This window comes from Enterovibrio norvegicus (genome assembly GCF_002876705.1).
Lineage (GTDB): Bacteria > Pseudomonadota > Gammaproteobacteria > Enterobacterales > Vibrionaceae > Enterovibrio > Enterovibrio norvegicus_B.
On record NZ_MDAG01000008.1, the window covers coordinates 57,672 to 115,342 of the forward strand.

Sequence of the window (57,671 nt, forward strand, 5' to 3'; positions counted from 1 at the left end):
CACGGTTGATACACACAGTAAATGCAAAGATGTCGCATAATACCGACGTAGCCCCATTTTGGGGTTGAATACACTGTTAAATTTTGTGGGGCATCGTATCAATCAACGAAAATTGAAGAAACGCTTCAGGCGACTAGAGGCTGATTTGGGCAATACATTGAAGCAGCAGGGAGCCAACATTTCGAATTCAGAATTCATGAGTAACTTAGATTTCTGGGTTAGCTATTATGTAACGTGTCTCCTTCGGAAAACGGAGCTTCCAAGTGACTTTTGGTGTGATGGCTCGACATGGAATAATGAACGACATTCTCTAGAATTTTATGAGTTGTCAAAATACCAGTATTCCTTAAAGTGTGAGTTAGATATCCAAGATGAAAAATCATGTTATTGCGGCACTCTCTTGGCAGATATTGAATTTGACCAGAAATTTAAAAAAGTTATATCTTACAAAATTCTGCTGTCGGTAGAGGATAATGAGTATCTGTTTTCGTCGATGGTGAAGTGAAAATTTAACCAGGTCATGAACGGGACATCTTGCCAATCTCGAAGCGCTTAGAAGGTGTTGCTAATACATAGGTCTGGTCAGGTTTAGTGCGGGAAAGTACCCGTTATCACAGCGTTGTGTAAAGGAAGTAAAGAGCATGGAGCTAGTTAATTCGCCAAGTGAAGATTTTCTCTGCGATAGGTATCGTCTAAGCGAGAAACAATCAACGGAAGGCCTTCTAGCGTTACTTGTTCAGCTGGAACACGAAAATCCCGGTTATATATTTTATCTAACACTTGATGACTTCGGTCAGGCAACTTACACCTCTATGCATTCTAAGATGTCATTCGACCTTGATTGTACCGATGGATATGACCTGTCTTCCTTGCCTAGTGAATGCTTTGAGGATGGTGACCATCTGGGGTATTTGAGCCATAAAGAAGAGTTCTTCATCCGAAAGGGGAATATTGAAAAACAGCTAGATAAAGTCACCTTCGAGAGTGTGTGTGCCAAAGGTATAAGCCTTAGTAATTCAGACTACGACGATGAAATTGAATCGTTCAAATATGATCTAGCATCACTCGTAGACGACTGTGCCTTCATTTTGAAAGTGCCAGCTTCTTCCAGTTACGAAGCTCTGTATGCCTTTCCTAATGGGTACTTCAGTTGCGATTTAAACCCAATGGAAAACACCTTTTTAGCGAAGATGCTTCAGGAACAATTCTCCTATGAATTCATTGGTATGGGGGCTTCGTACATTGCATTCAAACGTACAAAAGACCTAGAAGAAAAAGATAGGCTGGAGCTTATCGAAACCCTTAATAAGGTTTACTGCGATGATTTTGACTTAAAGTTAAGGAATGAGCTCTTGAATACAATTTATTCCAATAACGTCTTAGTTCTAAAGTATACCGAGTAATCGCATAACAAATATGAATAAGTGTCGCGCAGCCGACACTTATTTTGGGTGTTGAGCAAGCCCGTTTTCGTGATACGACATGATCACTTGCCCAAACTCAAGTTATCCGAAGCGTGGCCCTTTGAGTAAAGTCGCCAACTCACTTTTGTCCACTTTTCAGTCCATTCGGGTAATAAAGGTTTGCTCGTCATCCACAAAAGCCACAAAGCCGCCGTAATAGATAAACACCCGACCACGTCCCTCAACTAAGCAGGCAAGCTGTGGGTTCAAATCTTCTTCGTTATCCTGACTTTGAAAGGTGCCAGTATCGGTGATTACGCCGCTGAGCGTAGGCAAATATCCATACGTGCGTTTGGCTTGATCAATCAGGTTCAGTTCGCTCGCGGTAGAGAAGCAAAAGGGGATCGCACCAGCTTCTTCGATAAACATCGTTTTCAGTTCTTCATAAGCTGTAATCACCAGCCAGTCGATGCCGTTAACATGATGGATAAACATAGCGTTTCTCGTTAATTCTGATGCGGCGATTTTATCACTATCAGGGGGCGAACATAGTAGAGATTTCGTTGCTAAAGGTGGCAACGCTTTTTTTGCTCGGTTCAGTCTGTTGGTGCGTGCTCATTGATATCAAGCTGCATTGATATCAAACCGCACTGTCACAGATTGGGGCGCTCAATACGGGAATGTCATTCAGATACTGTATTCTGGCGAACATGACGTAGCGACCGAGTGATGAATGTTGTTTGTACGGAAGTTCTTTAAGAAAGAAAAACCAAGGGTGTACCTCGACTCGATCTTTGTCGTGCCTCGTGGGGAGCTAACGTCAAGCGATGAATGGGGATTGCTGGCGAGTGCTGAGAGTTTTGAAGAGAGTATTCGCGCTGAGCTTGGTGAGATCTTTAACTTGCCACATATTTCTACTGCGTCAGAGGTGACGCGACGTGATCTTGGTTTGCAAGTGGCTGTTGTGGGATACCGAGGTGGAGAGCTTGTTGATGCGGGTTTGCATCCCATATCGGTGCCTATATTTTGGAAACCCAAGATAGAGATACATTCACGTTTGTTCTATTTAGACAGTCAGAAAACGTTCAAAAAATACAAAGTGGTAGAGCGTTTCTCTTGGTCTGATTTTGTTGGGCGTTCAATGACGCTCAATGGGTTATTCTTTCGGTATAAGCCCTTGTATAACAATAAAGATATGGAGCATTTGATCTTGAAGGCTTGCCTTCGGCTTGTAGAGAAAATGAAATCATCGTTATAACGGTGCAGACAACGAAGCACTAACAACGCTCACTTATATTCTGAATCTCGCCTTTACTTACGTTCATACCGAGTGTGTCATACGGTTAATGAGTGACGGCGTCACTTTTTTACCCCTTCAACAATCCCCCTTTCTCCATATCCGCACATCGATAGCATTTTTCATCGCCGCAATGGGTGATGGTTGGCGTTGTTTTGATGGCATGGGCGCAGGTTTGTACCAGAGTGTGCAGAGGATAAGCTGTCCACGTGCTTTGTCCAGCCTTGGCTTGCTGGGATATTTCAGTGAGTAAGGGAGCGAATTTATTAAAACCCTCTGAACAACTTCCCACGGATGTTTCGACGATGCCGCGTGTGTATGTTTTTGCCCAGCGCCTTAAAAGGTTTCTGCCAGCGAGTTGTTCTGCGAAGTGAATAGGGGTGATGGTGGTGAGGGGCACACCCATTGAGACAACGATGGCGTCGTTGGCTTCATCGCATGCATACAGGCCGTAGATATCATCATTCGTCTGTTTCGACAGGATGGCTTCCGCATGAGGGCCGACAGCTGCGTAGCTGCAAATAGGGTGGGTGCTGCGAATACGGTCTGGGCGGTGCAGCAAGGCTTTTGAAATGGCGCCCATGCTAGGCTCAAGGCGGTTTTTGTCGCCGCAGAAGATCACGGTTTCTTCAAGGTGTAGCTCGCCGCGGTATCCGTTTTGGCGGTAAGGATCGCCGTTGGGCGGAAGGCAAAGTGTGTCGTAATTGAAGGTAGGCACCACCACGGTGCACCCCGCTTCAAGAAGTGCATCTATCAAGGTGTCGGGACCACCGTCAAGGTGGCCGAATGAGCGGACAGACGAGTGAACAAATAACACTTTATTCTCAAGCGCCAGTGCTTTGATAGCATCCTGAACATCACTTCGCGTTGTGGTCACGACATTGCCTCTTTGTTTGCTGCTTTTGATGTCACTGTCTCGAGTAATGACAATAAATACTCAAGACGGCTCGTACTTTGATTCATGCCACCTGGACGATAGTTGTTGGTCCACAGCGCGCGGTAGGTGCGTATCAGTGGTTTCAACTCGCCCACAAGCGCGGTTTTTCTATCGTCTGTAAATTGTTCGACAAGGCGATGGCCTTCTTGCTCATAGCCTTGTGCAATAAGGCAAGCAAGGCGTAATGCGTCTATCGTCCAGCGTAGCTCTTTGGTTAGTGCGGAAGAAAGGTCTTCGAGCTTTTCTTGCCACAGCGCCAGTTCATTTAGCGCGGTATTAACCGTGTTCGTCTCTATGCCTTTGGCATGTTTGATATGACGGCGAGAGGCTTGGTCAAACAGGAAAGGACCAAAGAAGGCGCAGTTCGGCGTTTCAATGCCTGTCATCAAGTAGATGTCTTGCAGTGCAATCAGTGCATCGCATTCTGTTTGGGTGACATCAGGGTAGAACCATGAAATCGCGCGCATGACATCGTTATCTTTTTGCTGCATTTCTCCCCATGCCATCGCGCCACCAAAGGCGTATGCAGGGATCGGCATTGAGAATTGCTGGCCGTGCCCCATGTCACCCCATTCCGTCACCATGTAGCCTTTTGCGCCGAATTTTTTCGCCGATTTCGCTGCTTTTCGCATGTGAGTGACAGCAGCATTCCAACGTCCAGACACTGACGCAAAACAACTGGTGGAAACCGCGACATGGAAAGGGTAGCCAAACAAGGCAAGTTGCTTGTGCTCGGCATCAAACGGGTGATTCGGTTCGTAACCCCAGTTAAGCAAGGTAAGGTCGTCAGGCAATTGGTCAATCAGGTTTGGGTAACGAAAGAGCATGTCGCTGAAGATCTGGCAGCGCTTTCCGTGCTTGTTGGCGATGGTGAGAACTTTCTGTAAGTAGTTTAAATAGACTTTCCCTTTCCCAAAAATCTCACACGCTGATTTGCTGGCACCGACACCTAAATCCATGGTTTCGTCAAAGTTGATATTTAAGGTGTGGCTGGAAAAGTTCGGCGTAAGCTCAGCGATCAGTCCGTCTATGAAGGTTTCAGTTTGTGTACTGATGGGGTTCAAACCAAATGAGCCAGGGCGGTGGTCGCCACGTTGATCTTTAAATCCGGTTTTCTGTTCAGCTAGGTGCTTATATTCAGGGTGATTCAGCCATTTTTCCATGTGGCCGAAGCAGGCTTGGTTTGCGACCAGTTCAATCCCTTTGTGGCGACAGTAAACGTCAATGTCACGAATATCTTCCGCTGTCATGGGTGTGTAGTCGCGCCATACGGTCTCGTGCTTTTTATAAGCAAAAGTATGTTCGGTATAGAGCTGTAATTGGTTGTACCTGAGCGCACTCCAATAATCGATGAGTCGCTTGAGCGCGGGTAAGGTAGGGACACGATCTCGGCTGATATCGAGCAAAATGCTGCGCGCGGAAAAATCGGGCCAGTCTTCAATGACAAAATCGAATTTCAATTCAGCGTCGTTTTCGATCAATTGATTGATCGAGAGGTGCCCGTATCTCAGGCCGTGCAGATCGGCATAGGCCAAGTTCAACCCGCAAGAGGAATAACTCAGTCGATACCCTTGCTCGGGGAGCGATGGATCGTGGAGATAAGTCAAAAGCGCATGTGATGAGCGTGCTTCATAATCCGTCGGACAACTGCGCAGCGCGTTCGCTATGCGAAATCGCTGTGCTGAAAACCCCTCTATAAAGCGTTTGGGTGCGGGGAAAATCAATTCCATCTGACATCGTCCTTGTCATTCACATTAAATTGAAACATTACCGTTCTCTGGTAAGCACAAACTTTCGGCCAATCTTAGGTCAGGTGTGAGTAGCTTTTGCCAAGCCATGGAAGCAGCGCCCATGGCGGCGGCTTGCGGGCCAAGAATCGAAAACTCAATGTTAGGCTTCACGATATAAGACCCCGCCAAGGCATCACTGTGTTTACGCAGTGATGATGCCAACTCCGAACCAAATGACATGCCGTTACCACCAATGACGATGCGCTTGATGCTCATCAGACTACAAAGGTTAACGGCAAGTTCGGAAAATTCTTCAATAATAACGCTGGGTGTTGGCTCAGCACCTCGCATCAACTCTTGGCTGTTAAATTGCCCCGCCATGTGTTGCTCGCCGTAAAACAACTGACGATTGAGTACCACGCCAACACCTATGCCGAGTCGGTGATAGTGTTCACGGGCATGGTGGGTAGAGAGCAGCACATACAAAAAGTGTTCATAAGGCAGGCTACGCTGTTGCATGAGTTCGCCCCATGCGCCGCAGTTGGCGTCATTATCAAGAAACACGGGATAGGGGACATGACGTTTAAACAACGGTGCAAAATTAATAATAGAGCGAACATTGAGCGAATGTGAGAGTTGGAGCTGGCATTTTTCAGGGTCTACAAGGCCGGGAACGCCAACGCCGATCGCAAGAATTCGCGGGAACAGTGTTTCAATGTCTTCAATGCAGGGGAGAAGTGCATTGAGCAAAGCTGTGTCTATCGAGATTTGTGTATCGATGGGCAACATGTCGTGATAAATCACTTGCCCGAGCAAGTTGACGACGGAAACTTTGAGTGTGTCTGAATTCACATCGACACCGATAACCACACCAAACTCTGGGTTGAATACCAAAGACACTTTGGGGCGACCGCCTTTGCCGGACACTATCTGTGGTTGCTCTAAAATCATGCCAATGTCGAGGAGGTGATTGACGGTTTTCGTGACGGTAGATTTATCGAGACCAAGCTTTGACGCCATTTCGATGCGAGAAACGCCTGGAGATTGCCAAAGCGAATTAATGATCCCCGCGGTGCTATGTGTTCTGCTGAGCTTGAACGTCACAATGAGTTAGTTTCCATGAGCAACTTAATGGTTGTTATCTTATTGATGACAGTATGGAAAACAACCAAGTTCAGAGATTTCCAAGCAAGATTTACTCTTTTTTACTTCATTGTTGAAGTGCGTCGAAAGTGGTTTGCAACAAATGGAAATCAAACGTCTGACCAGTGGCAATTTCACCTCTGAATTTGGGCACCTTCAGGTGGTTTGGGTGTATATAAGTTTCATTGGGAAACTAACAAGGCGATTGTTTTGTGTTGGTGTTGGTGTTGGTGTTGGTGTGACTGTGATTTGCTGATTTATTGCTCACATGCTTGCTGCCTCGCAACCCCTGCGAGATACTCGCCACTTGACTAAGGAATGGTTTGTCTTTGCTGCGAAAGTAAAGTCAAAAGGGGAAAGCATGAATAAAAACGTATGGTTGTTGGCGCTATGCCAAGCCCTTCTGATGAGCGGTAACATCGTGCTTATTTCCGTCAACGGCCTGATTGGACAAGCACTCTCCCCGGATGACAGTTGGGTAACTTTACCTGTTTCTACACAGTTTGTTGGCTTGATGATGGCCACCATCCCCGCCTCGCTGATCATGGCAAAAATAGGCAGAAAAAACGGCTTTATGCTTGGAAATGTCATTGGCATTTTTGGGGCGTTGTTGTGTGTGTATGCCCTTGGTCAAAGCGCATTTTGGCTGTTTTGTTTCAGCACCATGCTTTTAGGGATAGGCATTGGGTTCGGCACGTTATACCGATTTGCTGCCATCGAGGTAAGCGCGCCAGAAAGCCGTGACAAAGCCATTTCATTGTCGATGGCAGGCGGTGTGCTTGCCGCGGTGCTTGGGCCGAATCTGGCTATTGCAAGTCAGCACTGGTTGCCGGGCACGAATTTCAGTGGCGCATTTATTGGTATCACTGTGTTGTACGTGCTCTCACTGGTGGTGCTTCAATTTATAGGCCTTCCTCCTGCTGCGCCTGAACAGCATCAATCCTCTCAAAGCGCAGTGGGCGATATTCTGCGTGCGCCGGGATACATGTTGGCAGTCTTTGCCGCGGTTATCGCGTATGCCGTTATGAATCTTTTGATGACGGTAACGCCAATTGCGATGCACAAGCATGGCTTCCACTTTGAAGCCGCGGCACTTGTTATTGAATGGCATGTATTGGGTATGTTTCTCCCTTCGTTCTTTACAGGTTCACTGATTGGAAAGATAGGGACGCGCATGACCATCATGCTGGGTAGCTTGATGTTTATCGCCAGTATTTTGGTCAACCTGAATGGTGTGACGGAGTGGCACTTTAGGGTGGCACTGGTGTTGTTAGGTATTGGTTGGAACTTTATGTTCATTGGCGCAACCAGCCAACTTACCCAAACATACTTGCCGCAGGACAAGGCAAGAGCACAAGCGATGAACGAATTTGCGGTGTTTGGCTGTGTCACGCTTACAGCACTGTTAGCCGGGAACTTGGAGGCCACGATGGGGTGGCAATCGTTGAATTTACTGTTGCTGCCTTTTGTCTGCGTTGTGCCAATTGTGTACTTATTCTTTACGCGTAACCCTCAGGAAATTAAGGCTAAATAACATTCTTCTTTCAGGTGGTTTTTCTGGTGCTATCTTTACTTTTACTGCGCTAAGTCGTTAAGGAGTGCAACATGGAATTGGAAAACCAATTTGGCGAGAAAATGCATCTCGCCGATGATCTCACGTTGAAAGAAATGGTTGATATGGGGTTGCTGGTAGTACTGGCAGATGAGAACGATGAAAGTGAGAATTGCTGGATCCCTGCCGAGCCATTTGAGTGAATGAATGTTGAAAAACAGTGCGTTAAAAAGGCCTTTGATTAAATCAATCAAAGGCCTTTTTGATCGTCGCATTGGCTTAGAGCGCCTGTGATTCGTTTTTTCTGTTGCTTTCATCGAAAGATCTCGTTGTAAATGGTCGAAAATTGCTGCCTATACTCCCAGACAGGCTGCTGATAGGAGGTCATAGGATGAAAACGATACGCACTGTATTTTTCGTTATTTCAATGCTGGGGTTTTCTTTGAGTACCTCCGCAGCCGAACCCTTGCAAACCCTTGCCAATACGTTGTTTGGCCCGCTACCTGAGACGATGCCGGGCAGCGAGTTTGATACGCCTGAGCGGATTGCCCTCGGCAAAGCGCTCTATTTCGAAACGGCGCTTTCTGCTGTTGATAATCAGTCGTGCAATACCTGCCACAATCTTTTAGATGGCGGGTCAGGCGCTGAACCATTGTCTGTTTCTGTTGGCGCGCTCGGTCAGTTAGGCACGCGCAATAGCCTCACGACGTGGAACGCCGGTTTTCAATTTGCTCAGTTTTGGGATGGGCGGGCGAAAGATCTGGCAGAGCAAGCGCGTGGGCCGATCACCAACCCCATTGAGATGGGGTTGTCTTCAGAAGACGAAGCCATTGAGAAGCTCAAAGACAAAGGTTACCAAGACGCGTTCGCTGCTGCGTTTCCCGATGCAGATGATGCGCTGACCTTTGATCACTTGACGGAGTCTCTCGCCGCCTTTCAACGCACATTAGTGACCGAAGACAGGTTCGATATGTACCTAGCGGGAGACATAACAGCGCTGAATGCTCAAGAAAAACGGGGATTAGAACGATTTATTTCCACAGGGTGTAATGCGTGTCACAACGGCCCATTGCTTGGCGGCGAACTATTCATGAAAATGGGCTTAGTGAAGCCGTATCCGAACAAGATCGACAAAGGCCGCGCGCATGTGACGGGCAGCTCTGCTGACAACTTTATGTTTAAAGTGCCGACCTTAAGAAATGTGGCGCAAACTGCCCCCTATTTTCACGATGGCGCAGTGTTCAATCTGGATCAGGCTGTGCGTGACACAGCATGGCATCAACTTGGGGTGAAACTCAGTGAAGAGGATGTGAAAGACATCAGTGCATTTTTTGCTTCACTCGATAACACCAAGAAAATAACGTTTTAGATAGTCTCGACTATTCGCTTTGGAGATTCCGCTTTGCAAGACGCATCGAACCCAGTGCCTTCACCAACACCGACCTTTCAGCTTGCTAACATTTATCGTGGCAAAGTGACTGAACGCTATGGCCTTCAAACGGCGATGGACAAGGTTGACATTGCGGGTGATGTTTTTCTGTCAGACACGGGATTAGACGGTGATGAAACTGCGGATAAAAAGCATCATGGTGGGACAGAGCGCGCCCTTCACCACTACCCGCAGGAGCACTATGCATTTTGGCGAGAAAAGCATGGTGATATGCAAGATTGGCAAGCCCCGGGTATGGGTGAAAACATCAGCTCCGTGGGGATGACGGAAGACACGGTATGCATTGGTGATCGCTACCAGTGGGGCGATGCGATCATCGAAGTGAGTCAGCCACGCTCGCCCTGTTTTAAGCTTAATCAGCGCTGGGAAGTCGAAAACCTTTCCGTCGACATGCAAGCCATCAGCCGTTGCGGTTGGCTTTATCGCGTAATTCAAACCGGCACTGTGAACAAGCAATTGCCACTCGTGCTTTTATCGCGCCCTAAGAATGCCATGACGCTGCGCGAGGTGTGTGATGTGTTCTTTGGTGATCCTTTGAACACGGAAGGATTAGCGAAACTGCGCGAGCAATCTGCCCTGTCTGACAGTTGGATGGGGAAAGTGAAACAACGCCAAGAGACGAATGAAGTGGAAAACTGGAACTTTCGTTTATTGGGCCGAGCTGCACCGTAATACGTGTTTAACCACGTCTTTATGTGATCGCGAATTAAGCGTCAGCATCGATAAACAACAGACATGAAAAAGGGCATCGACGAGAACGTGGATGCCCTTTGTGATCTTACTTGTCGAGAAGACGATTACAGATACATTTTCGCCAGTGTTGCTGGCTCAAGTTCTTTGCCTTCTAGCGCAGAGTTCCAGTTGATACCAACCAGTACGCCGTCTTCATCTAGCGTGATCAACCAATCTTGTACGAACACATCTAGTGGGATTTCTTGAACCTCGAAATCTGCCCATTCTTCAACGTTGTGAAGTTCTGCATCTTCTTTTGAAGACCAGAAAGGCATGATTTCGCTGTTTTCAAATTCGGTAGAATCGCATGCCAGCCAACCTTCTTCATTGGTTAGACCCCAAACTTTGGCGGTTTCTTGTGTTTCTTCAATGAAAAGCGTCAAGTTTGCTTCGATGTCAGCAGTCAATTTGCTCATTTTTGGATTCTCAGTGATTCAATGCGAGCGCTAGAATATCACTTTAATCCGGAATGCGCTTGCATGATGTAAAACCGGAGAATGCCAAGAAATACGTTGCTTATGCTGGTGGGACGAAATCGCCATCCAACGTTTGCGACGAGAGGCCTTGTTCAGTCTAACCATCGGAAAATTCTGAGGTATACCCGAAAGAGCAACCGCTTTGAATTATCGGGTTCAAAACGGTGCTAAAGATACCTCATGACTTTCGAGTAGCGCCTTTAATGCACGCAGGCCTTGCTTCAATGCCTCGTTGTGTTTTATCGACATCAAAGACAGCCGAATGCAATTCGGGTTGGTGTTTCCAGCAACAAAATAGCTACCACTTGTCACGATCAAATCTCGTTGCTTCGCTTCCATCACAAAGCGCTCTTGTTGCCAATGTGCTGGCAAGGTAACCCAAACGTGGTAACCATCAGATTCAGATATTACGTCACCGAGAATGTCTTTTGCGATGGCTTGTCGCTGTTTGGCAATATCGCGCTGGGTATCTGCCATAGAAAACGCGTCGCCGCTGTTGATCAACTGTTCGGCAACAATGAAATTCATGGGTGACGCTAACCAGACATTGGCGCGAATATGGGCATTTAGCACCGGCAATAGATGCTCAGGAGCAACCACAAATCCGCAACGCATGGCGGGGCTAATGGCCTTGGATAACCCAGAAACATGAATGCCTTTTTCTGGGAGCCAATGGCATATTGCAGGCAAGGTGTCTTCGTTTAGAAACCCGTAAATGTCATCTTCCACCAAATAGGCGGCGGATTGCTCAATGATGGCGGCAATGGCTTGTCGACGCTGAATTGGCATAGTGATGCCAGTGGGGTTCTGGTGTGACGGTATGGCAATGACCAGTTTGGGTTTGTGTGTGTGTAATACTGTTTCGAGCGCGGACGGGATGAGTCCGTCTTCGTCCATGTCTATGCCGATGATTTGGCGTCCCGCTAAACTGGCAATAGCCAAAATACCAGGGTAAGTGAGCATTTCGACCGCGATAACATCGCCGGGTTGAGTCAACGTTTCAACCAGCAGTGACAGCGCATGTTGTGCACCATTGGTTAAGAGCACATTGCTTGCTGTTGCCGAATTCAAACCGTAGCGTTTTGCCCACATTGCGCCCGCTTCACGGTGCGCATGGTGACCAGAATGGTCGGTATAGGCCAAGAGTTCTGGTGTAAACGCGAGGGATGCTTTTTGATAGGCGGTGCGCAGTGAGGATAGATTCTGCAACACGTATGGTTGAAGGATCGAGAAGTTAAATTCGGTATCACTTTCGCCAGGCTGAATGGCTTGATTCAATTGAGACTCACCCACGACGAACGTGCCACGACCGACAAACGACTCCACTCGATTCATTTCCGCCAGTAGCTTATAGGCTTTGGAAATGGTGGCTGGCGTGGTGTCTAACTCAGCAGCAAGCTCGCGGTGCGGAGGTAGCTTGGCGTTGGGTGGGTAAATCCCTTCATCAATGCGTTGCTCAATTTGACGGGCGATGTCTTTGAATTTGGTTTCGCTCACTGGCATTCCATGTATTTTCTATCACTGGAACAAATTATGGCCAGCTTTCAACCGAATTGAAATAGCCTAGTGCAATCAAACTTAATATTGACATATGTCAATCGGTGCAATTATAGTCATCTCATTACGCACCAATCATACGTTTTTGTTTGTGCGACTGAATAAGTCACGGCAGTTTGCATGCACCCAACATTAGAGGATAAGGATATGTCAGAGAAAAAGGTTTCGTTTATCGGTTTGGGTGTCATGGGGTATCCAATGGCGGGCCATCTGGCGCGTGCGGGCTTCGACACTACCGTTTATAACCGCACGACGGCGCGAGCAGAAAAGTGGGCGTCTGAATATCAACAAGCGTTTTCCAATACACCGCGTGAAGCAGCATCAGACAGCGACATCGTGTTTGTGTGTGTGGGTAACGACAATGACGTGAGAAGCGTTATTTATGGTGATGATGGCGTGCTGGCGAGCATGAAACCGGACAGTATTTTGGTCGACCACACCACAACGTCGGCAGAATTGGCGGAAGAGTTGGCGGCAGCCTGTAAGGAAAAGGGCGTGCACTTTATTGATGCGCCGGTGTCAGGTGGCCAAGCGGGCGCAGAGAATGGCGCGTTGACCATCATGTGTGGCGGCGACGAAGGCATCTTTGGCATCGTAAGCCCTATCTTTGATGCTTATGCCAAGCAAGCAGTGTTGCTGGGCGAAAATGGGCAAGGTCAGCGCTGTAAAATGGTGAACCAAATCTGCATTGCGGGCATTTTACAGGGGTTGAGCGAAGGCCTATTGCTGGCGCAAGCGTCTGGCTTAGACATTGAGCAGGTGACCAATGTGCTGAAGCACGGTGCAGCGGGTTCATGGCAAATGGAAAACCGTGCTGTCACCATGGCGCAAGACAAGTTCGACTTTGGGTTTGCCATTGATTGGATGCGCAAAGATTTGGGTATTTGCCTTGATGAAGCCAAACGCCACGATTTAACGCTGTCACTGACGCAAGAGGTCGATAGCAAGTATGCCAGCCTGCAAGAACAAGGTTTGGGGCGTATGGATACGTCAGTGCTAATTAAAGCTAACTAAGGTTTTTGGCGCGGAGCGTTGGCGTCACGTTTTCATGAGTAACACTCAAGCGCAACAGACCCCAGAAGAAACATAAGAAAAGCCAACGGCAGATGATGCGGTTGGCTTTTTTGTTTTAACAGCATCGGCGTTTTTATCAAAGCTGGGTATCGTCGATGGACAAGGATTCTTGCTGGTGCTTGATGGTCTTGGTGACGATGTAGGTGTAATAGCGTTCGATGCCTAAATCGGACACGAGCCAGTGGTCGATTAAGCGCTGGTATTGATCTATGTCGCTCGCGACAACACGAAGCACGTAATCAACCCCGCCACCTGTTGCAAAGCAGTCGGCGACTTCATCGCATTCTTGCATCGCGCGTTCGAAGCGCTCAAAACTATTCGCGCTGTGTTGACCGAGCGTCACTTCTACAATGACGGGCGTTTTTTTGGATAACACATTGCGATTAATCTTTGCGCCATAACCTTCAATGACACCGGCTTCTTCCAAGCGTTTTACGCGCTCCCAACAAGGGCTCACAGAGAGGTTGATGGCCTCTGCGAGGTGAGATTTTGTAATACGGCCTTGTGTTGCCAAGATATGCAAAATCTTCACGTCGTATTTATCCAATCTCATCGTGTCTCCCTTTGGCTGATGATGTCACTGGTCGTGTTGATGAATGCGTGTCGAAGGCGAGTTAACACGTTACTTTAAGACTAGCGGAAAAGAGAAACGCTCATTGAGGTTATCAATGAGCGTTTGTGGTCTTGTGACAGCGGTTGTCTTTAACGGTTATGTTTAAGCAACGTGCTGTTTTTTCATCGCTTTGGCGGTAAAGAACTCATCATGCAGGGCGCGAATGGTGCGATCATAAGCATCGTCTTTCACCACAAACTGAACGTTAACGTTACGCATTGACGAATGCACAGCAATCGGTGCGATGTCATGGTTCATGAGTGCCAGTACGCCGCGGCTTAGCGTTGTGTTGGTGTTGATTTCAGCACCAATAGCGGATATGAGTGCGACCCATTGACCAGTAATGGTCGAGCTAGGGAAGCGTTTCTCTGCTTTGTACAGCAAGTGGTTAAGGTTTTTACCTGCGCCGCTCAAGTAGTAAGTAATGGAGTTGGCATTCATTTCTTTGCCGACCAAGCTAACACGCGCATCCGCAATGATTTCCATCATTTCATAACCCACGTTATCAACTTGTCCTACCATGGCTTGGTCGAAAACGTGCAGCGCAAACACTTTGTTTTTACCCGCGATGATTTCAATTTTCTCTGCATCAGGTTGGTATTCCTGAGAGATCAAAGTGCCTTGGTGTTCCGGCTCAAAGGTGTTTTTAATCTGAAGCGGAATGTTGTTTTGACGTAGGCCTGATGCGGCATTCGGGTGAATGGCTTCCATCCCCAAATTCGCGAGCTGGTCAGCAACATCAAAGTTTGATTTACCAATCGGCAGCACATTTTCAGGCCCTGCAATGCGCGGGTCGGCGCTGCTCAAGTGGTATTCTTTGTGGATCACGGCAAGGTCTGCAGAGGTCAGGCAAGCAATACGGCTAAATGTCATCTCGCTGTAACCACGGTCATAGGTTTTCATCAACCCTTCATCACAGTATGCATAGCCTGTGACAATCGGCAGTTCTTTGGTGACATCAATATCTTCAAAGGCACTTTTAATGACAGTGTCCAAGTTGCCCGAAAGGTTGTTATCCCATCCTGATAAATCAACAAAACGTGCGTTCACGCCAAGAGTTTTTAGCTTCAGAGCGGTGTTGAACGCACTGTGTGCTTCGCCGATCGAAGATAAAAATTCTCGAATTTGTGGAAGGTATTGTCGGAGAGTGAACTGACCGTATTCGCAGGTCGCCAATATGTTGGTGATACAGTTTTGCGCATCATCCAAGCGTTCAGTAATGAACTTGTCTGCGCGCTTACGACTGACCGGGTCTGCAAATAGATTTTCATTGGTCATCATCATGCGTTGTTTCACGGTTGTGAACGCACTCATCCAGTTTTCATCGCGTTTCGCAACTTGTTGGTAAATACCGGGTTCACCAGAGCGTTTACATTCCAACAATGCATCCGTGATACCGCCATAAGCAGAGACGACAAAAACACGGTTATAAGGGGATGTCGGGCGTAGCAAGATGTTGTCTAAAACAGCATCAAACGCCGACATGGACGTGCCACCAATCTTTTCTACGGTGTAAGTCATTTGGGCTTCCTTTACACAAAAGAGGATAAAAAGAAGGGGCGAGTCGCCCCTTATTGATGAGAGACGTTAGTCGACGAGAGGGTAAACGCCGTTTTCATCGTGGACTTCGTTCCCTGTGATTGGCGGGTTAAATACGCATGCCATCACCATCTCTTTGCCTTCGCCAGAATAGGCGCGAAGGTAGTGCTCATCGTGTTTATCCAGAATGTATAAGGTGCCTGGTTTGATAGGGTAGGTTTCACCGCCTACCACTTCAATTTCACCTTCACCCGACATGCAATACACAGACTCTAAGTGGTTCTTATAATGAATGTGTGTTTCCGTGCCTTCGTAAATCGTGGTGATGTGGAAAGAAAACCCCATCTTGTCGTCTTTCAACAACATACGAACGCTTTCCCACGTTTCTGACGCAACGCGGCGCTCACTGTTTCTGCACTCTTCAAGAGTTCTTACGATCATGCTTCTTGTTCCTTAAGATGCTTTGCGTGTTGCTGTCTGTGCAACGTATTCTGCGGCTTGCTCGAAAATATGAAGGCCTTGCTCGAGCTCAGATTCGCTGATGGTCAGTGGGCAGAAAAACTTCACCACTTCATCGTTTGGACCCGCAGTTTCAATGATCATGCCTTTTTCAAAACAGCGACGTGAAATGGCAGAAGCAAGATCACCATCTTTACACTCAATGCCCTGCATCATGCCGCGCCCTTTCGCACGAACGAACAAAGACGAGTGGCGCTTCAGTGAACGGTCGATCACCTTTTTCACTTGTTGGCTGCGCTCGGCAATGTGCTTTTCGAAATCGTCATTTGCCCAGTAGCTTTCAATGGCTTTGGTTGCGGTAACGAATGCGTGGTTGTTACCACGGAACGTACCGTTATGTTCACCTGGAGCCCATTTATCCAGCTCAGGCTTCATCAGAACAAGTGCCATTGGTAGGCCGTAACCACCAATTGATTTCGACAAGGTCACCATGTCTGGTTTGATGCCTGACGGTTCAAAGCTAAAGAAGGTTCCTGTGCGGCCACAACCTGCTTGAATGTCATCAACAATCACAAGCACGCCGTTGTCTTTACAGATTTTGCTTAAACGCTGAAGCCACTCGTTGGACGCCACGTTCAGGCCGCCTTCACCTTGCAAGGTTTCAAGTAACACAGCAGCCGGTTTATCTAAACCGCTTGAGTTGTCGTTCAGCATGGTTTCAAGCAGCAATAGGCTGTCTACGCCTGCATAGCCTTCGTACGGCAAACGTGAAGTGCCAGCCAATGGCATGCCTGAACCGCCACGGTGGTGTTGGTTACCGGTTGCCGCCAATGCGCCATAGGTACAGCCGTGAAAACCATTGGTGAAGGTCACGATGTTGGCACGGCCCGTCACTTTACGTGCGAGTTTCATTGCCGCTTCAACGGCATTGGTGCCTGTAGGGCCAGTAAACTGCACTTTGTAATCAAGATTTCGTGGTTCGAAGATGTGATTACGGAGTGCGGTTAAGAATGCAGACTTGGCTTCTGTGTGCATATCAAGGCCGTGGGTCACGCCATCACTTTCGATGTATTCGATCAGTGCTTTTTTGAAGATGGCATTGTTGTGACCGTAGTTAAGCGAACCAGCGCCGGCGAGAAAATCAATGTAGCGATCGCCGTTTTCGGTTTTCAGCCAGCACCCTTTTGCGGAAGAGAAAACCACAGGGAAGCTGTTTGAGTAAGACCTAACGTTTGATTCTTGCTTGTTATAAATATCCATAAGGATTCCGTTTTAACTCCAATTTATTGGTTGTTGTTCAAAGGAATGCGGTAAAGAAATTCCGTGTCGTGATGACCTTTGAAATGCTGCTGCTCGTCGAGGAATACCGATACCGAACCCGTTTCGCCATGCGACTTATCGAGCTTCTTGAACAGGTTCCAAGAGCCTTCATTAGATTTGGTGATCGTGGTTTCGACGGCTTGAACATGCTGCAAATATTCGCGCATCAGCAGTTCTTGCAACATATGGTATGCGAGGCCTTTGCCGCGCATGGTGGGTGAAACAGCCACTTGCCAGACGAAGAGTTCGTCATTTGATTCGGGTTTTAGATAAGCGGAAATGAAACCAACAATTTCGCCATCGTACTCTGCAAGGATGCAGGTTTTGTGGAAGTGGGAGGACTGAAGGAAATTACAGTAAGAAGAGTTTTCATCAAGCGGCGGACAACTGGCGATTAAATGGTGGATCCCGATGCCATCTTTAAGGGTTGGAACGCGAAAAACCCATGCATCTTCATCCTGACTCAAACGCGCTAAAGCCGCAGTTTGGTAGATCGTCGTAGTGCTCATTTGATTAACTAATCCTTTAGAGGTCTAAACATTAAAGCCACCTAAAGGATACAGTTTGCTCATCAATTATCAAGTTTTCGTCACGTTTATGAGACTTTAAATTTGTATCTTATTGTTATATATGGGTGTATTTTTTTGTTCGTTAAAATGGAAATGGTTAGATGTATAACGAAAATATTGCGCTATTAAGACGGTAAAATGACAATGTAATTTGGAGTGAGATCACTAAAATTTTCTCCAAAAGGAAGGGCGCTCACTTAATTCTTATCGATTAAAAACTAACAACAAGCGGGATTGAATTCAGGGGGAGGTAGTAAACTTTCAATCAATTTTTGTGGCATACGCGATGAAGGTGAAATAAGACAGTAATTATTCAACACTATGCGCTTTAACTGGTTGAATAGTATGACATTGGGGCCATGTTATTTTTGGTTGGTTAATAATTGTTCACTCGGTAGACTCACGACCAAAATAATAATAATCACCTTTAGTTGTTCTTCTTTTCACGTATTAGTTAAAAGGCATAGAAAGTAACAATGAGTCCAGAACAGTACCTTACCCAATGGCAACACAGTCAAGCCGACGCAGAATCCATGTATCCGTTGATCGGGAAATTGTACCGAGAAAAAGGCGTCGACATTCACATTTATGGCCGCGCAATGGTCACTGCAAGTACCATTGATGTTGTGAAAGCACATCGCGTTGCGCGCTGGTACACCGGCCAAGAAGTCACTACCGAACACACCCTCCCGCTGCTTCAAGCCCTCTCTAACATGGATTTGCCACCATGCCGCGTCGATCTTGGTCGCCTCGCCAGCCTGTATTGGAGCGAGCACGAAGATGACGCTGAATTAGAGGGCTTTCTTGAGCGCGCCGTCGCAGACTTGCCAAAGGGCAACGCATTAGACGCACCAAGAGACGTTGTGCTTTATGGTTTTGGTCGTATTGGACGCCTTGTTACGCGTCTTATGATCGAAAAAAGCGGCCCTGGTTACCCGCTTCGCTTACGTGCCATTGTTGTGCGTGGTGGACGCGACGGCGATTTGGAAAAGCGTGCGAGCTTGCTGCGTCGTGATTCGGTGCATGGTCCTTTCAACGGTTCAATCCTTGTGGACGAAGCGAGAAATGCACTGATCGTAAACGGTAACTACATCCAAGTCATTTACGCCAATCACCCTTCTGAAGTGGATTACACGGCTTACGGCATTGAAAACGCTGTGGTGGTGGATAACACAGGCATGTGGCGTGACACCGATGGCCTCGGTCAACACCTTACTGCTCAAGGTGCAGGTAAAGTCTTGCTGACTGCGCCGGGCAAAGGCGACATCAAAAATATCGTATATGGCGTTAACCAAGACGACATTGATGATGCAGACACCATCATTTCTGCTGCGAGTTGCACCACGAATGCCATCACGCCCGTGCTTAAAGCAATGCATGATCGCTACGGCGTGGAATCAGGGCACATCGAAACGGTTCACTCGTTCACGAATGACCAAAACCTGATTGATAACTTCCACAGCGGTGATCGTCGTGGTCGCGCTGCATCATTGAACATGGTGTTAACGTCCACGGGTGCTGCAACCGCCGTTGCGAAGGCGTTGCCTGCGCTTAAGGGCAAGCTAACGGGTAACTCGATTCGTGTACCGACGCCGAATGTGTCGATGGCGATTGCGAACCTTAACCTTGGCTCGGAGGTAGAGCGCGAATCCCTCAACGCATTTTTGCGTGATACGGCGTTAGTGTCAGAGTTAGCGGGACAAGTGGATTACACGCAATCGACGGAAATCGTGTCGTCGGACATTGTTGGTTCTCGCTATGCGGGCGTTGTGGACAGCGAAGCCACCATCGCGGATGGCAACCGTTGTGTACTGTATATCTGGTATGACAATGAGTTTGGTTACAGCTGTCAGGTAATTCACTGTATTGAACACATGGCTGGCCTGCGTTATCCAATGGTGCCGACACCGCAAGAATCGTAACGATTTTTGTCGTGGATCAGGCAAATTAAAAAACGGCTCTCAGGAGCCGTTTTCTGATCGGCGAAACCTGTATCAAACAAGAGTAAAACTGAACGAATCATGGGCATAAGGCGTTAGAGAGCTGCTTCCCACATGGTCATGCGCTATACCTGATAAGAGGCAGACAAGGAGTAGGCATGCCAGACCTGTTAGACCGCATTGATCGGCTTTATCGAGCAGAATCCGCCAAGGTGTTGGCGGCACTGACTCGCATCTTTGGTGCCGAGAATATCGAATTTGCGGAAGACACGATGCAGGAAGCCTTTGGTAAAGCGCTGAAGCACTGGAAAGCGCATGGTGAGCCTGAAAACCCCGGCGGTTGGCTGATGCAAACGGCGAAGAATCATGCCATCGATGTGATTCGTGCGAACAAAAACAAACACCGTTTTTCCGACGATCTCTCGCAGTTCCTAGAAAGTGAGTGGACACTCACTCGCACCATGGAGCGAGAATTCAGTGAAGAGGCGATCAAAGATGATACGCTTCGAATGATTTTTTGGTGTTGTCACCCCAACCTGAAACCAGAAAACCAACTTCCTGTGATCTTAAAGTTGTTGTGCGGGTTTAGCCTATCGGCCATTTCTCGTGCGCTGTTGGTCCCCGAAGAAACCATCAAAAAACGTCTGCATCGTACACGCAATCAGCTGAAACAATACCCATTCAAACAGCCTTCGCCCGCGCACATTGAACAGGCTCTGGACACGGTTCATGTGTCTTTGTATCTCTTGTTCAACGAAGGCGTGTATTGCTCTGATGGCAAGAAAGCCATTGATATCGACTTCTGCCGAGAAGCCATGGCATTAGTGGGCACACTGGTGGAAGCGCCGCACATCGCCAATCGAGAGACCTTGGCCTTGTATGCGTTGATGCATTTTCACATGGCACGCCTCACCGCGAGAACCGATGCGAATGGCCATCCCATTCCTTTGGACTTACAAGAACGTGGGCTGTGGGAGCGAGATACTGTGCGTATGGGCCAGCAATTCATCACGCTTGCCACGCTGAATATGCCCGACACGTTGGATGGCGCAGGGCGCTTTTGCTGCGAAGCCCTGATTGCTCAAGAACATTGTATTGCGAAGACATTTGAATTGACGAACTGGAAGAAGGTTGAGGCTCACTATGCGCGGCTCATTGATGTGTCTGCATCGCCAGTCGCCAAACTCAATCAGGCCATCGCGATCGCCTACCAAGGCCAAGAGAAGCGGGCGCTTCAACGTGTTGCGGCCATTCAAGCAAAGCATGGCATGGAACATTCCCATTTGCCGTTCGCTATTTTGGCGCATATTCACGCTAAATCAGGTAACAGAGCAAAGGCATATCAATTAGCAGAAGAAGCACAAAAAAGAGGAGGCACTCAACAAGAGCAGCAACTGATGCTTGCTCAAATTGAACGCCTCCTCGTCGGTTAACAGAGGGATGCTAACTGACGGATGTTAACTGATGGATGTTAACGGATTAGCTTTTAGCCCATTTGAACCACTTCGCGCACTTCAAGTGATACGCCAGGTGATTGGAAAATCGGGCAGGTTTTCCCCAGTTCGGTTGCTGCTTCAAGGCTGGCTGCGCGCACTATGGAATAGCCACTCACGAGTTCTTTGAATTCCGCTGCCGCAATATCTGTCACGACCATATCAGGCGTGACACGTTTGCCCTCAAAATGCAGTGGGGAGCCGCCCGTCACTAGCTCACCGGCTTCCTGCAGTTTGGTCATCCACTCTTCCCAGCATTTCATCACTGCGGCCATGTCTTCAGGGGAAGTGTGTTTCATCCATTCTGGGTCACCACCTTGGTAGATAAACATAAATTCTTTCATCTTCGTCTCTCCATATCATGAATTGTTGTTGTGAGATTTGGTCTCGTATAGACAACGTTTGAGGGTGACCAAACGGGGACATTTATTGGTGAAATATAGGCGATTAAAATGAGGGGTGGCGTGCCAATCATGATAAATCAACACGTTATGCACGAGTTACGTAGTGTAAAAGAAAGAAGAATCTAAAGAATAATGTGCGGGATATATCGGGCAACGTCTTGAGTGATCAAACTGGCGTCTTCACGAATGGAAATGCCCGCAGCGCGATCGTTGACGAGCCAACTGCCGATCAAGGTGTAGCTGTCACCAAACTTAGGGAGCGGTTGGTATTGCTGAACAATCGCCTGTGTGGATGCGTAAGGGCCGTCAGTTTTCACGAAGGATTTACCATCACGGATGATTTCGATGTTTGCCCCTTCGCGTGAGAACAAAGGCTTAATGACATAGTCGGTCAATGAAGAGGCCTTTGGGTCGTCAGCGAAATAGGCAGGCAGCAAATTCGGATGGTTTGGCTGCATTTGCCAAAGCATGGGCAGCAGGGCTTTGTTTGAAAGCACTGATTTCCACATCGGCTCTAGCCAATTCACGGTGGAGGTTTTTAGGTGTGTGGCATATTCCTCGTCAAACATAAACTCCCACGGGTAGAGCTTAAACATCCAACGAATTGGGCGGTTGGTGAGGTCGATAAATTCGCCATGCGTGTTGATGCCAATGTCTTCCACGAACACAAAGGCGGTGTGTAGCCCTGCCTCAATGGCGCAATCTTCAAGGTATTGTACCGTGGCCCTGTCTTCTTCAGTGTCTTTGCAGCAACTGAAATGCAGCGTTTGCCCCGGTTGTCGGCGAGCAAGATCAGCAAAGCGTTGAATGATGAAGTCTTGCAAGATATTGAACTGATCTGCGCTGCGATGAATGCGGCCGCTGTCGACCACGTCTTCCAGCCACACCCATTGCCAAAACCCTGTCTCAAACAGGGAGGTGGGTGTATCTGCATTGTTCTCGTAGAGTTTGGCTGGGTTGACGCCGTCATACGCAAAATCAAGGCGAGCATACAGCGAGGGATCGCGACGACGCCACGAGTCTGCGACCAAGTCCCACATGCTTTCAGGAATGCCGAACCGCTGCAATAACGCATCGTCTCGCACCACTTTTTCCACCACGTCCAAACACATTTGGTGGATGTCTTCCGTCGGTTTCTCTAAATCTTCCTCAATCTGCTTGAGGTTAAATTGGTAATACGCTGTTTCGTCCCAGTAAGGGGCGTCATACATGGAGTGAAAACCAAACCCGTATTTTTTGGCGAGTTCACGCCAATGCGGGCGTTCAGAGATATCCCGACGGAACATGTATTAGCTGCCCCTGCTCGATGAGCGTGATGACGATGACACGGACTTACCGAAGCCGCCGCGTGACATCACTTGACCCACGGTGCCGCCTTTACGGTTAATCGTGCTCGAACTGACATTCACTGCCTTGTTCGCCACGTTGCCAAAAGATTTACCATCGCCAGAGAAAAACTTGCCACGGTAGCGATAAAGCGGTTGCGAGTAGTGGCGTTTTTTCTTGCGCTTGAAGTAATCGTCATCCAACCCTCTGGCGAAGAAGTACCCCGCGAGCGCTGGAATGAAAAACGATGAGTAGCGCTGACAACCGTCCAAGAAATCCATTTCACATTCTTGTTGGTTGTAATAACGCGGCGCGGATTCAGCGGCATCTCGCAATGCTTCTTGATACGCGATTTCACACTCTTCCATTTGTTCAGGAAATGAATTGCCACATTGGCGTGGGTTTTCGAACACAAACCCTTCGGTTTCAGGTTCAAAAAAACACCCAGAAATACCACCAACGAACGCGAAAGGGATCACTTTTGCGGCCTTGTTCATGGCTGAACGTTTAACGTTATTGCTGCGCTTTGAGCGGGTAGGTTGTTGCTCGGTATTGTGCTGCGTCATGGTGTCTCTCCCGAATTAATAGGTCAGACACGCGGCATTCAAAATGCCAATGGACACAGACACCACCGCTAGCACGATACCGGCTGGCAACTCGTCGTTTTCGATGCGCTTGGTCAGCTCTTTCAGTAACAAAAAGCGCACGATCGCGAAGGCAATAAACTGCGCAACCATGGCAATCACACCCCACACCATGAAATCGACGATGTTGACGGAGTTCTGCGCCGCACCTGCAATAGCAAGGCAGTAGCCGAGGAATGCGCCGCCTAGCGCAACTGCGGCAGTGACGCTTTTGTCATCCTTGATCAATGACCATTCATCGTACGGCGTGATGCGCACATAGATAAATTTGAAAATCAGAACGAAGGCAATTGAGGTCGCGAAGTAGATCAGAAAGTTAGGAAGGCCGGAAAGTAGCCCTGCTAGCATGTCCATAGTGAGTCCCTGTTAGTAATTCGATGAAGCGCTATCCTTGCGGTTGCATCACCCAGAATTGACTGAGGACAGCGCGTGAATACTCTATCGAAATTCGTGAGCGGCATGTGTTCTAAAGATTAAACAATGCGTTGATTAAGATATAAAAAGCGTAGGCGATGGACGTCGCTATTTAAAGCGCGTCCATGCCAAGGTTTTTATTTTGACGTGTGTCGTTCTAGGGCGTGACGCTGCAATGCTTCCAGCGCTTTCATGAGGTCGCGGTAGTGCGTTCCACTCAGGCTATCAAGAATGTCGGCTTCCCATTCAAGCGCGCGAGGGACAACACGCTCGTAGAGTGCCAATCCTTCTTCGGTGAGGCCGATTGCCGCGCTTCGTTGGTCGTTTTCCGCTTTATGTCGCTCAATCAACCCTTTTTGTTCCATTGTGGTTAACGTGCGCGACACTTTGACTTTATCAAGGTTTGTCATTTCGACCAGTTGACGAGAGATCAACATCCCGTGTGTCCCAAGGTTTGCCAATACTCGCCATTCTGGGCGCGACAACCCAAACTCGCCTTTGTAGGACTTCTCTAAGTTTTCTGATACCAACTCTGCAGTTTGCACCAGTTTATAGGGCAAGAAGTCGTCCAAGTCGAAACTGATGTCGGATTTACGCTCAATGTTGAGCGATTTATTTGCTGCGTTACTCATGGTTTTTCCTTTCCCTTGTTCCCTGCGGCAAACCTTCTCTATCCATAAAGCAACTCAGGAAGTGCGAGTGCGATAGAAGGAACCGCGACGATCAACGCCAGTCGGAACATGTCTGCCGTCCAAAATGGAACAATGCCCTTAAAAATGGTTTTGGTGTTTACGTCTTTGACCACGCCTGACAGCACGAACACGTTCATCCCCACGGGCGGCGTGATTAAGCTGATTTCTGTTACGACCACCACCAAGATGCCAAACCATACCAAATCGAAGCCCATGCTTTGTACCAAAGGGTAGAAAACGGGCACAGTTAACAAGAGCATGGACATGCTCTCAAACACGCAGCCGAGCAGAATGTAGATAAACAAAATCGCCATAAGCACCATGAAAGGTGATAACGACAAGCCTGTGACGGCTTCGACCAGCGCATCGGTAAAGCCAGCGCGATTGATGAAGTTGGAGAAGATGAGCGCTGAAATCACCACACTGAATAACACAGCAGTGGTTTTTGCGGAATCGACCAATACATCAAACAAGCTTTGTAATGTGAGTTGGCGTTTTAGCGTGGCGATAAGCAGCGCGCCTGCCGCACCGATGCCCGCCGCTTCTGTGGGGGTGAATGCTCCCGCGTAAATACCGCCCATCACCAACACAAACAATGACAGTGTGGAGAACACACCGCGTAGTGCTTGCCAACGTTGAGGCCAAGACAGTTTCTCCATCGGCGGTGCTGTCGATGGTGAGCGAAACACGACCCAGCGCACGGCGGCAAGGTACAAGGCAATACCGAGTATCCCAGGCACCAAACCTGCGGCAAACAGCTCACGAATACTGGTTTCGGTTAAAAGCCCGTACACCACTAACATCACGCTCGGCGGAATCAATATGCCCAGCGTGCCGCCAGCTGCGATAGACGCGGCAGCCAAACTGTCTTGGTAGCCGTATTTTCGCATCGGTGGCATGGCCACTTTTGACATGGTGGCCGCTGTGGCAAGGCTTGAACCACAAATGGCAGAGAATCCGCCACAAGCGAGGATCGTCGCCATGGAAAGCCCACCTTTACGGTGTCCGACGAACGCATTGCTGGCCGCGTAAAGCTCGTGTGATAACCCTGCGCGGTTGACCAAATTCCCCATCAACACGAACAGAGGGATCACAGACAAGCTGTAATCTTGCCCCGTGTCGATGATGCGGCGCGAAGCCATGGACAAGGTGGCTGACCAATTAAAATCGACCAGCGCGCCAAAGCCCAAGAAGCCCACGATTCCCATGGCATAGGCGAGGGGAATACGCGCCAGTACTAGTATCAACAAGCAAATAAACCCAATGATGGTGACCGTCATAATGGCTCTCCCATCGATGATGTATTGTTGTTATCAGCAGAATCAAGCGATGCTGGATTTTTCCCTGTGGCATACAAGCCCGCCATCAAGAGCGTCAGTACCATGGAAAACCATCCAGCCACTGAAATGAAATACATCACAAACCCATTGGGAATGCCGAGCACATCGGTTTCTTCGCCGTAGGACAAGGATCTTGCCCCTAAGCCCCATACTTTCCACGCCACCAGACCCAACGCAAAGGCGCAGCCCAGGCTCAGCAGCACTTGTCGTACACGCGCCACACCTTCGGGGAACCAATCATCAAGCAGATCGACACAAATGTGCTCCTCGCTCCATGTGATCAGAGGGAAGGCTGAAAACACCACGAGGGCTAACAGGATCTCGACCATTTCGACGCTGCCTGACAAGGGAACGCTAAAGAAATAGCGTCCCACAACGTCAATGACAGTGACCAACAACATGGCGAACAATGACAGTGCCGTAATGGCTGCCAGAGCGTGTCGCAGGTAGCGGGTGATTGTTAAAACAAACGGCATTATTCAGCACCCAGTTCGCGGACTTGTGATTGATAAAAGTCCAACGCGGCTTGTGGATCGCTAATGCGTTTTTTCTTGGCGGTTTTTAGCCAATCTTCTTGTAACCCTTCAGAAAAGGTTTTGGCTTGTTCAATCATGTCAGGTGACGCGGCGTTTACGTTGCCATTTTGAGCCAATGTGTCTTCCAAGCCTGCTTTGTCTGCGTCATCCATCATTTTGCCAAACAGACGCGAGAGCTTTTCTCCCGAAACGGACAATATCGCCGCACGATCTTCATCCGACAAACTGTCTAGGGTGTCTGGGTTCATCAGAATGCTGAAGGATCCGCGGTAAAGGCCGCCGGGGAAGGTCACCACATTGGGGGCGATTTCATTGAGGCGGAAGCTTTTCAACGTTTCTAACGTGAAGAATGCGCCATCAACCACACCTTGAGATAAGGCTTCATACACCTTGGTCGGTGGCATTGCGACAGGGGCAACACCCATGCGTTTGCCGATGGTGGACATGACATCGCCCGCCATGCGCATTTTCTTCCCTTTCAAATCCTCGAACGTGGTGACGGGCTCGCGGGTGATGATCACACCTGGCCCATGAACACCCACGGCGAGCACCTCAAGGCCACGATGCTCTCTCCCTTTTTTGAGATATTTGTCATAGGTGCGCCAGTAAGCCACGGACATATCTTCCGATGACAAGGTGTTGTCGAAGGTCGGGATTTCCGGCAGCTTCGTCAGTTCGAATCGTCCGGGTTTGAAACCATGAAAGAACCAAGTCACATCACCGATGCCATCGGTAACAATGTCGGCCTGTGCGGGTGGAGGTCCCATGTTGTATTCCACTTTTACGTTCACACGCCCTTCGGTGGCTTTTTCAACCCATTTACCCCAAGTCGGCCATACTGTGGTGTTTATGCCGTGATTGGGGGATGCCCATGAACTGATACGCAGGGTTTTCTCTGCCGCTTGAGCCTGCAATGCAATGCTCATCATCAGAGGAGTAATGAGATATGCGGTCCATTTCCATACTGCCATGCCACGCTTCCTTATGGTTTCATTTGAAACATATCGCCTTTAACTGTCAGAGAGTTTTCTGAAGCGGATAAAGGCTGCTTTTCGGTGCTAGATGTTAATAATTAAGCCTATATAAAAGCGATTGGCAATGCTTTGTGTGAATGAAATGTTAACTTGTCTCGTTTGTGAGGAGCAATATTCTCATGGTTTATTGTTTCAAATGATACTAATTGAGGGTGTGGAGTGGCTTATCGACCCCGTAGATATAGGTTCAATATGCAATGGGTGGGGGGCATTGCGAGCGCGCGAAAAGATGGGCTGAAACAAAAAACGGACAGGTACATGCATACCTGTCCGTTGATCTTGCTTGGCTTACTAGACAACACCCGCTTAGGGAATGGGTGTCATCCGTTTTGTGTAATGTTAGAACCCTTTCTTCATATGACGATGACTGGATTGCACCGTGTTCACCATTTTGGTGAAGGCTTTATCCTTTGCGCGTTTTTGCGCCATGGTTGCCGAGTTGCGAGCATCTTCCTCTTGCAGTTTGAGGTAATTGTTCAAACGGCGTTCGTCGATCTCTCCGGCTTTCAAGGCTGCACGAATAGCACAGCCGGGTTCGTTACCATGGTGGCAGTCGCCAAATCGACATTGCGTTTCAAGTTCTTTGATTTCGGCAAACAGGGTGTTGAGCCCGTCCTCACTATCAAAGATTTTCAATTCACGCATTCCCGGCGTGTCGAGTAACACAGCGCCTGAAGGCAAACAGTGCAGGCTTCTTGCTGTCGTGGTGTGGCGACCTTTGCTATCACTTTCACGAATCCCGCCAGTTGCTTGAACGGAATCCCCCAACAAGGTGTTCACTAAGGTGGATTTACCCACGCCAGATGACCCCATCACGACCAACGTTTTTCCCGATTTTAGCCAAGGGCTAAGGGCGCTCGTGGTGTGTTCGTCGAGCGCGTTTACCGCTTCAACCGCCAAAAAAGGCGCCAATGCTTCGACAGAACGAAGGGTGTCATTCACATCTAACGCGTTGCCGTCTGCATCAAGACTACTTTCAGCAAGATCTCGTTTGGTTAAGACCACCACAGGTTCAACGGATGCGTCTGCACACATCGCCAAATAGCGTTCGATGCGGTTCAGGTTGAAGTCATGATCCAACGCGCACACCACAAATGCGGTGTCGATGTTGGCGGCAATCAGCTGCTCAATCACTTTGGTGCCTGCGCCTTTGCGCGCAAACAAAGATTGGCGATCGAGCTGGCGAATGAACTGACCGTCATCATCCAATAAAAGCCAATCACCTACCGTCATACTGGGAAACGATGGGCGGATTTCAAGCGATTCGGTGCCCGATTCGCTGATCAGTACATAGTGGCTACGGTGATGCTCTGCAATTCTGGCGATACGACAATTTTCGTAATCTTCCAGAGTCAGTTGTTGTTGAAATACAGGTTGCCAGCCAAGTTGGCTTAATGTTTTTAAAGATGTCATTGCTTTTCCCTACGCACAGAGAGTCGCTCTGTGTGTTTGTGTAACAGAGTGTTGTAGGGTCGAATCAATTTGGAAAGACCCCGGTCGAGATTCACCGGGCAAAGGAAGGGTGTCGCTGAGGGCGTAAACGCGGTTTTACCGATCGTTTAAAATGCGCTACTTAGCGTACGATTCCTGCCGGGTGGGTCATTGCTACAATCATCTTGTTCCTCCTGGTTGCGTTACTTTATTGGTATTGGTTCGTTCGGCGCTTTGCCGTCAATTGCGCGAATTTATCATGAGTTTCTTTTCCCTGTAAAGAGTATTGATATAACACCTGCACCCATGCAGTTTTATCGGGGAAGCGAAATAAATATTGGACAAGATGGACGGGGGTATTGAATAGGGATGTATCTAATAGAAACGTCGCCTATTGCCATGTGGGCACTTGAGGGATTAACGATAGGCGACGTGATAACGCCTATTGGGCGTTAGTGTCTTGGTCCAGAAGTTTTCGCAGGTGATTACCTTTGTTGAGCTCGATTTTATATGCTGCCAACAGGGTAGAAAGATCGCTCAGTTTTACGGTGCAGTTATCTGAATTATCGATGGTGTTTGTAGCATCTTTATTGAGGCGTTCAAGTGTCTCGCGCATCGCGTAAGTATCGGTTGTGATCGACATTATTTTGCCTCCTTTCTTATCAGCTCGGCGACTATTTAAGCAGATGTTCCGGCACGTGAGCAATCGAGATTTCCTGCTAGTCACTGAGAATCATTGATGGTGTGAATGAAAAAGATCACCTTTTGTGTCGGTAAAATGAAATGCCCAGAAAATCACCCTTTAGTTCGCTCATAGTAAAATTAATTAGTTACCTCGATATTTAATACTAAGGCGTCGAAAAAGCATCTCGTGCTTGGTTGTTGAAAATTAAGGGAACGGTCGTGTTTATCGGTTATATATTTTGCGAGTTATGTCGAAAAAAATTGGATGAGAGAGAGGGGGTATAAATCGAAACAAGGGATATTTCCATCGATAGGTGGAGACAATATTGCCTCAGAGACGTTGAATACTGTGCTGTTTGGGTAGAAACGTTAGGCAGAAGTTCGCGCCTTTCGTTATGATAAAAAACATAACGTCAGCACGGAGTAACACATGTTCCGCTATCCCCAAACTCGCAAAGACGACACCGTTGATACCTATTTTTCCAACAATATTCCTGACCCTTATCGTTGGTTAGAAGACGATTTGAGCGATGAAACGGCCGATTGGGTAGATGCGCAAAATGCCGTGACCTTTGACTACCTTCGCGCGATTGAGTGTCGTGATGAAATCCGATTGCGCCTGGTCCATGCGAACGACTACGTGAAACAATCAAGCCCATTTGTACGGGGAGAACACACCTACTTCTATCGCAATGATGGCTTACAAGATCACGCGATTCTATTCCGTTCAAAAACGCATCGTGACAATACAGACGCCTCTGAGTTAGAGATCTTTCTTGACCCCAACACATGGAGTGGCGAAGGCACTACGTCGCTTGATCGTCTGCAGTTTTCTCGTGATGACACGCTGGTGGCGTATTCCACGTCCGAAGGTGGCAGTGATTGGCGCACCGTGTATGTGATTGATGCGGAATCGGGCAAGGCGCTGGGTGATACTATCGAGAACGTGAAATTTTCGGGTATTTCGTGGCGCGGAAGTGAAGGCTTTTATTACTCGACCTATGACAAGCCGGAAGGCAGCGAACTGTCAGCACGCACGGAGCACCATAAACTCTATTTCCACCGTATCGGCACAGCGCAAAGCGACGATGAACTGGTGTTTGGTGGCGAAGGTGACCCGCAATATCGCTACGTGAGCGGTTACATGACGGAAGATGATCGCTTCTTGGTGATCAGTGGTGCGAATGCCACCTCGGGTAACATGCTCTATGTGCAAGACCTAAAAGCGGGCACGCCGTTAACCTGTTTAACACAAGATGATTCGTTCGACAGCGATGTGATCGAACATCACGACGGCACCCTCATCCTCTATACCAACCTCAATGCACCCATGGGGCGTATCGTTTCCGTGGACGCCACCACGCCGACACAAGCACATTGGCAAGATTTGATCCCTGAGACCGAGCATGAGTTAAGCATTGGCACTGGGTGTGGATATTTGTTTGTCAGTTATTTGGTCGATGTGCAAACCCAAGTCACCCAGTATCGGTATTCTGGCGAGAAGGTGAGAGACATTCAACTTCCTGATATTGGCAGTGCCTCAGGGTTCAGTGCGCGTGAACAAGAGTCGGACTTGTTCTTTAGCTTTACCAATTACACCACGGCAAGCGCTATCTATCGCTACAATCCTGAAAGCGGCGATGTAACCCTTTACCGCAAGAGTGAGTGTGTGATCGACAGTGCTAAGTTGGAATCGAAGCAGGTGTTTTATACCTCCAAAGATGGCACCAAGGTGCCGATGACGATTTGCTATCGTAAGGGCATCACGCTGGACGGCAGTCACCCGACGATTTTGTATGGCTACGGCGGTTTTAATATCAGTCTTGAGCCTTCGTTTAATCCGAATGTCGCGACATGGATTGAGCTTGGCGGGATCTACGCTGTGGCGAACCTTCGCGGCGGTGGTGAATACGGAAAAGCGTGGCACGATGCAGGGACACAACAGCAAAAGCAAAACGTGTTCGACGATTTCTTTGCGGCTGCGGAATACCTGATTGATGCAAAATACACATCATCAGAAAAGCTCGCGATCCGCGGTGGTTCAAACGGGGGTTTGCTGGTGGGGGCATGCATGACGCAACGACCAGAGCTTTTCCGTGTCGCATTGCCAGCGGTTGGCGTGTTAGACATGCTGCGTTATCACACCTTCACATCGGGTGAAGGCTGGGCGTATGACTTTGGCACCTCGGCGCAAAGCCAAGCAATGTTTGAATATCTGCTGGGGTATTCGCCTGTTCATAACGTGAAAGAGGGCGTGGCGTACCCGTCAACCTTGGTGACGACAGCAGACCATGATGACCGTGTTGTACCTGCACATTCCTACAAGTTCATTGCAGAGCTTCAAGCCAAACATGTCGGCGAGAATCCTGTGTTCATTCGTATTGATGTGAATGCCGGTCATGGCGCAGGCATGCCAACCCACAAAGTGCTCGATTCGAATGCGGACGTGTATGCATTTTGCTTCGATCAAATGGGTGTCGAACCGCGCTTTGACTGACGTGATCGGTTAACGCGCGTTCGTTAAAAGAAGACCGAAAAAAACGCGCGCCAACAGGGCGCGTTTTTTATTGGGTAAAGCGGAATGCGTTGATCGCTGCGTGGCGAACACGCGAAGGTTCAGTGCGTTTGCACATAGCGCGCAATATCCTCGCTCACCTCAACCCACGCGGCTTGCAGCGATTGCGTCAGGCCGACATAACCGTCTTGCTCTAATGGCACTGATTTGTTGAAGGTGTTTTTAATCACCAGTTGCTGATCAGCATCGTAAAGCGACCAACTGCCGACCACTTCGGCATCGCCGTTTAATCCGCCATTAAAACGCTCAACGAAAATACGGACGGCATAGCTGGCTTTTTCTGCGGGTTCAGACTGCGGGATATCACCGTCTTTTTCTATCAGAACTAACCAACCTGATAGCTGCTGTGACAACAAATTCGCCGTGGCGGATTCCAACATGTCAGCAGGTAGAATCGCCCATTGATGCCAGGTTGCAGCGCGGGCACGATAGCTGTCTACACGCTGCACCATGCCGGGCTCGTTAAGCCCTGAATACATGTCGACGTTTTCAATGATGAGCTGCGGCTTCGATGCGGGTGTGGTCACTATCTTATCTTCCGCCACAATGTCGAACTGGTAGTAAGACACTTTGCGTTCTGTCTGCGCTGAGCAGCCACTTAACACAACTAGAGCCGCAGCGAATCCCAATCCTGCGAGGGTGCGTTTCATGATCATTATTCATTTCCTCGGGCTTTGGGTTGCACATCGTCTTCATCGGGTTTATCAAAGATCAGGATGTTTGGATGCTCACTGAGTTCTTCTGCCAATGGCTGAATTTGCTTCATCAGTACTTCCATGGATTGAATCGCGTTCTGAATGTCGTTATACAGCGGCGACCCTTTTTGATAACTCTGCAGCGTGGTTTGTAACTCTTCCAAGCTGTCAGTGATTTCTTTTGGCACGCTCTCAATGTTGGCGTTGCTGACGATTTTCTCCGTCGAGCCTGCGAGCGACGAGAAAGACGCCAAGGTGTCGTCAATGCGGGCGAGGGTTTTCTCGATTTCCAGTGCATTGAGCTTATTGAGGAAGCCTGACATTTGGTCTGTAAGCTGGGTAAAGCCATCCGCGGTACTTGGGATCACGTTATAGCCGCCAAACGTTTCCGCATAGGGCTTCTCGTCGCGTTGATAAAAGTCCACATTGACGAACAACGCCCCTGTTATCAAGCTGCCTGTTTCCATGGAGGCGCGAAGGCCTTTTTCTAGCCAAATACCGATATTCTTGCGCCAGAAGTTCTCGGCCAGCGCGACATCTTCATTAATGCGCGCAAACTCCACTTTGATTAACACGGGAATGTCAGTGTTGTTTTCTGTGACAAGCACCGGCATGCCGTCTTTTCCTTCGTTGAGAGGCACTTCAACGACGGTGCCTATGCGCACACCGCGGTATTCAACGGGCGCACCAGCGCGCAATCCGCGTATCGAGTGTTCAAACATCACGACATAGTATTGATAGTCCGGGTAGCGTTCTTCCAAACTCTCGCTGTAGCTTTTGCTCAAGACAAACTGGCTGTTTTCTTTGGCGATTGCACCCGGATCTTCGCGATTAGGCACACCGAACGTGATGCCGCCATCCACGAATTTTGTCAGCGGGCCAGCGCGCACACTCAATCCATCAGCAGACAAATCCATTTCTAAGCCAGTTTCAACCCAGAACAGCGTTTTCTGTGTGATGAGGTTATGGTAAGGGTCTTGGATGAAAACCTGATAGTTCATCACTTGCTGTTGCCAATCGAACTGGGCTTTTTCGATAGTGCCTACGTTGTAACCTTTGAAGTAAACCGGTGAGCCAACCGCCATCGCATCCGCGTTATAGCTGATCAATTCGTAGCGTTTCCCTTTGAGGTTGATGGACACTAACGGTGGTTCGGGGAGCACAGTGAATTCATCACTGCTTTCTTGTGCGCTGCCAGGACGAAATTCAAAGTAAATACCTGAAAGCAGGGTGCCTAAACCGCTGATCCCCGATTGGTCGATGCGTGGCTGAACCGCCCAGATTTGCGCGTCTTCGGTCAAAAGATCGTTATAGCGTTTTTCAATCTCCGCCGTGACTTCCACTTCGCGGCGATCTTCAGTCAGGTGAATTTCGGTGATCAATCCAATCGGTACACTGCGTGTTTTGATTTGGGTTTTTCCGGGGCTAATACCTTCCGCATTCGGCATCACAATGGTGATCATGGTGCCTTTGTCATCGAGATAGGCATAGACCATCCAAATGCCTAAAACCAGCGCCATCAGTGGCACAAACCAGATTTTGGATATGCCTTTTCGCTGTGTGATGACGGCGTTATCTGCCTCTGCCATATTATTCCTTATTGGCTTGTTTCTGCTCTAAATCCCAGAGCAGCTTGGGGTCAAAACTGTGTGCGGCAATCATGGACGCGATCACCATCAGAGAGAAATACACGGCGCCGATGCCGGGCACGATTTCCATCATGCCGGAGAGCTGCACCAACGCGGCCAAAACGGCGACGACATACACATCAATCATCGACCATTTCCCCAAAAATTCTGCAATTGTGTAGATCTGGGTAAACGACAAACGGCAAATGTTTTTCTGATTGGTAACGACCCAACAGAAAAGCGCAAACGCGGCCATTTTGGCGAGCGGCAGCATCACGCTCGCGACGAAGATAACGATGGCTATAGGGTAGGACCCGTGTTCGATAAGAACAGCCACACCACCGATGATGGTTGAGGGTTCTGGCGAATTGAGAAACACGGTGATCAATATCGGCTCGATATTCGCCGGGATATACAACAGAAACGCCGTTGCTAGCCATGCCAATGTTTTCTGTACACTCTGTGGTTTTCGGGTGTGGACCTTGCTGTGACAACGTGGGCATTTCGATTCTTTGGTGACCAAATCACAAGTGTGACAACCACTAATCGTCGCATCAATCGCGCGGCCGCTTGCTGGGTGTTGGGGGTAGCTAGCGTGGTGGGAAATCGTGTCCCACAAGTTCTTGCGATTGATGTTGAGCATGGTCAGCAGAAAGAAAACCACAAACCCGATATAAGCCCAGAATGACAGCCCCATCCCAACGTCTGCGAGGGAGGTGATTTTCACCAAACTGACGAGTACGGCGACCAGAAAAATTTCTGGCATGCTCCATTCCTTGCAAAAGAAAATGGCTTTGGTCATGAAAATTTGCAGGGACGTCGACAAGAGTTTTCGCAGTGGGGTATGCAAGATAAACGCAAACAAAAGCAGGCTGGCGGGCAACATAGTAATGGTGGCTGCCATCAATGCGCCCAGCGGTTCGTATTGGTGTTTCACCATCACGAGTGACACGTCCATTAATCCCATAGATTGGACGAGGCCTTGGCGAGAAAACGAAATCAGTTCAAACAGTAACGAGCACAATAAGAGAATGCTGGCCGTGGTCGCGAAGGCGATGACTTTTTCGTCATCGTGCTTTGCTCCTTCCACAACATGTCCGCCGCAGACGCGACAAATCGCCACTTGATTCTCATCAAGTTCGGGCACATTCGATACGTGATCACAAAGGTGACATACAACCTGCAAACGGTATTTCCAACATTTATCCAATAGGTTAAGCATTCAATATGTCGGCGGTTTTCGCAATGTTGTGTCGCGTATCAATCATAAGAAACACCTTAAATATATGATTATAAAAGTGTATTCATATGTGCTAATGGAAGTGAACCCCCTTTTTGTCTAAGGTGCTAATTTGTCGGGGCTAGCGTTCGATGCTTTGATGGATATGGCGCTGCACGAACGCGTAAAACAACAAAACACGACAATTTCCGGAGATTCTAGGAAAACAGGCATCTTCTGTTTTTATGAGTGAGTATGATCTCGTCGCAAAAAAAAAGATAAAACTCAGCAACTAAACCAGCGCGACTGGTATTTGGGGATACAAAGGTTTGACCGTGGAAAATACTTGGCAAGAGACCACGCTGACACGTGGCGATCTATCGTTGATTTTGGTGCCCAGCATTGGTGGGCGTCTTATGGATGTGGTGTATAAGGGACACTCGCTATTGTTTACCAACCCTGATTTGAAGGGCATTCACGCAGATTCAGTGACAGGTGAGTTAAACACCTTCCCGACGCGTGCTAAGCATGTCCCTTTTCCGCTATGGGGCGGTGAGAAAACATGGCTAGCACCAGAACGTTATTGGCAGGATAAGGGCCCGATTCCTGTGCTGGACTCGGCGGCATACCATGTTGAGTGGTTAGGCGCGCATTCTGTGAAAATGACCAGTCCTAAAAATAGCGATGGATTGGTGATTACCAGAACGGTGTCTCTGTCTGAAACCGTGGAAGGGCAGTTTGAAATCCATCATCAGATCACCAATGAAGGCGCAGACGTGGTCAAGGTTGGGTGCTGGTCAGTGATGATGTTGCAGCGCAATGCCATCATCGCGTATAAGCAAAATGAGGCATCAAAGGTAGAAACGTACTTCGGCGAGCCCGCGAACAATCTGCAAACGGCAGGACGTCATGGGGTGGTGGTTTGCAACGATGACAACGAGTTTAAAGTCGGTGTTCATCCTGACTCCTCAACAGCGTTGGCGTATTGCCCCATTGAAAATACCTCGAAAGGTTTGTTGCTCACTTCTTTTGTTGAGGCGCTGACAGATGCGGCTGACTATGCGCATGGGAATGCCTTTGAAGTCTACAACTCCGCTGCGTACCCTTATTGCGAATTGGAATGGCATGGGAAAGTAAGAACACTCGCGCCACATGATGCCGCCACTCTAGTCACGACATTTTGTGTGACGGAATCTGATGAAGTGGCGTTCGAGATGCTGTTGTCGTAACGTCGTAACCCGAGGAAAAAAACGCGCCATCGTGGCGCGTTTTCTTTCTATTTGAAGGGAGCAATTATTGGGTGATATGCCCTTGCTCAATGAGTGATTCCATTGCAATCCACGCCGCTTTTGACGTTACAGCTTCATCCGCTGCCCCTAAGTAAGCCAACTCTTCAATTTCTGAATCTGCGACTAGCTCGCCTGTGTAATCGGCGAAGTAGCAGGTTAATTGCACAGACACACCTTCCGCTTTGCCATCGGCAGGGCCAGTAAAGGTGTCGACATACTTCAGGCTGTCTGGCACCAAATCAACAGACAGTTCTTCTTTGATTTCGCGAATCAGCGCCTGTTCATCGGTTTCACCCGCTTCACGTTTGCCACCAGGAAGGTAGAACAGGGTTTTACCTTTTGAACGCACTGCCAGAAGTTTGCCGTCTTTGATGGTAAGCCAAGCCAATTTATCAATCAGTTTCATCTTCGTATTCTTTTGTTATAGGTCGTCGTGATTGGGTGGGATTATGCCATGGAGTGCTTGAACTGTCAGAGCGGATAATGTCGACAGCCTTTTCAATTGTTCTCAATCTTTTCACGAATCATTCATCACCAATCACTCTTCATCCATCATGAATCACCAAGCCCTGAGCGCGCATTGGCACTTGTCAGGGCGAGAGTGAATGGGAAGGGAGAAATGAATTACATAAAGAAGTAATACACCCAAAAGAACAAGGAAGCTGCCAGTGCGATCTTGGCCGTTGTTGATGCGCGGGACAATGCCACAATCAAGATAATTGGAGAGAAGACGGTCGCGAAAATCCAAAACCCAATGCCGCGTTTCTTTTTCCCTGACTCCGCGGTGTGAGGGTCATCATGTGATTGAGGGCCTTCATGTGAACGAGCGTCTTCGGCATTATCGTCATCCTGATGGCGATGCGCTTCTGCGATGGCGTCGCGTTTTTTGAGTTGCACTTGGCTTTGCGTCAGCTCCAGCGTTGGTGCTGGTTTGTCTTCAGGTTGCCACCATGATTCTCTCGGTGCTTCTCCTTTCGCCGCTTTAATACGAAAGAGCTTTTTGTTCAGTGCCGTCACTTTGCCTTCGGGCACGGGAATATCATGTTGACGTTTCAGGTGGATGACCGCTTTTTGAAGCGGAATGCCTTTCTCTGGGTTCACCATGGCAACAAAATTGGCGTACCCCGCCAAGCTTTGGAAGAGTTCACCGCTTCCCCAGTGCTTATTCTCAGGGCCATCCAGTGCTACTTGCCGTAACACTGCACGAAAACGTTTCAGTGTTTTTCTCTCGACGGACAGCCCCTCATTCACCACCACGCCTGTCACTTCTTGTTTCTGGTGTTGTCGCATGACGCGCGTTTTATTTGGATGGATCACAAAGCCTTCGTTGGTCACGATTTGCTGACAGCGCCAAAGCAGTGCTTGTACTTTGCTGGCGTCATCGCTTGAAAAGGTTAAATCGTCTGCGTAACGGGTGTAGGTAAAACCTAATTTTTCCGCCATGCCTTGCAAGCGAGCATCAAGGCGTCGGCAAAGCACATTGGTGATCGCAGGGCTGCACGGAGAACCTTGCGGCAATACGCGTTCACCAACGGCGACGTGCCATGTTTTCCCGTCCATCTCTAACGCTTGTGTTTCCCGCTTTGTGGCAAGTAAAGCAAACGTCGTGGCAAGCTCTTCACTGTAACCAAGGTGTTTGAACATGCCTTTGACGCGTTTGTAACTGACAGAGGGAAAGAAATCCTTCATGTCTAAATTGATCACAACCTGCTTTTTGATGTGCGGCTGTGCATTGGACACAATACTTTTACCCGACACAAACCCGTGAGCTGCATCATGAATAGTGAGCTTGTTCAGCACATTATCGAGTAACCAATATTGAGATCGCTTCATTCTCGGCATGGGGGCCGAAATGGTGCGTATACCGCCGGATTTTTTACTAATGGAAAAATCCTGATAGTGGGAAACGGTAGAGACATCTTTTTGATAGCAAAGAAAACGCAGTTCGCTGGTGGATATTCCCATCGCGTCGGCCACGGCACCTGCATGGGCAAACACAGGAAGCTGTTGGGCGGCGAGCTTTTCATCGTCGGACGTTTTGTCTTCCAATCCGGCAGAAACATCGTCACCAAGGTACGTGAAGGAGGTTTGTTGTTTCATGTACCACGCGAAGGCCCGTTGATAGCGCGCAGTATTTCGTTCGATTTTTGTCAGCTCTCGCTTTTCGAGTGCGGCTTTTTTGCGTTCTTCATGAAGTGCTTTGAGCGCTTTTTCAGGATCGGAGTAAAGCGCATTCTCTTTGCTGAGCTCACGCAGCCTGGATTGTAACGCAGCGCGTTTTTGTAAGAACGTGTCTGTCAGGCTGGGTTTGTCTGCGTCTCTTTTCCAAAATCCTAAGCGAATCATTTCGCTTAAAATGTACTCGTTTTTGCCAATGCGCCTAACGCGATCGTAAAGTTCCTGGCGCGTGAGCTTGGGAGACGGATCTTGAATTGGATCGTTGTTTTGTTGTTCGTTAGACATGGCAAACACCCTCCTTGGCTAAGGAGACATCGGGAGAAAACAGAAACATGCGGAGCGCAGTGAGGGGGATTGGTAGCGCGACAACTTCCTTCGAAGAGTTCTTAGTACTGAGGGAATCAACTCGATGCCGTACGTTACCTATATCGCTCATTGACTTCTTTGAAGTCATACCGCAATAGCGATATAGGTGACAGTACGGCCCAGTTAAGATTGCCTCAGTGACGCGTGGGTAGTCTTTGTACCAGAATGGTGATCCACCATTCGCGATGCAAGGTTCTAACGTCGCGCTACCAAAAAGGGCAGAGTTTGAAAGTGTCGTGTTCAAACCGCTGAAATTTGAGTCAATAGCATGCAGTCCGTGTGAAAACGATTCAAGTGAATTGCAGCGAAAAAGTGATGTGAATCTCGTTATCATTTTCATGCGAGGCGCTCCTGAGAAACAGTCAGTCTCAGAGCAAGCATGTGCTCGCAGGGGCCTTGACGAAGTTTGTTTTGATGCCAGAAATGACACTGACATTCGCCTTTTACCAACCGTTGGTCATTATCGATGCTCAATGCCACGTGGTATTCGTGGGCATTGTCCATCACGGTACCGATGAGTTCTTGCCCCTGTTGATCTGACTCAGCTTTATCAATGGTCACGAGTTTTGCAGCCACAAAGTTAGCGGCTTTCTTTTCTCGCTCGTTGTTAAAGCGGATGTCGTCCAAATTGATGGGGGCGTTATACAGGGAACGTAAACGGTACACATTAGCGGTCATGTCATAGAGCACTAATCCCAGTTGGCTATATTGTGCCAATGCCGATTTTACGGTGCTGAGATCAAGTTGAAGGCGCGTTGCAAGGCTTGTTGCGCTTTCTTGATGGGTTTCTTCTAGCGCTTGGTAAACACGTTGGCTGGTCAGTTGATCGACAGTTTCACGTGGCGCAAGTAAGTCGAAATTGCCTGCTTGAGACCAATCGTTCGCACTCCAACCGGACAGTCCGAGTGTAAAGGTCAATGGGCCCATATTGGCAACGTAGAACGAGGGCAAACCATCGTCCATAAGGTGAACATCAAAGTGATCGGCGACGGGCAATAAGCGTTCAAGAATGAGCAATCGGCGACGTCCCCAAACACGAATAGAACGTTCTGAGTCGCCTTGGTATATCGAACGATCAAAGCGAATTACATCGCCCCATGGTTCCATCACCACCTGAATGGGTTGGCCAGGCGTCAGCTCAAAACGCATGGAACGAGGGCCTACACGTTCTTTTTTGCGCTTGAGTTGCAGGCACAGATTATGAATATCCATGGGCTGCAAACGCAACGTCACCATGGGCAAGGTCATGGCGGAACTGACTTGCAGAAAGCCTCTTACCCAGCTTTCTGGCAGGTCGATTTTTTTCTCGTCATAGGCTGCGGCACCCGAGGTTTGAATATTGAATCCCTCTGGGTCAATTTTCAGCAGGGTGGTGCGGTAATCGCGAATTTTCTGAAATTCGTTATACAGTTTGGTCGAGTAATCAATATTGGTGGTGCCGTAAGCTTGCTCGGAGACATTGGCAAACACATCGTATTGGCAACTCAACTTTCCGTAGCTGGATTCATCCTCAGAAAAGCATTCAAAAAAGACCTGATCAGGGTGAATGGTAATGACGGGGTCAAGCACAAACCACGCATCCATGTCGTTCTTGTATAAGTAGTTAAAGTACGTATCTTGCGCTTTGTAATAGGGGGCCAGTATCTCTCCCGCTTGACGATTCATGTCCGTCAGTTCTGCGCTCACCGCATCGAGATCCGCTTTCACTTTTCCTGAACGGCTGACGAACTCTGCGAGCATTCGCTCTTCTTCACCCGCTAACCAGCGTTGGTATTCTTCGCGGTTTTTTGGCATGAAACGCATGTCCGAAATCACCACATCGTGAAGGCTGGACATGGCCTCTCTAAAACGTCGCTTATCTTTGAGTTCGCCCACGAAGAAGGTGGGTGGGCGTGATAAGTCGGGGGCAAACGACATGTCGGTTTGCTTGCTGTTTGAACCAACGCGCGAGGCATTGGCATAGCGATAAGTCACTTCCATGTTTACTCCTCAAGCTCATGATGCGCGGCATGACGAACGGCTTTCAGCGCCACAGGTAACGTCAGATCACCGTGGGTCTGTTTTAGGCTCATCATTAGCTTGATGTATTCTGCTTTGTCCTTTTGTACCGAGGTGAGCGACAAGCGCGTCAGTAATTGACTCAGCATGGCTCGCACGGCATCAGATGTGTTCGCTTGAGATGTCAAAAAGCGGAGCACGTTATCTTTTGCAGGCCGTCCCGTGTTAACGCGTGTCAGCACGGAAACAAAATAGGGTTGCAGCGCGACAATCGTGGTCTCATCGTTGCTGGCGTGTTGGGGTAACAACTGACTGACGAACAGTTCAACGTTCGCGGCTGGGTGCTGACTGAGTTGCAGGAGGTACCGCTCCGCATCGTCTTGGTCAAAATAGGTTTGCACTAACTCTCGTCCGAAACGCTGCACAGGGTCTACAACACTGTCACAAATGGCCACGATCTGATCTGGCGTCCATTGTTCTCTCGACAGCGATTCGCGGCAGAAGTCGAACACAAAGTCTTGCGTGTCGTGCCATTCACTTTCCATGACAGAAACTATGTTGTCCATCTGAGCAATGAGTGCGTCAGGTGAATCACCGAAGTGTTTCTGTGCATGTTCACGGAGGGTCAATGTGGGGCTATTGAGTAACGAGAGCCATTTCTCGTTGGTGAATCGCGAATAAGGCGTGCGTTGTTGAAAGTGCTCAGACGTGAGCGTATGGGCCATTTCGGAGCGTGCCGTCGCGAGTTTCCATAGGCTTTCATTGTGTGTTTCTTCTCGTAGAGACGCGTTGCCATGTGTACGCAGAAAATCGAGAAGTTGTTGCTGAAGGCTGTCTTCTAGCTTGTTGGCATGCAGCAAGTTCACCATGTGTTCAACAATCGCTTGCTGATTCTTGGCGTTGCTTTCGTTATATGACGAGGTCTGCATGGCCTCGGCAAACACACTTAACGTTGCGTGTTGTTGGGCGGGTGTGCCTTGCGCCAATGAACCTAGCAAGTTGTCGAGTTGGTCGGCGAGCTTATCGTGGGTCAGCTTTTTCAGTAACGCGATCGCGAATGCGCGAATGTCTTCATCATCAGAGGTTTGGATGGTATGCAGTGATGCCTCTGATATTTGATCGTAAGCAATCGGCATGGCATCAAGAAGTTTGCACCCGAAAAGTGCAAGGCTGATGGAGGGAGACTGAATCAATGCTTCTGCGATTGCGATATCAGGTAGTGCGCTAGCGCGCGCATTTGTCAGCGCATCCTGGCACTGCGTGAGTAACCAATCAAAGGTCTGTGTAGCATGCTCTTTTGATGCAAAATCTTTCTCACTGACCACGGAGAGCACGGCTGAAAGTAACGCGGATTTATCAACAAACGTGAATTTGGCTTTTTGCTCAGGCGCTTCAAGCCAAGCAATGATGCTGGTGTGATCGGGTAGCTCTACACGTGGGTCGATACACAATGCATGGGCTATCGCCGTTAACATTTCGTCAAAATCGCGTTTTTGTCCGAGCAACTCCAGCCCAAGTGAAATGGGCGCAGCCAGACCGCTACTAAACAAAAGCACCAAAATATCGCCAGTAACCGGTTGGTTGGCGAGCAAATGCTTCAGTCGGGTTGACGCGAAAGCTTGAGAGCGCGTGAATGGCTTCGTAAAAAGACGAATGACATCAGCGAGTGACAAGGTGTCGATAAAATCGGAGTTGTCTTCGAGTGCGCGAATTGCAAAATCTGAAACAGGTTCGCAGTCAGTGGCACACGCAATACGAAGCAAACTGTCAGGTGCTTTGTCCCAGCACTCAGGAAATGCCTCTCCGCGACCGTCAAAAATTGTGTCAGGGTCGAAGCGCCAAATACCGCGACGGTTTTTCGAATAGGCAGTGTTGTTGGCACGAAGCAAAGTGTTCAATGCTGAACAGTGTGCGTACTCGTCGTAATGCAAGGTGGCGATGAGCTGGCGACGCCAGTTGTCATCCCATCGATAATGGGGTGTCGAGCGAGCAGGTTTAGCATGTGCTGCGGTGTATTGCAGCAGCGTTGACTCAGCGAGCTCAGTAAAACGATCACTTTTCGACACACCCAAACGTTTGAGTGCCCGAGAATATCGTGCAACTAAATACCGATGGGTTTTTTGAGAATGCGCTAAACGAGCGGTGTCTGATGCCAATTCTTCTTCAACATCTAAGCAGCCATGCTCGTTGTATACCATTCCCCAATCTCTATAAAAATGCGGTTTGCTTTGTTCTAGGCGAACGTTCAGCGTCGTGAACACGGCCGTATCCAACCTAAATTCACTCATTTTGAGCAAATACCGTACACCGCGAAATGCACCGGGTGTTATCGGAATGCTTGGCAGAACCTTCAGTAACGCTTGGCGAATGTCTGTATCGACGAGCGACTGCAAATATGCGGCTTTGATTAACGTGCCAATGGGGTAGCTGGTGGCGCGTTTAGAATCTGCATTGTTAAATTGCGCCACCGCATTTAGCAGCGAATCGGGTGTTATGTTCTCGTTGTGCGTACGTAAGGTGTCGTAGCGATTTTTACGCTCCTCTTCGGGCGTTAGCGCCAAGATGACTTCGAGCGCGAGGTTTGCGAGGGTCGTGTTCGAATGCGACAAATAAGGAGAAACGAGGTCGATGTTTTCGTGCGAGCCTACGCGCCCTAGTGTCCAAAGGAGCGTGTACTCATGAAGGTCGTCTTTTTGCCCAAGAAGGGTTGCAACAAGCGCGGCTGCTTCGGGGTTTTTCTCTGGGGGTAAACGCCATACCTGACGAGCTCGTGTGTCAGGATTCTTTTCTTGGCGAATACGATCGAGCAACGACGCGCTGCTTTCAGGCTTCGATGAGGCAGCTGTTGATGACGATGGTGAAGCAACACCATCGCGATAGCCTTTATTCGTTTTGGATACCACGATCGAATCAAACAGCTTTTCGGCTTTTTCTATTGAAACGGGGGAGGGGGTTTTGGTGCCTTCACGCAGACTTGCCCCACGACGCCCATAGCGAAAATTAACCAAGTATCGTTCGTTGTCATCGGTGCTATTGATGTCGACCAAATCGACTTCATAGACCTTGTCTGAATTTCCTTCCTGAAAATACAAACGGGATTTTCGTATCAGCCGCATTTCCCTGTCTCATTCGACCAAACAAGTGCGAACCACCGTACCACACCGAGTTTCTCAGTGAAGTAGTTGGGCCAATGAATTCTTGAAAAATCACAAAGATGGGAATGTGTTCTTCTTGAGGGAGCGTGGATTTAGGGTGGATTTGAAGCTCATCGCGTGATGGACAGTACGGGGATGGTAACGGCGTGACGTTCGGTTTGTTCACCGTTCTTTCGTTGTCGCATGACCCGTCCATAAGATTGTCGTTTTTATTCAATCTTTGGTGCTAACCGGTGATTATTATCTGCGGTATCGAAACGCGCTGGTTCAATGGTAAGCAAGTTCGTTCATCGAGAGTGAACAAAATTGGCGCTGAAAAGAGGTTGGATACACGCTTATGTTAAACATCAAAAAACTCGACACGCTGGACACCATCAGTGATCTGAAAACACACTATTTTTCACAGGCTACCGCGCCGCTTGATGGTATGTGGCATTTTGGTTTTGTGCCGATGTCTGCGCATTTTGGGTTTTACGAAAATGAGGATTTGGTGGGCTTTTGCTGCGTGAATGGCGAGGGGTATTTATTGCAGTTTTACCTTTCTCCCATCGCGAAAATATCGGCGCGCGATCTCTTTGCACATATTGCGCAGCAAGGCAGTGATGAGATTGGAGCGGTGAAAGGGGCATTTGTCAGCACCGCGGAAACGTCATACCTCTCGCTGAGTCTTGATAACAGCGCATCGTTCGTGGTGAATTCATTGATGTATCAACGTGATCTGAACGTTGCTCTACCTCGCGCAGCGACAGCGGTTGAAACACTCGATATGGTGTTGGCGACAGAAGACAAATGCGATGAGTATGTTGCTTTTGCCGTGGCAACGATTGGAGCGCCTGAGCAGTGGCTAAGAGGTTACTTTGGCAATTTGATTCAACGCCAAGAGCTTTGGGGGCATTGGAAAGGCGGGCAATTGTTAGCAACCGGTGAATGTCGCCGCTTTGACGAACACCAAATGGGTTACGCCGATTTGGGAATGATTGTGGCTGAATCTGAGCGTGGTAAAGGCATTGCAACCCGTGTGTTGTGCCACTTAGTGAAACACGCTGAGCACCAAGGTTTATCTGCCATGTGTTCGACAGAAAGTGACAATATCGGGGCGCAAAAAGCGATATCCCGAGCAGGAATGTCGTCATCAAACCGTATTGTTCAGTTTGAATTTATCGCGAGCCACTAAGGCGAAGCCGCGCCTTAACAAACAATCCCTGAACACATCTTGTGTGTTTGATAGGTAGACCCATGCATGCGCTAGCGATGGCGGATCATGGGCTCTTTCTTATCCTTTGATCTCCGCTTCCTTCTTGTTCATAAAGAAACACTGCAATCACATGCCGCATGGCTTATCGTGTGTGGGATTCTTCCACAAAGGCTAAAACACGATAAGGCTAAAACACGATGATCAATTGGCTACATGCCCCTTTATCGCCTGAAATAACTCGATATGTCGAGTGCTATTGGTTTATCGAAAAACAGCCCGGCGTAGAAGGCCATGCGTTCCCAAAACTTAACCCTGATCCCTCTGCACATTTGGTTCTATCGCCGCCCACACAAAGGTACCGCTATGAAACGGAGCAGCGTGTTTTTGAAGGGGAAGGCAGTCACTGGCTATTTCCGCACCTTCACACATTTGAATTGGACCATCGTGATCCCTTTGTGCACATCGGAATTAAGTTTCATGCAGGTGCGCTCTATTCTCTGACTTTGCTTGAGTATGTTCACCCAACCTTGGATGTAATCACGCCAGTCACGCTCTCGTCAGTGATGGAGCACGTCAGCGATGCAGAAGATATGCTTATTACATTGGCACGAAATAGCCCAACCCAAACCTGCGAACAGCTTGATGCTTTGTTGCTGCCTTGGCTGAAAAAAAGCAGAGAAGACCAGCACAGTGAGGTAACCCGAAAAGCCCTTCAGCTACTCGATACGATGTCTGTCTCTGCCCTTGGTGATGCGCTTTATTGTTCTCAGCGCACCTTGGAACGCAGTTTCAGTCGAGTGACAGGGCTTACCTTGAAACAGTGTCAATCGATGAACAAGCTTGAAGCCATGCTGGCGTATCTCTATCAACGAGAGGCGACTGAGATTGATTGGTCTGACGTGGCATTGAAGTTCGGCTTTAGCGACCAACCCCATCTTATCCGGCACCTGAAAAAACAGATTGGTTTAACGCCGAATACTTACGCAAAAGAGCGAAGCTTGACCATCGATGTGTATGGTGGCGTGAAATATTCCTAGCGTTGCGTTGAGTGCGGACAGGTCACTTGCCTGCGTTTTCGTTTACGTCGCTAACGACCGTTGTGTGAGTGAGCACCTGCATACAGGGCATCAAAATGTGGGATGTTGCTTTCCCATACCGGCACGTCTTCGCCAACAATGGTTTTTAACGTATCGATAAACAACTTGGTTTTGATAGGGGCATCTCGATGGGGATACACCGCATAAAAGGTACCGAAATCATCGAGCTTTACGTGCGTCATGATCGGGATAAGTTGCCCATCTAACACTTCATTTTCGATCATTTGAGCGGTCACAACGGCCAGCATGTTGCCGGACACCGCCGCTTTTTTGATGATTTCAACATCGTTCACTTTATACGCGACATTGAGTTGTAGATGCTGGTGCTGTTCGTTTTCATCCAAATAACCGAACTTATCAAGGATCAGTCCTGGTGCGGCATACACGGCGGCGGGCAGTGCTTCTAGCTGTTGGACGGTATGGATGTCGCCATGTTTTTCAATGAACGACGGTGATGCAACGATCAACAACCTGTCCCGCGCTATTTTGCGAGTAATGAGGCTTGAATTCTTTGGCTTCCCAATGCGAATACCAATATCAAACCCTTCGCCCACCATGTCAGTGACGCGATCATCCAAACGCAATTCTATCTCTACATCTGGGTAGTTTTGCTGAAATGCCACCACGGCTTGTTGAACGTATTGTCGGCCAAATAATGTGGTGCTGGTGATCCGCAATATCCCCTTCGGTTCAGCGTGATAATTCTGTGCTAAGCGGTGAGTCTCACTTAATAACACCCGCAATGCGCTTGCTTGGTTCATCATTTCCTTGCCAGCAGCGGTGAGGGCGAGCGATCGCGTCGTGCGATTGAGTAAGCGCACGCCAAGTTCACTTTCTAAGCGATTGATGTGTTTGGAGATCACTGAACGGTCGACATTTCGCTGCTCTGAGACCTTAGTGAAAGAGCCCAGTTCAACAACATCAAGTAAGAGCAATAAGCGGCTAGAGAAATCCATCTGAATCCTTTGGTGCATTTTTGGCAACAATGTTGTGCCAATTTGAGCATTTTTCATCACTCAAGACAAATCTATAGTGGCTCCACATTAAACATTCAGCTTATTCAAAGCGCGCAGACAAGGCGCATGTATCTCAACGAGGAAGATCCCATGAATACGATTGCGATAACACAACAAAACGGCATTGCTACTGTCACCATTAACAATCCTCCGGTGAATGTACTGACGATTGATCTCATCAATGAAATCAATGCGTTTGTGCTGTCTCTCAAAGACGATCGTGATACCAAAATCGTGGTATTCAAATCGCTTCATGCACAATTCTTCTTGGCGCATTTAGATTTGCATGTCATCAACGGGACGCAAGGTGGGCAAGCTGCATCGATTGAATTCAATCATATGATTGCCAATATCAAAGCAATGAAACCTTTGTCTGTTGCGGTCGTTGATGGTGTTGCTCGTGGGGGCGGTAACGAATTCGTGATGGCATGTGATTTAGCTTATGGCACTGAAAATGCGGCGTTCGCTCAGCCAGAGATCCACGTGAACATCCCAACGGGTGGGCAGGGCGCGGTACAATTTGCGCGACGTATGGGCAAAAACAAAGCCCTGCAAGCTTTGCTATTGGGGAATGATTTTTCTGCACAGCAAGCAGAAGCCCTGAACATCATTACGCAGTTTGTGCCTAAAGCGGAATTGGATGATTTCTTGGCGATGACGTTGGGCGTGATCAGCACGTTAGAAGTGCGTGATATCGTGATGTACAAAGACATTGTGAAGACGTCGATCGTTGATGAAGACGCTGGCGCTGAGTTGGAGTTGCGTTACTTCCTTGAACGCGCGAAAGAAAACAAAACACAGGCGATCATTGATGCTTTTATTAAGCACGGTGGCCAAACAGAGCGTGAGGCGAAAGATATCCAAGGCATTTTTGTTGATACCGCCGCGGAACTGTCCAAATAGCATTGTCTTCATCTGAACATATGAAAGTGGCAAACCGATGGTTTGCCACTTTCTTTTTTAGTTCTCAAACATTGACTTCAGCCGTGAGTGACATGTATTCCGCATACTCATTTTCATTATTCTAAGTAGGGTTGCTTAATACGGTTTTGGTTCGACTCGCATTTTGAATATCGATTTGCAACGAATGCACACTGCGTTCGCTTCTCGCGCTCTATGTAGAATAAATTTTCACATTAACCTTTGAAAATAAAGAATATTATTTATTTTCACTGTTTTGGCCTGTTATATGCTTTCTTGTGTTTACGGAATATCATTGTGTAAAAAATCGACGGGACAAAAATAAAATAAGTGATTTACAAAAACTTATAAGTTAGTTGAGGTTATATATGATTTGTGTGAATGAGTATGGCGAGCTATTGCAGTCTTATGAAGATAAACAGTGTCCAGTTGAAGGGTCTGTTTATGTGGAATATTTAGATGGTGAAAAGAAAGGCAACTACTACATAGAGCTTGAGCCGGAATCTCTTGTGAAGGTGTATCTGCACTAGTGTGTATCCGTTGAAAGCACCGGAATAAGCCAGAAAGGAGCACTGCATGCTCCTTTTTAGTTCCCGTTAAATCTTACTGACGCCCGTAAACGCGAATACCCGCCGACGAATTTTTTGATTCGCCAAACACTTCCAATTTCTTCACACAACGTTTGTAAGCAAATTTACGCCAATCGGTTGTCGCGTCTTCTTTGATGTTGCGATAGAAATTGATGGTTTTGGTTTCGTCGTTCTTGAAGGTCACTTTCACCTTGCGCACATAGGCGTCGCGGTCGGCTTTTAGTTTGATTGCGTTAACGCGACGGCACACCAACAACGGAATATCAGCACCGTGGCTCGCGTTTTCTAACAGGATAGTACGACCGAGTGTAATTCTTTCTTCAGCATGGGCGGTGTTTGATAGTGTCAGCATGCCCGTTAAAACGCACATCAGGGAAAGTAGCGTTTTCATTTTCATTCTTATGTATCTCTGTGAGTCGTTCAAAAATCGGCATATCGCCGAAAAGCGACGGAGTGTAGCGCCAGAAGAGAAAGAAACAACAAATTTGCGTCAATTCTTTTGGTGATATGTCAGGGTTTGAACGAAACAGGCCAGATTTTATCTGGCCTGCAGGGATTTCTTTTTTGGAGGGAGTGACACAAGTCGGGAATTATAGGAAGGCTTCTAACATGACTTCATCAACGTATTGTCCGTTGATTTTGGCGTGCTTGGTCAATGTGCCTGCCACGGTAAACCCTTGTTTCAAATACGCGCTCAACGCGACGTCGTTGTCAGCGCGTACTTGTGCGATCAGCTTTTCAAAACCGCGGGATTTTGCTATCTCTAATGTGGTCGCAAACAGGGCGGATGCAACGCCTCTTTGACGGCTGCTTTCCTCAACGTACGTTGAAACAATACCAACGTGATCCAGCGTGCGGGTGAAGCTGGCAAAAGGCTCTACGGTTTGGTAGCCCAGTGTGGTTTTGGTGGTTTGATCTTCTGCCACGAGGAACACGCCGTTGACCGGAAAATACTGAATAAAGAAGCTTTGGTCAGACACCGAAAACGTAGAATCTAGGATGGTGAACTGCCCACCTTCGATGATCGGGTTAATGATGTCAGTAATGCGTTGAGCGTCAGAAGGCAATGCGGTGCGAATGGTTGGGTTCATAGCGTAAATCATCGATAAACAGTCATATGGACGAAGCGTAGCGCACTCGTGTAGCGCGACGCCAGCGAATATTCTGCATCAAACGTGTTAATGCAGAAGGCGTTGTTTAGTGTGAATTAAATGTGGTCAAGGAATGTGCGAATGTCCTGCAATGCAGGGATGGCTGGCATCTCGATACGTGCTGAACTGCTGAAACACCAAGGGTAGGGCAGTTCACTTAATCCATGAAGAAAATGCGCTGTGTTTTGAAAATCCAAGGTGAACATGTGTTTGATTGTAATGGTCAGCTTCTTCACGCTTGAACCATCTTCAGATTGAAATTCCCAATCATAATGTCCGCAGCCTACTTTTAGATTTCCGCTTTCCTTTTCTGTCATGGCCACTAACCATTTACAGGTCAAGAGCGACCCATTTCGATCGATGGAATCTGACAGACAAAAGGTATAAATGTTCTCATACGTTTGATTGAACTGGGAGACCAAAACATCTGAAATTGCGTGCCTTCCCACGACCTCTGATGGGAATGAAATGCCGTCTGTGTTTACCTGCATGGAGAGGGTAGCCTGCTGGGTAAACACCTGCGAAAGCAGGTGCGGTTTGTTGTTATCTTTCGCTGCGATGTAGCGATTGATGGTCGATAATAACGGGGTAATATCGTTTTTCTGCATCGATTCACATTCCCCTAGATCTGTTGAGCGGTTAGCTATGCTTCAATAGGCTGGCCGAATTAGCCAAAGATGACGCGATTGAACAACCGTCTTTCCACTTCGGCATCTGCCACATCCATGGATGTGAACGTCACGATTTGTCCTGGCTGACGTTGGGACAGTTGGCCTGCACCTAAACTGCTCAAACAACCGATTTTGGGGTAGCCACCAATGGTTTGACGATCTTTCATCAACACGATAGGTTGCCCATCGTTAGGGATCTGAATCGCCCCGAACGCAATGCCTTCGGAAATGATGCCGTCTAAGCGGCTTTTGATGGGTGTGCCAGAGAGTCGATAGCCCATGCGATCGATATTCTGGCTCACTTCATAATTATTGGTGAAAAAGGTCATTTGTTCATCATGCGAAAACGAGGCATGTTGATACGCAGGCATCACGCCCAGTTCTAACGGTGCGTTGTAATCAGGAATGGTCCATTTTGGCGCGCGCTGAACAATGGGTTCTGCATGAGGCGTGAAGTGCAATACATCGCCCTTCTTCAAGGGATCGCCGTTACCCGATAGCCCGCCCAACTGCTCACGTTTTACCGTTGAAGCACTTCCCAGTTTCTCTTCTACTTGAAAACCACCCACAACCGCCAGGTAAGCGCGAAGTCCGTTGACAGGCGCACCAAACGCTAACGTATCGCCTTTTTTCAGTGCGTACGTACACCAAGGTTGAATCGGCTTATCGTTTAAACGCGCAGCCAGATCTGCCCCTGTGATCGCCACGCTGATGGCCGCATTCGCGACAAGCTGTAACTGACCAAAGGTGATTTCCAACTGGCTTGCATCAGGCGAGTTGCCCAGCAAACGGTTTGCCCAATAAAAGGCGTGCTCGTCCATTGGTCCGCCAGTGGTAATGCCGAGGTGTTGGAAACCTTGGCGACCACTGTCTTCTATCAGGGTCAGCATACCGGGGTTGATGACGTTAAAGCTCATTTGCCCTCCGAATCATTTAATACACCGCCTTGGGCGAGAAACTCTTGTTTATCGATAGGGCAAAACTTCACGCGATTCCCCACGTTGACTCTGGCAAGGTTGCGGCTTTCCCAATCCAACATGCTCAGTGGTGTGCGGCCGATGATTTGCCAGCCACCGGGTGTGCTGCTGGGGTAAATCGCGGTTTGATTATCTGCCAAACCTACACTGCCTGTTGGCACTTTAAGGCGCGGCGTGGATTTACGTGGCATGACAATGGCATCGTCTAAACTGCCAAGGTAAGCAAACCCTGGGCTAAAGCCGATGGCATACACCCGGTATTGTCGCTCGCTGTGCAGCTTGATGACTGTCTCTGCATCTAGCGTTGTTTTTTCACACACATCGGCCATGTCGAGCGCGACTTCTTCGCCGTAATACACGGGGATTTCAATCACGACGCTATCACTGTTGTCACTCAAACCTTCAGCATTGCTGGCGAGGGCATGTTTAATGCGTTTGATGATGTCGAAGCGGTCGGTTTGGTTTAAATCAAAACACACCAGCATCGAGTTATAAGACGGGACAATGTCAGTCACGACATCGTCCAATTCACGCCTGACTTGGAAGATGGCGCGATTGACGTTGGCCGCAATCGCTTCATCAATGGTGTCGCCAAAATACACAATCAGGGATTGTTCGCTGACTGCTTCAATCTTAAGCATGGGTACTCCGTTACAGCTTGTCTTTCTTGCGCCAGTGATGAAGGGCAGAGGCGACAGCGGTGGCATGAGGGCCATCGCCATGAATGCAGAGCGTGTCTGCTTTCACTGCCAGCGTTTTACCACTGAGCGTGGTGACCGTGCCGTTTTCTATGATTTGCTGAACTTGGCGAATGATGGCGTCGGCACTGCCGTGGACAGCCCCTTCGACCTTGCGATCAACCAAGTATCCCGCATCGTCATAAGCGCGATCAGAAAACGCTTCGTACATCAGCTCAATACCAATGTCTTCTGCCATGCCTTCGATGACACAACGGCTCGGAATCGCCATCACCACCAATGCTGAACCGGGTGCTGCTTCTTTCACCGCGAGCATCACGGTGCGTAACACATCCATGTCACGCATCATGGTGTTGTAAAGCGCGCCATGCGGTTTTACGTAATCGACATAGGTGCGTTGCAGGCGGCAAATGCCTTGCAATGCCCCGATTTGATACGCCAACCACGCGCGCAATTCTTCGGTCGTACAATCGAACTTTCTGCGACCAAATCCGAGTAAATCCGGGTAGCCAGGGTGCGCACCAATTGAGACGCCATGTTCGCGCGCCATCGTGACGGTTTGCTGCATGGTGACTGGGTCTGAGGCGTGAAAGCCACAGGCAATGCTCGCCATATCAATACACGGCATGACTGCTGCGTCATTGCCCATCACCCAAGCGCCGTAACTTTCACCCATATCGCAATTCAATTTCATCAATAACGCTCCGCTGTTATTTGGTCGCTGCTGCTATCGCTGACTCATGGTGGTTGGTAGGTACGTCACGATGTCAGGGAAGACGGTAATCAACACTAACCCTAAAAGGATCAGCATAAAAAACGGGAAGGCAGCCCGTGCGACATACAGTATGTTTTTGCCCGTGAGTGCCTGAATAACAAACAGATTAAAGCCAACAGGCGGTGTGATCTGTGACAGCTCAACCACAAGCACAATGAAAATACCAAACCACAGCAGATCGATGCCTGCTTGTTGCACCATGGGCATGACCACGGCAACCGTAAGTACGACTACGGAAATACCGTCAAGGAAGCACCCTAGCACCACGAACAAGATGGTGAGATACAACAACAGTTCCATCGGTGTGAGAGACATGGATGCAATCCATTCTGCCAGCTCGCGTGGAATGCCAAGGAAACCCATTGCCAGTGTTAGGAAGTGCGCGCCGACCAAGATAAAGCCAATCATGCAGGCGCTTTTTACTGCACCGAGCAAGCTGTCAATAAACCCTTGGAAGGTTAACGATCCTGTTAGCCACGCCAAGATCATGGCGCCAAACACACCCAATGCAGCGGCTTCGGTTGGTGTGGTTAGTCCGCCGTAAATCGAGCCCAATACAAAGGTGATCAAGCTGACGATCGGGATCAGCTTACGCAAGGCGGCGAAGCGTGTTGCCCATGAGGTTTCTTCCGCGTTGTGTGCAGGCAGTTCATCTTTATTGAGCAGTGCCCAGATGGTGGTGTAACCCACAAACAAGCCCATTAGCATCAGCCCTGGTAAGGCACCTGCAATGAACAAACGGCCAATTGATACTTCTGCGGCGACGCCGTACACAATCAAGATGATTGATGGGGGAATTAGCAGCCCCAAGGTGCCAGAACCTGCCAGTGTGCCGATCGCCATGCGTTCGCTGTAACCTTGCGCTTTTAGTTCAGGCAAAGTCATGCGGCCGATGGTGGCAGCGGTGGCGGCAGATGAGCCTGATACCGCAGCAAAGATGCCACAGCTCAAGACATTGACGTGCAAGAGCTTGCCGGGGAATCCGCTTAGCCAAGGAGACAGGCCTTTAAACAAATCTTCCGACAAGCGTGTTCTGAATAACAGTTCACCCATCCAAATAAACATAGGGAGTGCGGTGAGTGACCAACTGGTGCTGGCGCCCCAACTGGATGACGCAAATAACAATCCAATCTGTTCGTTGCCCGTGAGGTACAAACCAATCACACCAACGCCGATCAGGGAAAGGGAAACCCACATACCTGCGGCGAGAAACAGCAGCAAGCTGACGGCAAGAATGATGGAAATAAGAGATATGTCAGCCATTACGCGCGCTCCTGATCTTCTGAAAGGTCAATGTTCGCGTCTTCATCTTCACGCACTCGGTAATGCGGGGTAATGCCACGAAGGTTATCGATAAGGCTGTCCAACACCGCAAGGTTAAAGGCAATCATGCCAACCGCGAGTGGGACTTGTGGAATCCATAAAGGAATAGGGATGTAACCGTGCGTCACTTCCTCAAAATCATAGGATTCCCACACCATATAAGCGCAGTAATAGCTGGCGAAGCAAAGCAGCAAAAACGCGAGAAACAGCACCACGCTTTCGAGCGGACGTTGCCATGATTCAGGCAAACGCTGAATGGCGAGGTTTACGCGAATGTGTCCACCTTCGCGAAAGGTATACGCCAAGCCAAAGAACGTAGAGGCGGCAAGTGCGTAGCCTGAGAAATCCTCCGCAGAGGGAACAATAAAGCCGAAGAGTCGGCCGACGATTTGGGCGAGGATGATCAGCATGATCACCACGATAAAAAATCCGGATAAACCGCCCGACAGCAAATACAGGGCTCGTTTCATTTCAACCTTCCTAGTCTGGCGCTGCCTTGCGTGCTGCGAATGACAGCAAGCGATTGGCACAACAGCGCGGTGTCTCCCCATCACTTAACGTCCCTGCTTTGTTATGTTCGCGGTGAACACACCGCGCAGACACAAAGCCAATGATGGGGGCGAACGCTTTTTTCACGTTTCGTCATCGCGACGCACCTTGTTATATGTACCTAGCCAAGGTTGACGTTGAGTGCGAGCGATGTCGATTCAGTGATGGTTTACTTGGCGCTATACGCGCTCAATACAGGTGTCAGTGCGGCAGGGTTTTCTTGTTCCCACTCATTCGTCATGGTTTGACCAATGGCTTGCAGTTCACCCAGCAATTGCTCAGAAGGTTGAGACACCACGATGCCGTTATCAGCAAGGGTTTTGGTGTCTTTCGCTTCTTGTGCCGTCACTTCATTCCAACCACGTGCTTCTGCTTTTGCAGCTGCATCAAGGATGGCTTTTTGATCGTCTTTGTCGAGACGCTTAAATGCACGCTTGTTCACGACAACGAAGTTTTTCGGGATCCACGCTTTGATTTCGTTGTAGTGGCTTAGGTAATCCCATGCTTGACCGTTCGCGCCTGTTGACGGTGAGGTGATCATCGCATCGATAATGCCGGTGCTGAACGCTTGTGGAATGTCTGGCACTTGAACCGTCGTCGGCGTGGTGTTCATTAAATCGGCCAAACGCGATGTTGACGGGCTGTAAGCGCGCATCTTGGTGCCTTTAATGTCAGCCAGCGCGTTCACCGGCTTTTTGGTGTAAAGGCTTTGTGCAGGCCAAGGCACGGTGTAAAGCAGGATCATGCCTTCCTTGCTCAGTTGCTTTTCAATCTCAGGTTTTGCTGCTTCCCACAGTTTCTGAGCTTGGTTGTAGTCCGTGGCAAGGAAAGGGATGTTGTCGTGTTTAAAAATAGGGTGGGTGTTACCCATGATGCCAATGAACACTTCACCGAGTTGAACTTGCCCCGTACGCACAGCGCGTGGGATTTCAGGGTGCTTCATTAACGAGGCGCCAGAGTGCACGGTGATGTCGACCTCACCGCCCGTTGATTCTTTGATTTGTTCGGCAAAGCCATAGGCAATTTTGGTTGGCAGATTCGCGTCACCATATGGCGTCGGCATGTGCCATTGAGCAGCAATCGCAGAGGAGGCGGTCAATGCTGAGAATGACACGACCATGGCAGGTAGCAGGGTTTTCAACAACTTCATTGGAAGTCTCCTTTTCACATGTGTTCGTTAAAGAATTGAGAGTTGTTCAGTACTGATATCAGTCACGAGCATCTTCCCTGGCGCGTGAGTGATAGCAATGGGTGGGCGTGCATTTGCAATGGCTAATTGCGGCGTCACACCACACGCCCAAAATACGGGGATTTCATCGTCTTTAATGGTTACCGGGTCGCCAAAGTCGGGCGAAGAAATGTCGCTGATACCGATCATTTCTGGGTTGCCAAAATGAATCGGCGCTCCGTGAGATTTCGGTAAACGCGATGTGATTTGAATAGCGCGAATGGCATCGGCAGGCGTAAAGGGACGCATAGACACCACCAAGTTGCCGCTGAAATGTTGGCTAGGATTCGCGGGGATATTCGTTTGATACATAGAGACGTTGGACTGGCTTTCGATGTTACGAAGCGACAACCCAGCGCGCATTAACGCATCTTCAAATGAGAACGAACAGCCGAGCACAAACGTCACCATGTCAGGACGCCATAAGTCGCGAATGTTTTGTGTTTCTTTGGTGAATTCACCGTGTCGAAACACACGGTATTCGGGGACGTCAGAGCGAATATCAATGTCATCGCCCAGTGCATCGAGTAAAGGCTGGCCGGGAAGCGACACCGCAAGCAGTGGGCAAGCAATCGGGTTTTTTTGGCA

55 protein-coding genes (1 of these 55 only partly in view) are annotated in these 57,671 nt (G+C 48.7%); 15 read left to right on the top strand and 40 right to left on the bottom strand.

Translation table 11 applies throughout. The annotated features are described in order from the left end of the window. The first annotated feature begins 641 nt into the window (after nt 1–641). A complete protein-coding gene (locus tag BCT27_RS04735) occupies nt 642–1,403 on the top strand; it encodes a hypothetical protein (RefSeq protein WP_102395190.1) in 762 nt (253 codons plus the stop codon). Between the two features lie 156 nt (nt 1,404–1,559). On the opposite strand, the gene BCT27_RS04740 is transcribed toward BCT27_RS04735, so the two are convergent. After that, nucleotides 1,560–1,898, bottom strand: a complete 339-nt coding sequence (locus BCT27_RS04740; RefSeq protein WP_102260535.1) for a cytosolic protein — start codon at nt 1,896–1,898, stop codon at nt 1,560–1,562. A gap of 238 nt (nt 1,899–2,136) precedes the next feature. Here BCT27_RS04740 and BCT27_RS04745 point away from each other — a divergent pair, with 238 nt between their 5' ends. Next, nucleotides 2,137–2,661 carry a hypothetical protein gene (locus BCT27_RS04745; RefSeq protein ID WP_102395191.1) on the top strand — a complete coding sequence of 175 codons (525 nt, stop codon included), beginning with the start codon at nt 2,137–2,139 and terminating at the stop codon, nt 2,659–2,661. A 109-nt stretch (nt 2,662–2,770) separates the two neighbouring features. Here BCT27_RS04745 and BCT27_RS04750 read toward each other — a convergent pair whose 3' ends face one another. From BCT27_RS04750 to BCT27_RS04760, 3 genes are read right to left on the bottom strand one after another with little or no spacing between them, the layout of a single operon-like run. Continuing rightward, entirely contained in the window at nt 2,771–3,577 is an 807-nt protein-coding gene (locus tag BCT27_RS04750; RefSeq protein WP_102395192.1) for an AAC(3) family N-acetyltransferase, read from the bottom strand. Beyond that, entirely contained in the window at nt 3,574–5,367 is a 1,794-nt protein-coding gene (locus BCT27_RS04755) for a family 20 glycosylhydrolase (RefSeq protein WP_102315882.1), read from the bottom strand. The genes BCT27_RS04750 and BCT27_RS04755 overlap by 4 nt, the downstream gene beginning before the upstream one ends. Before the next feature lie 24 nt (nt 5,368–5,391). Next, the gene (locus tag BCT27_RS04760) at nt 5,392–6,471 is read right to left on the bottom strand and encodes an ROK family transcriptional regulator (RefSeq protein WP_102315883.1); all 1,080 of its coding nucleotides are present in this window, start codon (nt 6,469–6,471) and stop codon (nt 5,392–5,394) included. Nucleotides 6,472–6,871: 400 nt separating this feature from the next. Between BCT27_RS04760 and BCT27_RS04765 the strand changes: the two genes are divergently transcribed. The 4 genes from BCT27_RS04765 to BCT27_RS04775 all read left to right on the top strand — a co-directional run bounded on the left by BCT27_RS04765 (nt 6,872) and on the right by BCT27_RS04775 (nt 10,184). Next, nucleotides 6,872–8,044, top strand: a complete 1,173-nt coding sequence (locus tag BCT27_RS04765; protein WP_102315884.1) for an MFS transporter — start codon at nt 6,872–6,874, stop codon at nt 8,042–8,044. A gap of 71 nt (nt 8,045–8,115) precedes the next feature. Beyond that, nucleotides 8,116–8,265, top strand: coding sequence for a hypothetical protein (locus BCT27_RS25610; RefSeq protein WP_017010264.1), 150 nt, complete (start codon nt 8,116–8,118; stop codon nt 8,263–8,265). Between the two features lie 188 nt (nt 8,266–8,453). Next, entirely contained in the window at nt 8,454–9,431 is a 978-nt protein-coding gene (locus BCT27_RS04770) for a cytochrome-c peroxidase (protein WP_102315885.1), read from the top strand. Between the two features lie 33 nt (nt 9,432–9,464). After that, nucleotides 9,465–10,184: an MOSC domain-containing protein gene (locus BCT27_RS04775; RefSeq protein ID WP_102395193.1), complete on the top strand. Its 720-nt coding sequence runs from the start codon at nt 9,465–9,467 to the stop codon at nt 10,182–10,184. A 125-nt stretch (nt 10,185–10,309) separates the two neighbouring features. Here the strand turns inward: BCT27_RS04775 and BCT27_RS04780 are convergent, their stop codons facing one another. Continuing rightward, nucleotides 10,310–10,660, bottom strand: a complete 351-nt coding sequence (locus BCT27_RS04780) for a DUF2750 domain-containing protein (protein ID WP_017010267.1) — start codon at nt 10,658–10,660, stop codon at nt 10,310–10,312. Between the two features lie 216 nt (nt 10,661–10,876). Continuing rightward, on the bottom strand, nt 10,877–12,217 hold the full coding sequence (locus tag BCT27_RS04785; RefSeq protein ID WP_102395194.1) for an aminotransferase-like domain-containing protein: 1,341 nt from the start codon (nt 12,215–12,217) through the stop codon (nt 10,877–10,879). A gap of 207 nt (nt 12,218–12,424) precedes the next feature. On the opposite strand from BCT27_RS04785, the gene BCT27_RS04790 reads away from it, so the two are divergent. Then, on the top strand, nt 12,425–13,291 hold the full coding sequence (locus BCT27_RS04790) for an NAD(P)-dependent oxidoreductase (RefSeq protein WP_102391221.1): 867 nt from the start codon (nt 12,425–12,427) through the stop codon (nt 13,289–13,291). A gap of 136 nt (nt 13,292–13,427) precedes the next feature. On the opposite strand, the gene BCT27_RS04795 is transcribed toward BCT27_RS04790, so the two are convergent. The 5 genes from BCT27_RS04795 to ectA all read right to left on the bottom strand — a co-directional run bounded on the left by BCT27_RS04795 (nt 13,428) and on the right by ectA (nt 17,791). Further along, entirely contained in the window at nt 13,428–13,904 is a 477-nt protein-coding gene (locus tag BCT27_RS04795; protein WP_102315889.1) for an Lrp/AsnC family transcriptional regulator, read from the bottom strand. A 162-nt stretch (nt 13,905–14,066) separates the two neighbouring features. Beyond that, nucleotides 14,067–15,485: an aspartate kinase gene (locus tag BCT27_RS04800; RefSeq protein WP_102391220.1), complete on the bottom strand. Its 1,419-nt coding sequence runs from the start codon at nt 15,483–15,485 to the stop codon at nt 14,067–14,069. Between the two features lie 66 nt (nt 15,486–15,551). Beyond that, entirely contained in the window at nt 15,552–15,944 is a 393-nt protein-coding gene (locus BCT27_RS04805) for an ectoine synthase (protein WP_017010272.1), read from the bottom strand. 12 nt (nt 15,945–15,956) lie between these two features. After that, nucleotides 15,957–17,222, bottom strand: a complete 1,266-nt coding sequence (ectB, locus tag BCT27_RS04810) for a diaminobutyrate--2-oxoglutarate transaminase (RefSeq protein ID WP_017010273.1) — start codon at nt 17,220–17,222, stop codon at nt 15,957–15,959. A gap of 23 nt (nt 17,223–17,245) precedes the next feature. Continuing rightward, entirely contained in the window at nt 17,246–17,791 is a 546-nt protein-coding gene (gene ectA / locus BCT27_RS04815) for a diaminobutyrate acetyltransferase (protein WP_102315891.1), read from the bottom strand. Between the two features lie 536 nt (nt 17,792–18,327). Between ectA and BCT27_RS04820 the strand changes: the two genes are divergently transcribed. Both BCT27_RS04820 and BCT27_RS04825 read left to right on the top strand, forming a co-directional pair. Beyond that, nucleotides 18,328–19,773, top strand: a complete 1,446-nt coding sequence (locus BCT27_RS04820) for a glyceraldehyde-3-phosphate dehydrogenase (RefSeq protein ID WP_102395195.1) — start codon at nt 18,328–18,330, stop codon at nt 19,771–19,773. Between the two features lie 176 nt (nt 19,774–19,949). Beyond that, entirely contained in the window at nt 19,950–21,224 is a 1,275-nt protein-coding gene (locus BCT27_RS04825; protein WP_102395196.1) for an RNA polymerase sigma factor, read from the top strand. A 53-nt stretch (nt 21,225–21,277) separates the two neighbouring features. On the opposite strand, the gene BCT27_RS04830 is transcribed toward BCT27_RS04825, so the two are convergent. The 10 genes from BCT27_RS04830 to BCT27_RS04875 form a co-directional block, all read right to left on the bottom strand. Beyond that, complete coding sequence (locus BCT27_RS04830; RefSeq protein ID WP_102315894.1) at nt 21,278–21,628, bottom strand: YciI family protein; 351 nt, start codon at nt 21,626–21,628, stop codon at nt 21,278–21,280. Between the two features lie 182 nt (nt 21,629–21,810). After that, nucleotides 21,811–22,974 (bottom strand): glutathionylspermidine synthase family protein, encoded by a 1,164-nt coding sequence (locus BCT27_RS04835; protein WP_102391217.1) that lies wholly within the window; start codon nt 22,972–22,974, stop codon nt 21,811–21,813. Between the two features lie 3 nt (nt 22,975–22,977). Continuing rightward, on the bottom strand, nt 22,978–23,580 hold the full coding sequence (locus BCT27_RS04840) for a DUF1190 domain-containing protein (protein ID WP_102315896.1): 603 nt from the start codon (nt 23,578–23,580) through the stop codon (nt 22,978–22,980). A 15-nt stretch (nt 23,581–23,595) separates the two neighbouring features. Next, on the bottom strand, nt 23,596–24,012 hold the full coding sequence (locus tag BCT27_RS04845) for a DUF350 domain-containing protein (protein WP_102315897.1): 417 nt from the start codon (nt 24,010–24,012) through the stop codon (nt 23,596–23,598). A gap of 197 nt (nt 24,013–24,209) precedes the next feature. Continuing rightward, entirely contained in the window at nt 24,210–24,704 is a 495-nt protein-coding gene (locus tag BCT27_RS04850; protein WP_102315898.1) for a MarR family winged helix-turn-helix transcriptional regulator, read from the bottom strand. A 38-nt stretch (nt 24,705–24,742) separates the two neighbouring features. Then, on the bottom strand, nt 24,743–26,044 hold the full coding sequence (locus BCT27_RS04855) for a TRAP transporter large permease (RefSeq protein ID WP_102395197.1): 1,302 nt from the start codon (nt 26,042–26,044) through the stop codon (nt 24,743–24,745). Continuing rightward, on the bottom strand, nt 26,041–26,580 hold the full coding sequence (locus BCT27_RS04860) for a TRAP transporter small permease (protein WP_102395198.1): 540 nt from the start codon (nt 26,578–26,580) through the stop codon (nt 26,041–26,043). Before BCT27_RS04860 ends, BCT27_RS04855 begins: the two co-directional genes overlap by 4 nt. Next, nucleotides 26,580–27,611, bottom strand: a complete 1,032-nt coding sequence (locus BCT27_RS04865; protein ID WP_102395199.1) for a TRAP transporter substrate-binding protein — start codon at nt 27,609–27,611, stop codon at nt 26,580–26,582. Before BCT27_RS04865 ends, BCT27_RS04860 begins: the two co-directional genes overlap by 1 nt. Before the next feature lie 402 nt (nt 27,612–28,013). Then, nucleotides 28,014–29,087 (bottom strand): ribosome small subunit-dependent GTPase A, encoded by a 1,074-nt coding sequence (rsgA, locus tag BCT27_RS04870; RefSeq protein ID WP_102395200.1) that lies wholly within the window; start codon nt 29,085–29,087, stop codon nt 28,014–28,016. Between the two features lie 460 nt (nt 29,088–29,547). Next, nucleotides 29,548–29,748, bottom strand: a complete 201-nt coding sequence (locus BCT27_RS04875) for a hypothetical protein (protein ID WP_102315903.1) — start codon at nt 29,746–29,748, stop codon at nt 29,548–29,550. Nucleotides 29,749–30,219: 471 nt separating this feature from the next. On the opposite strand from BCT27_RS04875, the gene BCT27_RS04880 reads away from it, so the two are divergent. Continuing rightward, complete coding sequence (locus tag BCT27_RS04880) at nt 30,220–32,286, top strand: prolyl oligopeptidase family serine peptidase (protein ID WP_102395201.1); 2,067 nt, start codon at nt 30,220–30,222, stop codon at nt 32,284–32,286. 119 nt (nt 32,287–32,405) lie between these two features. Here BCT27_RS04880 and BCT27_RS04885 read toward each other — a convergent pair whose 3' ends face one another. Genes BCT27_RS04885 through BCT27_RS04895 form a run of 3 tightly spaced genes read right to left on the bottom strand, consistent with a single transcriptional unit; the run spans nt 32,406 to nt 35,909 of the window. Then, nucleotides 32,406–33,020 (bottom strand): PqiC family protein, encoded by a 615-nt coding sequence (locus tag BCT27_RS04885; RefSeq protein WP_102395202.1) that lies wholly within the window; start codon nt 33,018–33,020, stop codon nt 32,406–32,408. Then, nucleotides 33,020–34,648 carry an intermembrane transport protein PqiB gene (gene pqiB / locus BCT27_RS04890; protein WP_102315906.1) on the bottom strand — a complete coding sequence of 543 codons (1,629 nt, stop codon included), beginning with the start codon at nt 34,646–34,648 and terminating at the stop codon, nt 33,020–33,022. The genes BCT27_RS04885 and pqiB overlap by 1 nt, the downstream gene beginning before the upstream one ends. Nucleotide 34,649: 1 nt before the next feature. Then, the gene (locus tag BCT27_RS04895) at nt 34,650–35,909 is read right to left on the bottom strand and encodes a PqiA/YebS family transporter subunit (protein ID WP_133153371.1); all 1,260 of its coding nucleotides are present in this window, start codon (nt 35,907–35,909) and stop codon (nt 34,650–34,652) included. A gap of 332 nt (nt 35,910–36,241) precedes the next feature. Here BCT27_RS04895 and BCT27_RS04900 point away from each other — a divergent pair, with 332 nt between their 5' ends. Continuing rightward, nucleotides 36,242–37,135 (top strand): hypothetical protein, encoded by an 894-nt coding sequence (locus BCT27_RS04900; protein ID WP_102315907.1) that lies wholly within the window; start codon nt 36,242–36,244, stop codon nt 37,133–37,135. A 64-nt stretch (nt 37,136–37,199) separates the two neighbouring features. Here BCT27_RS04900 and BCT27_RS04905 read toward each other — a convergent pair whose 3' ends face one another. The 4 genes from BCT27_RS04905 to BCT27_RS04920 all read right to left on the bottom strand — a co-directional run bounded on the left by BCT27_RS04905 (nt 37,200) and on the right by BCT27_RS04920 (nt 44,853). After that, entirely contained in the window at nt 37,200–37,601 is a 402-nt protein-coding gene (locus BCT27_RS04905) for an NUDIX hydrolase (protein WP_102391205.1), read from the bottom strand. 218 nt (nt 37,602–37,819) lie between these two features. Continuing rightward, the gene (locus tag BCT27_RS04910; RefSeq protein WP_102395203.1) at nt 37,820–39,658 is read right to left on the bottom strand and encodes a reverse transcriptase family protein; all 1,839 of its coding nucleotides are present in this window, start codon (nt 39,656–39,658) and stop codon (nt 37,820–37,822) included. A gap of 417 nt (nt 39,659–40,075) precedes the next feature. Continuing rightward, nucleotides 40,076–41,719, bottom strand: a complete 1,644-nt coding sequence (locus BCT27_RS04915) for an SWIM zinc finger family protein (protein WP_102315910.1) — start codon at nt 41,717–41,719, stop codon at nt 40,076–40,078. 2 nt (nt 41,720–41,721) lie between these two features. Next, complete coding sequence (locus tag BCT27_RS04920; RefSeq protein WP_102395204.1) at nt 41,722–44,853, bottom strand: WGR domain-containing protein; 3,132 nt, start codon at nt 44,851–44,853, stop codon at nt 41,722–41,724. A gap of 376 nt (nt 44,854–45,229) precedes the next feature. On the opposite strand from BCT27_RS04920, the gene BCT27_RS04925 reads away from it, so the two are divergent. Continuing rightward, entirely contained in the window at nt 45,230–46,066 is an 837-nt protein-coding gene (locus BCT27_RS04925; RefSeq protein ID WP_102395205.1) for a GNAT family N-acetyltransferase, read from the top strand. A gap of 218 nt (nt 46,067–46,284) precedes the next feature. Continuing rightward, on the top strand, nt 46,285–47,124 hold the full coding sequence (locus BCT27_RS04930) for a helix-turn-helix domain-containing protein (RefSeq protein WP_102395206.1): 840 nt from the start codon (nt 46,285–46,287) through the stop codon (nt 47,122–47,124). Nucleotides 47,125–47,174: 50 nt separating this feature from the next. Here the strand turns inward: BCT27_RS04930 and BCT27_RS04935 are convergent, their stop codons facing one another. Continuing rightward, nucleotides 47,175–48,140 (bottom strand): LysR family transcriptional regulator, encoded by a 966-nt coding sequence (locus tag BCT27_RS04935; RefSeq protein WP_102395207.1) that lies wholly within the window; start codon nt 48,138–48,140, stop codon nt 47,175–47,177. Between the two features lie 150 nt (nt 48,141–48,290). On the opposite strand from BCT27_RS04935, the gene BCT27_RS04940 reads away from it, so the two are divergent. Further along, on the top strand, nt 48,291–49,103 hold the full coding sequence (locus BCT27_RS04940) for an enoyl-CoA hydratase/isomerase family protein (RefSeq protein WP_102315915.1): 813 nt from the start codon (nt 48,291–48,293) through the stop codon (nt 49,101–49,103). A 386-nt stretch (nt 49,104–49,489) separates the two neighbouring features. After that, nucleotides 49,490–49,651, top strand: a complete 162-nt coding sequence (locus BCT27_RS25615) for a hypothetical protein (RefSeq protein WP_198597512.1) — start codon at nt 49,490–49,492, stop codon at nt 49,649–49,651. A gap of 73 nt (nt 49,652–49,724) precedes the next feature. Here the strand turns inward: BCT27_RS25615 and BCT27_RS04945 are convergent, their stop codons facing one another. From BCT27_RS04945 to BCT27_RS04990, 11 genes are all read right to left on the bottom strand, one after another. Next, entirely contained in the window at nt 49,725–50,102 is a 378-nt protein-coding gene (locus BCT27_RS04945) for a DUF2541 family protein (RefSeq protein ID WP_422385956.1), read from the bottom strand. 199 nt (nt 50,103–50,301) lie between these two features. Continuing rightward, complete coding sequence (locus tag BCT27_RS04950; RefSeq protein WP_102315917.1) at nt 50,302–50,802, bottom strand: GNAT family N-acetyltransferase; 501 nt, start codon at nt 50,800–50,802, stop codon at nt 50,302–50,304. A gap of 116 nt (nt 50,803–50,918) precedes the next feature. After that, nucleotides 50,919–51,470: a nuclear transport factor 2 family protein gene (locus BCT27_RS04955; RefSeq protein WP_102395208.1), complete on the bottom strand. Its 552-nt coding sequence runs from the start codon at nt 51,468–51,470 to the stop codon at nt 50,919–50,921. Nucleotides 51,471–51,529: 59 nt separating this feature from the next. After that, nucleotides 51,530–52,450: a 5-oxoprolinase subunit C family protein gene (locus tag BCT27_RS04960; protein WP_102395209.1), complete on the bottom strand. Its 921-nt coding sequence runs from the start codon at nt 52,448–52,450 to the stop codon at nt 51,530–51,532. After that, nucleotides 52,447–53,151, bottom strand: coding sequence for a 5-oxoprolinase subunit PxpB (gene pxpB, locus BCT27_RS04965; protein WP_102315920.1), 705 nt, complete (start codon nt 53,149–53,151; stop codon nt 52,447–52,449). The genes BCT27_RS04960 and pxpB overlap by 4 nt, the downstream gene beginning before the upstream one ends. A 10-nt stretch (nt 53,152–53,161) precedes the next feature. Further along, nucleotides 53,162–53,902: a 5-oxoprolinase subunit PxpA gene (locus tag BCT27_RS04970; protein WP_102395210.1), complete on the bottom strand. Its 741-nt coding sequence runs from the start codon at nt 53,900–53,902 to the stop codon at nt 53,162–53,164. A gap of 33 nt (nt 53,903–53,935) precedes the next feature. Beyond that, nucleotides 53,936–55,246 (bottom strand): TRAP transporter large permease, encoded by a 1,311-nt coding sequence (locus BCT27_RS04975; RefSeq protein ID WP_017010297.1) that lies wholly within the window; start codon nt 55,244–55,246, stop codon nt 53,936–53,938. Beyond that, on the bottom strand, nt 55,246–55,776 hold the full coding sequence (locus BCT27_RS04980; RefSeq protein ID WP_102315922.1) for a TRAP transporter small permease: 531 nt from the start codon (nt 55,774–55,776) through the stop codon (nt 55,246–55,248). Before BCT27_RS04980 ends, BCT27_RS04975 begins: the two co-directional genes overlap by 1 nt. Before the next feature lie 10 nt (nt 55,777–55,786). Then, nucleotides 55,787–55,942, bottom strand: coding sequence for a hypothetical protein (locus BCT27_RS25620; RefSeq protein WP_198597513.1), 156 nt, complete (start codon nt 55,940–55,942; stop codon nt 55,787–55,789). Nucleotides 55,943–56,024: 82 nt separating this feature from the next. Continuing rightward, entirely contained in the window at nt 56,025–57,005 is a 981-nt protein-coding gene (locus BCT27_RS04985; protein ID WP_102395211.1) for a TRAP transporter substrate-binding protein, read from the bottom strand. A 27-nt stretch (nt 57,006–57,032) separates the two neighbouring features. Then, nucleotides 57,033–57,671, bottom strand: the 3' portion of a protein-coding gene (locus tag BCT27_RS04990; protein ID WP_102316188.1) for a putative hydro-lyase. 177 nt of this gene lie beyond the right edge of the window; only the last 639 of its 816 coding nucleotides appear in the window; its start codon lies beyond the right edge, outside the window — the gene reads right to left on this strand; the stop codon is at nt 57,033–57,035.

Excerpts from the sequence above, each read along its gene's own strand:
- BCT27_RS04910 (WP_102395203.1), bottom strand. The coding sequence starts at position 39,658 with ATGTCTAACGAACAACAAAACAACGATCCAATTCAAGATCCGTCTCCC.
- BCT27_RS04825 (WP_102395196.1), top strand. The coding sequence starts at position 19,950 with ATGCCAGACCTGTTAGACCGCATTGATCGGCTTTATCGAGCAGAATCC.
- BCT27_RS04820 (WP_102395195.1), top strand. The coding sequence starts at position 18,328 with ATGAGTCCAGAACAGTACCTTACCCAATGGCAACACAGTCAAGCCGAC.
- BCT27_RS04835 (WP_102391217.1), bottom strand. The coding sequence starts at position 22,974 with ATGTTCCGTCGGGATATCTCTGAACGCCCGCATTGGCGTGAACTCGCC.
- BCT27_RS04830 (WP_102315894.1), bottom strand. The coding sequence starts at position 21,628 with ATGAAAGAATTTATGTTTATCTACCAAGGTGGTGACCCAGAATGGATG.
- BCT27_RS04895 (WP_133153371.1), bottom strand. The coding sequence starts at position 35,909 with ATGCTTAACCTATTGGATAAATGTTGGAAATACCGTTTGCAGGTTGTA.
- BCT27_RS04800 (WP_102391220.1), bottom strand. The coding sequence starts at position 15,485 with ATGACTTACACCGTAGAAAAGATTGGTGGCACGTCCATGTCGGCGTTT.
- BCT27_RS04955 (WP_102395208.1), bottom strand. The coding sequence starts at position 51,470 with ATGCAGAAAAACGATATTACCCCGTTATTATCGACCATCAATCGCTAC.
- BCT27_RS04875 (WP_102315903.1), bottom strand. The coding sequence starts at position 29,748 with ATGTCGATCACAACCGATACTTACGCGATGCGCGAGACACTTGAACGC.
- BCT27_RS04780 (WP_017010267.1), bottom strand. The coding sequence starts at position 10,660 with ATGAGCAAATTGACTGCTGACATCGAAGCAAACTTGACGCTTTTCATT.
- BCT27_RS04745 (WP_102395191.1), top strand. The coding sequence starts at position 2,137 with ATGTTGTTTGTACGGAAGTTCTTTAAGAAAGAAAAACCAAGGGTGTAC.
- BCT27_RS04765 (WP_102315884.1), top strand. The coding sequence starts at position 6,872 with ATGAATAAAAACGTATGGTTGTTGGCGCTATGCCAAGCCCTTCTGATG.
- BCT27_RS04880 (WP_102395201.1), top strand. The coding sequence starts at position 30,220 with ATGTTCCGCTATCCCCAAACTCGCAAAGACGACACCGTTGATACCTAT.
- pxpB (WP_102315920.1), bottom strand. The coding sequence starts at position 53,151 with ATGCTTAAGATTGAAGCAGTCAGCGAACAATCCCTGATTGTGTATTTT.
- BCT27_RS04735 (WP_102395190.1), top strand. The coding sequence starts at position 642 with ATGGAGCTAGTTAATTCGCCAAGTGAAGATTTTCTCTGCGATAGGTAT.
- BCT27_RS04945 (WP_422385956.1), bottom strand. The coding sequence starts at position 50,102 with ATGAAAACGCTACTTTCCCTGATGTGCGTTTTAACGGGCATGCTGACA.
- BCT27_RS04960 (WP_102395209.1), bottom strand. The coding sequence starts at position 52,450 with ATGAGCTTTAACGTCATCAACCCCGGTATGCTGACCCTGATAGAAGAC.
- BCT27_RS04790 (WP_102391221.1), top strand. The coding sequence starts at position 12,425 with ATGTCAGAGAAAAAGGTTTCGTTTATCGGTTTGGGTGTCATGGGGTAT.
- BCT27_RS04930 (WP_102395206.1), top strand. The coding sequence starts at position 46,285 with ATGATCAATTGGCTACATGCCCCTTTATCGCCTGAAATAACTCGATAT.
- BCT27_RS04850 (WP_102315898.1), bottom strand. The coding sequence starts at position 24,704 with ATGAGTAACGCAGCAAATAAATCGCTCAACATTGAGCGTAAATCCGAC.
- BCT27_RS04865 (WP_102395199.1), bottom strand. The coding sequence starts at position 27,611 with ATGGCAGTATGGAAATGGACCGCATATCTCATTACTCCTCTGATGATG.
- BCT27_RS04805 (WP_017010272.1), bottom strand. The coding sequence starts at position 15,944 with ATGATCGTAAGAACTCTTGAAGAGTGCAGAAACAGTGAGCGCCGCGTT.
- BCT27_RS04925 (WP_102395205.1), top strand. The coding sequence starts at position 45,230 with ATGTTAAACATCAAAAAACTCGACACGCTGGACACCATCAGTGATCTG.
- BCT27_RS04985 (WP_102395211.1), bottom strand. The coding sequence starts at position 57,005 with ATGAAGTTGTTGAAAACCCTGCTACCTGCCATGGTCGTGTCATTCTCA.
- BCT27_RS04915 (WP_102315910.1), bottom strand. The coding sequence starts at position 41,719 with ATGGAAGTGACTTATCGCTATGCCAATGCCTCGCGCGTTGGTTCAAAC.
- BCT27_RS04940 (WP_102315915.1), top strand. The coding sequence starts at position 48,291 with ATGAATACGATTGCGATAACACAACAAAACGGCATTGCTACTGTCACC.
- BCT27_RS04855 (WP_102395197.1), bottom strand. The coding sequence starts at position 26,044 with ATGACGGTCACCATCATTGGGTTTATTTGCTTGTTGATACTAGTACTG.
- ectA (WP_102315891.1), bottom strand. The coding sequence starts at position 17,791 with ATGAGCACTACGACGATCTACCAAACTGCGGCTTTAGCGCGTTTGAGT.
- BCT27_RS04980 (WP_102315922.1), bottom strand. The coding sequence starts at position 55,776 with ATGAAACGAGCCCTGTATTTGCTGTCGGGCGGTTTATCCGGATTTTTT.
- rsgA (WP_102395200.1), bottom strand. The coding sequence starts at position 29,087 with ATGACATCTTTAAAAACATTAAGCCAACTTGGCTGGCAACCTGTATTT.
- BCT27_RS25610 (WP_017010264.1), top strand. The coding sequence starts at position 8,116 with ATGGAATTGGAAAACCAATTTGGCGAGAAAATGCATCTCGCCGATGAT.
- BCT27_RS04905 (WP_102391205.1), bottom strand. The coding sequence starts at position 37,601 with ATGAAACTGATTGATAAATTGGCTTGGCTTACCATCAAAGACGGCAAA.
- BCT27_RS04755 (WP_102315882.1), bottom strand. The coding sequence starts at position 5,367 with ATGGAATTGATTTTCCCCGCACCCAAACGCTTTATAGAGGGGTTTTCA.
- BCT27_RS04740 (WP_102260535.1), bottom strand. The coding sequence starts at position 1,898 with ATGTTTATCCATCATGTTAACGGCATCGACTGGCTGGTGATTACAGCT.
- BCT27_RS04935 (WP_102395207.1), bottom strand. The coding sequence starts at position 48,140 with ATGGATTTCTCTAGCCGCTTATTGCTCTTACTTGATGTTGTTGAACTG.
- BCT27_RS25615 (WP_198597512.1), top strand. The coding sequence starts at position 49,490 with ATGATTTGTGTGAATGAGTATGGCGAGCTATTGCAGTCTTATGAAGAT.
- BCT27_RS04950 (WP_102315917.1), bottom strand. The coding sequence starts at position 50,802 with ATGAACCCAACCATTCGCACCGCATTGCCTTCTGACGCTCAACGCATT.
- BCT27_RS04770 (WP_102315885.1), top strand. The coding sequence starts at position 8,454 with ATGAAAACGATACGCACTGTATTTTTCGTTATTTCAATGCTGGGGTTT.
- BCT27_RS04975 (WP_017010297.1), bottom strand. The coding sequence starts at position 55,246 with ATGGCTGACATATCTCTTATTTCCATCATTCTTGCCGTCAGCTTGCTG.
- BCT27_RS04845 (WP_102315897.1), bottom strand. The coding sequence starts at position 24,012 with ATGGACATGCTAGCAGGGCTACTTTCCGGCCTTCCTAACTTTCTGATC.
- ectB (WP_017010273.1), bottom strand. The coding sequence starts at position 17,222 with ATGGATATTTATAACAAGCAAGAATCAAACGTTAGGTCTTACTCAAAC.
- pqiB (WP_102315906.1), bottom strand. The coding sequence starts at position 34,648 with ATGGCAGAGGCAGATAACGCCGTCATCACACAGCGAAAAGGCATATCC.
- BCT27_RS04970 (WP_102395210.1), bottom strand. The coding sequence starts at position 53,902 with ATGAAATTGAATTGCGATATGGGTGAAAGTTACGGCGCTTGGGTGATG.
- BCT27_RS04920 (WP_102395204.1), bottom strand. The coding sequence starts at position 44,853 with ATGCGGCTGATACGAAAATCCCGTTTGTATTTTCAGGAAGGAAATTCA.
- BCT27_RS04840 (WP_102315896.1), bottom strand. The coding sequence starts at position 23,580 with ATGACGCAGCACAATACCGAGCAACAACCTACCCGCTCAAAGCGCAGC.
- BCT27_RS04885 (WP_102395202.1), bottom strand. The coding sequence starts at position 33,020 with ATGATCATGAAACGCACCCTCGCAGGATTGGGATTCGCTGCGGCTCTA.
- BCT27_RS04860 (WP_102395198.1), bottom strand. The coding sequence starts at position 26,580 with ATGCCGTTTGTTTTAACAATCACCCGCTACCTGCGACACGCTCTGGCA.
- BCT27_RS04795 (WP_102315889.1), bottom strand. The coding sequence starts at position 13,904 with ATGAGATTGGATAAATACGACGTGAAGATTTTGCATATCTTGGCAACA.